The organism is Allobosea sp. 05T438, from assembly GCF_056396025.1.
In genome coordinates this window covers 1-55,318 of record NZ_JBFTKQ010000014.1, presented here as the reverse complement: position 1 = coordinate 55,318, position 55,318 = coordinate 1, and the positions used below count along the sequence as shown (strand labels likewise).

Sequence of the window (55,318 nt, the reverse complement as noted above, 5' to 3'; positions counted from 1 at the left end):
GTGCATCTCGGGCCGGTCGGCGACGGGCACAAGATGAAGCTGATCAATAACTTCCTGTCGCTGGGCTATGCCGCGATCTATGCGGAGGCGCTGACGCTCGGCCAGAAGATCGGCATCACGCCGGAGACCTTCGACAGCGTGTTGCGCGGCAGCCGCATGGATTGCGGTTTCTACCAGACCTTCATGAAATACGTGCTGGAGCGCGACCGCGACGCCCACAAGTTCACGCTCAGCAACGCGCTGAAGGACGTGCGCTATCTCGAGAGCGTCGCCAATGATGCCGGTGTCGCCAACCCGATCGGCAACGCCGTCAAGAACAGCTATGCGGCGGCGGTGGCGAGCGGGCACGGCGAGGACTATGTGCCGATGCTCTCCGACTGGATTGCCGGGCTCAACGGCGTTTCGCTTGCCGGCAAGGGCTGAGCGATGACAACGAGGCGCCCGAGGATCGTGCGGGCGCCGCGCCCGGATGTCAGGGCTGCGCCAGCAGGCGGGCCAGGCCGTCCGACAGGCCGGTGCTGGCGACGGGGGCGGGCAAGGCGAAGTCGCCGCTCTCGGGCTTGCGCAAGGGCTGGCTCAGTGCATCGAGCAGCATCCGGATGCCGGCCTCGGCCGAGCAGATCACCGGAATGTCGACATGGGGCTGCACCCGTGCGGCAAGTCCGGCGAGGCCGGCGCCGCCGAGGATGACCGCGCCGGCGCCGTCGCGGTGCGCCACGAGGCGGCAGGCCTCGGCGAGCATGGCGATGGAGCCGTCCGGGTCGCGGGCGATGTCGGCCCCGGTGGGCGCGACTGTCTCGACCGCGGCGAGGTGCCCGCCGAGGCCGAGCGAGCCGAGGAACTCCCGCAGCATCGGCCCCCAGCGCTCGCCGCCGGTGACGATGGCGAAGCGCTTGGCCTTCTGTGCTGCGAGACGGCTGCTCGCCTCGGCCATACCGATGACGGGAACGCGCGCCATCTCCTTGAGGGCGAGAAGGCCGGGATCGCCGAAGCAGGCGAGATAGACACCGTCACAGCCATGGCCGTGCTCGGCGAAGGCCTCCAGCGCGGCATGTGCAGCCACGACGCTGGCGCTGCGGCTGGCGATGTAATGCGCGCCGAAGCGCCCGGTCACTGGCACTATGGTCGTGTTCGGCGGCAGATAGGGCTCGATCACCCGCGCGACCAGGGCCGTCATTTCCGGCATGGTGTTGGGATTGATGACGAGAATGCGCAAAGCGATCGGTTCCCGATTTGCGAAGCGATAGAGCGCTCCGGCGAGAGGGCAAGTCTCTCCGGCGGCACGTCATCCATGCCATGAAGGAGCGCGGTTTCCGGCGCAAGAGTCTTGTGCCGTGACGCGACGCGGGAGGCCGCGCAAGAGGGCTCCCGCCGGCGATGTCGATGGCGCCTTTGATCGGACGGACGGAAGGCAGGAGTTCGGACGGGATCTGAGCATGCCAAGCAGAAGGGCAAGATTTGGCGGGCGCCGCGCCGGATTTGCCACCTGCTTGCCCCGGGCGAAATCTTCTCGCTTCTGCCGGCGTCGGCCATTGCTTCGGCCGAATAAGTGTCCGGGTCACTCTAATCTCGATTGGAAGCAAGCGGAGGACCGTCTATTGTCGATAGTTGCCCGGACCGAGTGTATTGGCCCGATAGGCACGACCCCATCCGGTCGACGCTTGACAGGACATGCGAAATGAAAACACCTCAATATGTGTGTCTGCTGCTTATCGCTGGGTCTGCTCTTGCAGGGTGCCAGACATCGCAGTCAAGACAATCGCAGCTCGCGGCCATCTGTGCCGATCCGGCCAATCGGCGGCCTCAGACCGCTTATTTTTCCGAATGCCAGACGCTCTATCCTTCGACGGATCGGGCCTTGCAGAGGAACTATCAGCTCGGCGCCCCCACCGGTAATTGACCAACAGCGGCACTGCCGTAAAGAGACAGCGTGCGTGGCGATGTCTCGTGCGAGATCGCTGCCGCCGCGTCGTTGTGACGAGGCGACGGTGACTCGTAGAATGCTCAAGCTTGCTCAGCATGCCGCCAAGATCGGCGGATCGTGTTTTGGTGCCCCTGGCCGGGATCGAACCAGCACTCCTTGCGGAACTCGATTTTGAGTCGAGCGCGTCTACCAATTCCGCCACAGGGGCCCATACAGGCGGGCGGACTATAGCGATCGGTCGATGCCGGTCAATCGGTGGAACGGCCGCCGCGGCTGGTTTCGGTGCGTTGTGCTCTGACGGCCGTGGGTTTTTCAAGCATGGGCTCTTGCAAGGATGGCACACCGGGGTGGCGACAGCGCTCCGAAGGCTCGCGCACCGTTGCGTCAGCCGTCGCCCCATGGTCTAGAGCGCCATGCTCAAGCGCCTCTACGAATGGACAATGTCGCTCGCGGCCCGGCCGCGCGCCGAGCTCTGGCTGGCAGTCGTCGCCTTCGTCGAAAGCTCGTTCTTCCTGATCCCGGCCGATGTGCTGTTCGTGCCGATGGCTTTGGCGCGGCCGCAGCGGGCGTATCGGTTGGCCTTCATCGCCACGCTGTTCTCCGTGCTCGGCGGTATCGCCGGCTATGCGCTCGGCTACTACGCCTTCGAGGCGCTGGCGAAGCCGGTGCTCGCCTTCTACGGCAAGCTCGGCGCCTTCGAGACGCTGCGCGCCTGCGCAGGCCCGGACACGACGCTCATCCTGCTGACCACGTCCGGCCTGGCTCACCTGCCGCCGATCAAGGTGGTGACGATCCTGGCCGGTGCGGTCCATATCGGCCTCGCGTTTTTCGTCATTTCCTGCGTGCTGGCGCGCGGGGCGCGCTTCTTCGCCTTGGCCTTCCTGCTGCGCCGCTATGGCAACGCGATCCGGCATTTCATCGAACGTCGCCTGAAAGTGATCGCGGTAGTCGGCGCCGCCGTGCTGATCCTGCTTTATTTCGGCCTCAAGCTCGTCGCAGGGTCAGGCCAGCTTCTTTCCTGCTGAGCCTTGCCATGACCGCCTCTTCAGCCATTGCGTCCCACGGTCCCAACCGGTTGCTCACGCCGCCGCGGTTGATCGCGCTGATCGGACTTGCGAGCCTGGCTCTGATAGGAGGCGCCTGGTTCTTCGAACTGGTCATCCATCTACGGCCCTGCAAGCTCTGTCTCGAACAACGCGTGCCGCACTATGCCGCCATCGGCCTGGCTCTCGCGGCGCTGGTGCTGGCACGTTCGCCGCGGCTGCAATGGCTCGTCCTGCTCGGGTTGGCCGGCCTGATGGCCTGGAGCACAGGGCTCGGCTTCTACCACGCGGGTGTCGAATGGGGCTGGTTCGTCGGGCCGAATGATTGCGGGGGCGCGGCCTCGGCAGCAGCCGGCATGCAGGATTTCATGAAGCAGCTGCAGACGACCCGGATCGTCGCCTGCTCGGAAGCGGCGTGGCGTTTCCTCGGTCTGTCGCTTGCAGGCTGGAACGCGCTGGTATCGGCCGGGCTGTTCCTGCTCGCCATCTTCGGGCTGCTGCGCGGGGTTGTCGGGCGCCCGCTAAACCAGCCTGTTTGATCAGCGAGATCCCTGAAGGTCGGGCGTCGTCTTCGCCCTGGCTGTCGGCACGAGAGGCACGCTTCGGCGGCGCCCGGGGCGGTCGCCGCAGGCCTATGCTTCACCTTCGCGGTGGCACCCGAGGCTGCGATTGCGGCTCCCGGAAGCAGGCGAACGCGCCCGAGCGCGTACTCTTCCCCAAACGTGAGATATCAGCCGCTCCGCCGCCATCGCCGACCTCATGGACTTTGCCGGAATCGAACCCATATTGATTCTACGGAGTTTTGAGCGTGAGACTCGCGCGGGTGGCCCTTTTCGCAGCGGCCGTCATAGCCGCAGCGGTCCTTTGTTCCTTCTCCCCGGCCCGGACGGCGGAGGGGCGGGTTGCCTTGAGCATCGCGATCGACGGCGCGATCGGTCCGGCGAGCACGCGCCAGCTCAAGGAGGCGCTGAGCGTCGCCGCCAAGCGCGATGCCGAGGTTCTCATCCTGCAACTGGATACGCCCGGCGGCCTGGTCACGTCGATGCGCGAGATGATCGCCGACATCCTGGCCTCTCCCGTCCCCGTCATCGGCTATGTCGCGCCGGCGGGCGGCCACGCGGCGAGTGCCGGAACCTACATCCTCTACGCCACCCATGTCGCGGCGATGGCGCCGGGCACCAATCTCGGAGCTGCGACCCCGGTGGCGATCGGCGGGCTGCCCTCGCTCCCCGGCGGCGAGAAGGATAACGGCCCGGGCGGCAACGGGAAGGACGCCGGCGGCCGGCCGCCCGGCGACGCGATGATGGTCAAGGTGACCAATGACGCGGTCGCGTTGATCCGGTCGCTTGCCGAATTGCGCGGGCGCAACGGCGACTGGGGCGAGAAGGCCGTGCGCGAGGCGGCGAGCCTGTCGGCCAGCGCGGCGCTCGATCAGCATGTCATCGACTTCGTCGCCCGCGACACGACCGAGCTCCTGCAACTGGCCGATGGCCGTAGCGTCGACGTGGCCGGCAAGAAGGAAGTGCTGGCCACGAAGGGCCTGGTCGTCGAGACTCTGGAGCCCGGCTGGTTCATCCAGCTTCTCGCCGTCATCACCAATCCCAACATCGCCGTCGTCCTGATGCTGGTTGGCGTCTATGGCCTCGTCTTCGAGTTCATCAGCCCCGGCGCGGTGGCGCCGGGCGTGCTCGGCGCCACCTGCCTGCTGCTCGGCCTCTATGCGCTCGATCTGCTGCCGATCAACTATGCCGGACTCGCGCTGATGCTGCTCGGCGTCGCCTTCCTCATCATGGAGGCCTTCAATCCGACGGCCGTGCTCGGGCTCGGCGGTGTGGCGGCCTTCTTGCTCGGCGCCACCATGTTGCTCCAGGTCGAGGGGCCGGGCTTCGCCATATCCTGGGCGGTCATCGGCCCCGCGGCCGCGCTGACGCTCGGGCTGGCGCTGCTTGCCGGCACCTATGTCTGGGCGGCGCGGCGCAATCCTCCGCGCGTCGGCGGCGAGGCGATGCGGGGCCTTGCCGTCGACATCCTCGACTGGGACGGCAGGGAAGGCCACGTGCTGGCGCTCGGTGAACGCTGGCGGGCCAAGGCCGACGAGCCGATCATGCCGGGGGACAGCGCCGAGGTGACCGCCATCAGCGATCTCGTCCTGACGGTGCGGCGGCGCACTGCGGCGAACGATGGAGCAAGATGATGACGACGATGGTCGGTTATGTGGCCTATCTGATCATTGCGCTGCTGGTGGCCTTGTTCCTGTCAGCGGCGATCCGCATCCTGAGGGAATATGAGCGCGGCGTGGTCTTCACGCTCGGTCGCTTCACCGGTGTCATGGGGCCGGGCCTGATCATTCTCGTGCCGTTCGTCCAGCAGATGGTGCGCGTGGATCTGCGCGTCGTGGTGCAGGATGTGCCTCCGCAGGATGTCATCTCGCGCGACAACGTCTCCGTGAAGGTCAACGCAGTGCTCTATTTCCGCATCGTCGATGCCGAGCGCGCGATCCTCCAGGTCGAGGATTTCATGACCGCCACCAACCAGCTCGCGCAGACCACGCTGCGCTCGGTGCTCGGCAAGCACGAACTCGACGAGATGCTGGCCGAGCGTGACAAGCTCAACAGCGACATCCAGGAGATCCTCGACCAGCGCACCGATGCCTGGGGCATCAAGGTCTCCAATGTCGAGATCAAGGATATCGACCTCAACGACAGCATGGTCCGCGCTATCGCCAAGCAGGCTGAGGCGGAGCGGCTGCGGCGCGCCAAGGTCATCAACGCCGACGGCGAGCAGCAGGCAGCGGCCAAGCTGGTCGAGGCCGGCCGCATGCTGGCGGCCGAGCCCCAAGCCATGCAGTTGCGCTATTTCGAGGCCCTGCACGACATCGCCGGCGAGCGCTCCTCGACGGTGGTGTTCCCTCTGCCGGTGGATCTGTTGAGTCAGTTCCTGAAGTAGCCGGGCGGCGATGGTGGGGGCACGCGACAAACGCCCCTGGGAAAATTAGAGCCCTGATCCTGAGGAGCGCCGTAAGACGCGTCTCGAAGGATGATCCGGATCTCTCCTGAGCTTCCGGGAACACCCTTCGAGAAGCCATTCCTGACGAAATGGCTCCTCAGGACGAGGCTCGGGGAATTCCCAAACGGCTCTTATTGGGTGCAATGCAGCTGCTGCCTGAGCCTTACGGCTCCAGCTCGGAGTCCCAGTAGAGATAGTCGAGCCAGCTCTCGTGGAGATAGTTCGGCGGGAAGAGCTTGCCGTTGCGGTGGAGGTCGTTGACCGTCGGCGCATAGGGCTTCTGGGCCGGGAACATCTCGACCGCGGCCGGCATCTTGTCGCCCTTGCGCAGGTTGCAGGGCGAGCAGGCGGCGACGACGTTGTCCCAGGTGGTCAGGCCGCCCTTGGAGCGGGGGATGACGTGGTCGAAGGTCAGTTCCTCGCGCGTGTTGCAATATTGGCAGGCGAAGCGGTCGCGCAGGAAAACGTTGAAGCGGGTGAAGGCCGGCGTCCGGGACGGCTTGATGTAACTCTTCAGCGAGACGACCGAGGGCAGCCGCATGTCGAAGCTGGGGCTGCGGACGACGGTGTCGTATTCGGAGACGATGTTGACGCGGTCCATGAAGACCGCCTTGATCGCGTCCTGCCAGCTCCAAAGGGACAAGGGATAGTAGCTGAGCGGCCGGAAATCGGCGTTCAGGACCAAGGCCGGACAGCCGTCCGGCGACGCCATCGGATGCATCACATGCGCCGTCAAACCCGTCGCACCTCCGCTTCGCCAAGCGGGACGAATCCCGCCCTCAGATCAATGTAAGCGCGAGACGACAGGAATGTGAAGGAACTTATTGCGGGTGCGACAAAGCCCCTCGCATGGGCGAGGTGCTTCCTCGCTCGTGGCAGCCGTTCAGCAGATCATGGTGCTTTTCGTTCGATTGGCGGGTTCTGGCCCGCCGGCCGTGATTCGTCAGCGGGTTGGGACGGGCTTCTCGCCGCGGTAATCGTAGAAACCGCGCTTGGTCTTGCGGCCCAGCCAGCCGGCCTCGACGTATTTCACCAGCAGCGGGCAGGGCCGATATTTCGAATCGGCGAGGCCGTCATGGAGCACCTGCATCACGGACAAGCAGGTGTCGAGGCCGATGAAGTCGGCGAGCTGGAGCGGGCCCATCGGGTGGTTGGCGCCGAGCCGCATGGCGGTGTCGATCGCGTCGACCGAGCCGACGCCCTCATAGAGCGTGTAGACGGCCTCGTTGATCATCGGCAGCAGGATGCGGTTGACGATGAAGGCCGGGAAGTCCTCGGAGACCGAAACGGTCTTGTGCAACTGGCCGACGAGCGCCTTGGCGCGCTCGAAGGTGCCGTCGTCGGTGGCGATGCCGCGAATCAGCTCGACGAGCTGCATCAGCGGCACCGGGTTCATGAAGTGGATGCCGATGAAGTGCTCGGGGCGGTCGGTCGCGGCCGCAAGCCGGGTGATCGAGATTGAGGAGGTGTTGGAGGCGAGGATCGCCTGGGGCTTCAGATGCGGACAGACGGCCGTGAAGATCTTGCGCTTGACCTCCTCGTTCTCGGTCGCAGCCTCGATGACGAGGTCACAATCGCCGAGATCGGCGAGGCCGACCGCGGGCTCGATCCGTTGCACGGCGGCGCGGCGATCCTCGTCGGCGAGGGCGCCCTTCTGGACCTGGCGGGCCATGTTGCCGTCGATGGTGGCGAGCGCCGCCTTGATCCGGTCCTCGGCGACGTCGTGCAGCCTGACATCGAACCCGGCCACCGCCGCGACATGGGCGATGCCGTTGCCCATCTGGCCTGCCCCGATGATGCCGATCGTCTTGATCGCGTGGTCCGACATGGTCTGATCCCGGATAGTCTTCTTATGCTCCCGCGGGAGCGGAACGGGCCGCCCTGAGGCGGCCCGGGAACGATGGTCTATGCCTTACTTGCCGGCTTTGGAGAGTTCGGCGTCGAGCTCCGGCAGGACGGTGAAGAGGTCGCCGACGAGGCCGTAATCGGCGATCTGGAAGATCGGCGCCTCTTCGTCCTTGTTGATGGCGACGATGACCTTGGAGTCCTTCATGCCGGCGAGATGCTGGATCGCGCCGGAAATGCCGACCGCGATATAAAGTTCAGGCGCGACCACCTTGCCGGTCTGGCCGACCTGCCAGTCGTTCGGGGCGTAGCCGGCATCGACCGCAGCGCGCGAAGCGCCCATGGCGGCGCCGAGCTTGTCGGCGACCGGCTCGATCACCTTGGTGAAGTTCTCGGAGGAGCCGAGCGCGCGGCCGCCCGAGATGATGATCTTGGCCGAGGCGAGTTCCGGACGGTCGGACTTGGCGACCTCCTCGCCCTTGAAGGACGAATTGCCGGGGTTCTCGCCGGCCGAGACGGCCTCGACGGCGGCCGAGCCACCTTCGCCCGCCGCCTGGAACGAGGCGGTGCGGATCGTGAGCAGCTTCTTGGCGTCGGTCGACTGCACCGTCTGGATGGCGTTGCCGGCATAGACCGGGCGCTCGAAGGTGTCGGGCGAGACGATCTTGCTGACGTCCGAGACCTGCATCACGTCGAGCAGGGCGGCGACGCGCGGCAGCACGTTCTTGCCGGTGGTGGTCGAGGGCGCGACGACGGCGTCATAGCCGTCCGCGAGCTTCACGATCAGCGCCGCCAGCGGCTCGGCCAGCGCGTGGCTGTAGGCCGCGTCATCGGCGAGCAGCACCTTCTCGACGCCGGCGAGCTTCGCAGCCGCATCGGCCGCGCCTTTGGCACCCTGGCCGGCGACGAGGATGTGGATGGGAGCGCCCAGCGCCTGCGCCGCGGTCAGCGCCTTGGCGGTGGCGTCCTTGACGGAGACGTTGTCGTGTTCGGCGATCAGCAGCGTGGTCATTAGATCACCCCGGCGGTCTTGAGCTTGGAGACGAGTTCGGCGGCGTTGGCCACCTTGACGCCGGCGGAGCGGCCGGCGGGCTCGACCGTCTTCAGAACTTTCAGGCGCGGCGCGACATCGACGCCGAGCGTCTCGGCCGAGGTCTCGTCGAGCGGCTTCTTCTTCGCCTTCATGATGTTGGGCAGCGAAGCGTAGCGCGGCTCGTTGAGGCGCAGATCGGTGGTGACGATCGCCGGCAGCTTGAGAGAGACCGTCTGCAGGCCGCCATCGACCTCGCGGGTGACGTCGACGCTATCCGCGCCGAGCTCGACCTTGGAGGCGAAGGTGCCCTGCGCCCAGCCCAGCAGCGCGGCGAGCATCTGGCCGGTCTGGTTGCAATCGTCGTCGATCGCCTGCTTGCCGAGGATGACGAGACCGGGATTCTCCTGCTCGACCACCTTCTTCAGAAGCTTGGCGACCGCAAGCGGCTCGACCACGCCGTCGACCTTCACGATGATGCCGCGGTCGGCGCCCATGGCCAGCCCGGTGCGGATCGTCTCGGCGGCCTGCGCCGGGCCGATCGAGACCACGATCACTTCGCTCGCCTTGCCGGCTTCCTTGAGGCGCAGCGCCTCCTCGACGGCGATCTCGTCGAAGGGGTTCATCGACATCTTCACATTGGCCAGCTCGACGCCGGACCCGTCCGCTTTCACGCGGATCTTCACGTTGTAATCAACCACCCGCTTGACGGGCACCAAGATCTTCATCGTCAGATCACCGTTCAGAAGAGATGCGCCTCGCGCCGCGCCGTCCAAGACGGCAGAGTGGCGGCATCGCGGCCCTCGGCTGGAATGCGCAGGGACCGTAGCGACGCCGGTTTGGGCTTGTCAACGTCGTCCAAGGTCTGGTCGGAGGGGCAAAAGCGCACGGGCTCACCCGCCGACCGGCCGGCGGCCGAACAAGGGCACGCTGCGATGGATGAAGAGCGGCGTGAGCGCAGCCCCGGTCGCAAGCCCGCCGAGATGGGCCCACCAGCCGACATTGCCGTCGGTCTGGAACAAGGCCGAGCCGGCCTGCAGGAGAATCCAGCCGCCGAGCGCGTACATCGCCGGGATATGGATCGGAATCCAGTTGAAGGCGACGCCCCAGATGCGGACCTGCGGATAGAGCATCAGATAGGAGGCGATGACACCGGAGATCGCGCCGGAGGCGCCGATCAATGGCTGCTCGGAATCGGGATACATTCCGGCGTGGATGAGCGAACCGCCGAGACCGCAGAGGAAGAAGAACATGAGGAAGCGGGCATGGCCCATCGCGTCCTCGACATTGTCGCCGAAGACCCAGAGGAACAGCATGTTGCCGGCCAGATGCGCCAGATTGGCATGGAGCAGCACATTGCTGAACAGCGTCAGCCAGGGCGGCAGATGGGCGAGCCCTTCCGGCAGCTGCGCCGTGCCGAACAGCACCGAGGGGATCATGCCGAAACCGGCCATGATCGCGATCTCGGCGTTCTCTCCCGGCCAGAACCAGAGCGCGACCTGGGCGGCAAGACAGGCGCAGATCAGCGCGTAGGTGACATAGGGAGTTCGCATGAAGCGCAGCGGCACGCCGTCATGCAGGGGAACGAACATGGCTGATCTCAGCGATTCTGGCCGGGCACCCAGAGGACGTCCCCGCCGGCCTTCGCATTGAGGAAGCGGGAGGCGACGAACAGGAAGTCCGACAGGCGATTGATGTATTTGAGCGCGGCCGCTCCGACCGTCTCGCCCTCCGTGGCGGCGAGTTCCGTCATCAGCCGTTCGGCGCGGCGGCTGACGGTGCGGGCGAGATGGAGGTGGGTCGCGGCGGGCGTCCCGCCGGGCAGAACGAAGGAGCGCAGGGGCGCAAGGCTCTCGTTCATCCGGTCGATCTCGGCCTCCAGGCGATCGACCTGCGCCTGGACGATGCGCAGCGGCTCGAAGGCAAGGGGCTTGTCCGTCTCCGGCGTGGAGAGATCGGCGCCGAGATCGAAGAGGTCGTTGCTGATGCGGCCGAGCATGGCATCGACCTCGGCGTCTTCGCCCTCGGCATGGAGGCGCGCCAGGCCGACACAGGCATTGGTCTCATCGACCGTGCCGTAGGCCGCGACGCGCAGGTCGAATTTCGGGCGGCGCGGCCCGGCCGTCAGCCCGGTTGTGCCGTCATCGCCGGTGCGGGTGTAGATGCGATTCAGCTTGACCATGCGACGCTTATAGCGCGGCACGGTCGGGACGGAAGCGAGGTTTTCTGCTGAGGCTGGTTGCTAGAACGTATAGCCGAGCCGCGCGCCGATATTGGCCGGGCCTCGTGGCGAAGACCCTGCACGATCGCCGCAGCCGGCCGTGCTGAAATGCTCGAGCGTGGTGACCAGGCTCCAGCGATCGGAGAGCCGCACACCGAGCGCCGCGGCCTCGCGGGTACCGGTGTTGCAGCCGACGTTGAGGCGATTCTCGGGGACGAAGCCGGTCTTGCCGTCGTTCAACGCTGCGCCGAAGCTCGCTTCGACGAAGACGTCCCGCGTGACGTCGAAACTCCAGGTCGCTCCGGCATAGGCGTAGCGGGTGCCGTTGAGGTTCAGGCTGGTGCCGAGATTGAAGCGCGGGATGAAGGCGGCTGCGATTCGGTCCTGCAGGGGGATCAGGCGAGGCGAGAGCACCTCCGCTCCCACGTTGAGAAGGCTGCCTTCGCGCCCGCCGGGGTTGGCGAGCCCGGCGCCGATGCGGGTTTCCCAGGCCGGGGCCGGCGGCTCGGTCGCGGGAGCGTAGCTGGAGACATTGCCGGAGAGAGAGCGGGTCTGTGCCTGAGCCGAAGAGGCGGCCAGACAACCGGCGAGGAGCAGCAACGCGACGCGAACCATGGGCCTTCGGCAGAGTGTGAGAGAGCAGGCGTTAGTGAAGCACACACACTCGTGTTCGGAATGTGGCAGAGCCCGCGAAGCCAGGGCTCTGTTCACAGCTAATCGTTCCAAAAACGTCAATGACGTCAATCAATTGGGCGGGATGTCGCGGCGGGTCAGCCGTTGCGCCACCAGAGCACGGTGACGATCAGGATGATGGCGACGAACTGCAGCACGACGCGCAGACGCATGAGCTTCTGCGAGGTGTCGGCACTGCCACCGCGCAGCATGTTCACAAGACCGAGCAGCAGCACGACAGCGACGGCGCCGACCGCGACGGAGACAAGAGTGTTCGAAAGCGTCATCGTGAAAGCCTGTAGAACGGAGCCCGGTCCGTGACCAGCGGCGGGATGCCGCGCCGGAAGATCGGGGTCAGCTTGTCGCGGCGTTCTGCGCGAGGGCCCGGCCGCGCACGGTCTGCGACAGATCGTCCGCAAGGGCCCGGCTGATCGCCGGCAGCCCTTCGAGCAGGTCGGGCATGAAGGCCTGCGACGGCGGCGGCCGCTTCGCCAGGGCATGGATCGCCCTGGCCATGACGAGCGGATCGCGCTCGCCCTCGCCGGACTGCGAGGGGTCGCAGAGCATTTCGACCAGGCTCAGTTCGTCCGCCCGCTGCGCACGGATTGCCTGCTCCAGGCGAGGCTTCACGCGCGGCACGATCAGCGCCGGCTTGTCGAAGGAGAGGATCTCGCAAAAAGTGTTGTAGCCGCCCATCGCCACGACGCAGTGCGCGCGATTCATCAGCAGTTCGAGGCGAGGCTCGAAGCCGAGACCCTCCAGCTTCGGATTGCGCGCGATCCGCTCGGCGAAGTCCTTGCGCTTCTCGCGTGACATGAAGGGCCCGAACACGATCAGCGCCGGCAGCGCGATGGTCGGGTCGGCTTCATAAGCCGAGATCACCCAGTCGATCACGCCGGCACCATCGCCGCCGCCGCCGGGGGTGACGAGGACGAAGGGCTGTTTGGTGATCCGCGGATAGCGATTCGGCGGCATCGGGCTCGGGACCGCACGCTTGAGATAGCCGACATAGCGAATCTTGTCGGCGAAACGCTGCTGGTCGGGCAGGCCGCTCAGGGGTTGGTAGATGCCCTCCAGCCCATAGACGAAGATGTCGTCGTAGATGGTGTCGAGCGCGTCGAGCGCGCCGCTATGGCGCCACTCCTCCAGCAGCGTGGCCGGATCGTCGAGCACGTCGCGCACGCCCAGCACGATGCGGGCGCCGCGGCGGCGCAGGATGTCGAGCGACGGCTTCAGCTCTCCGCGCAGGCCGACGGGCTCCTTGTCGACGATGACGACATCGGGATCGAAGGAGAGGACGGTCTGCTTGATCAGGTCGGTGCGCAGCCGCAGCGTGTCGCCGAGATCGAGGTTGAGGTGGTGCGGCTCATAGCGGCCGTCGCTCTGCTTCTCGATGCCGGGGATGCGGACATAGTCGATCCCGTCGCCGAACTGGAAGCTCGAGATCACCGAAGAACCGGAGACGATGATGACCGAGATGTGCGGAAAGCTGGCGATCAGCGCATTGGCGATGGCGCGGCAGCGGCGGATATGGCCGAGACCGAAAGTGTCATGGCTGTAGATCAGCACACGCGGCGCATGAGGGCTGCGCGGCGCCCTTTCGGCTCCGATCAAATCGATGACGTTGGAAGACATCGGATGCCGCCCTCCGCAAAGGCCAGACGACCTCTTGGCGAGGACGAACGCAGCTCGGAACCAGTTTAGAGCGCTTATAGCGCGGCGAGGTCCGTCAACCAAGCCCGTGCGGGTGGTGACATGCAGGATTCATCTTAGCCGGTGCGACGCCTATACTCTGGCAGGAAGAAGCTCGGCCGGATCAGCGAGATGCACGGCCGGATGGGCGGCTGCAAGGCTCAAGATGTCGTGGAGAACGGACCAAGCGCCTTCGTCATGGTCGCGGTGATGCAGGAGCAGACCGAGCGCGGCCGCCTGATCGGGGCCCTCGCCGCGCATCGCGATGATTTGTGCCACGATCTCGGGCAGAAGGTCATCCGCGCGCCGGCCCATGCGGCCGCCATGCCAGTCCATGACATCGATTCGGGTGTTGAGTAGGCGGGGGCCGCCGGCGGGACCGTGGCGATAGTTGCGGAAGCATGACAGACCGGAGAAGCCGAGGCTGCCGAGCCGGGCGGCGTGGCCGGGGTCGATGCGATTCCATGGCGGCACGAAGACCGGCATGATGTCGCCGCCGATCAGCTCGCGAAGGCGATCGCGGCCCTCGGCGATCTCGCCATCGACGGCTGTCCTGTCGCGATCGGGGCCGAATTCCGACTTCTTTCCGCCTGCCGGAGCATGGTTGCGATGCCAGACGCCGTGCTGGCAGGGACGCAAGCACGGCATGCCCTTCAGGGCCGATGCCAGGGCGGGTTCCGCCAGCATCGGGATTACCGCCAGCAGGACAGTTGCACCATGGCGTTCCGCCAGAACCGAAAGCCGCGCCAACGCCGGGCTCGGCGCGACCGCGTCGTCGTCGCGGAGCCATAGCCGCAGCTGCCGGCCGGCGGCCTGCCAGTTGTCGAGTTCCCGCGACAGAGCCTGCCAGTGCGTCTCGTTCATGACGCGACGCTGCCTGCGGCCCTGAGCTTGTCGCGGCGGTGGCGGCAGGCGAGGTCGAGCCCTTCGGCCAGCCTTGCGGCGGCGCGGGCGTTCGTACGCTCGTCCAATACGAAGCGGCGAGCATCGTCTCCCATCCGTTCACGGCGCGCCCTGTCCCGCAGCATGGCGACGAGATGACCGGCGAAAGCCGCTTCGTCGCCTTCCGGCGCCAAGAGCGCTGTCTCTCCTGACATCACCGTCGCGGAGACGCCGCCGCTGTCGAAGGCGACCACGGGCAGCCCGACCGCCTGGGCTTCGAGATAGACCAAGCCATAGGCCTCGCGTACGCCCGGCCAGACGAAGATGTCGTGCCGCGCCAGCTCGTCGAGCGCCCGCTCGCGCGGGATCAGGCCAAGCCAATCGATTCGTTCTTGCGGCAGGCAGGCGAAGGCCTGCTCGATCTCGCCGCGCTGGCGGCCGTCGCCGACGATGCTCAGGCGCCAGTCCGCATCGGGAATGCGCGCCAGGATGCGGGCGAGCGTCAGATAGCTGTTCTGCTTCGTGCCCTGGCGCATCATCGCGATGGTGATCAGGTGGGGAGGTCCGGGATGGTTCCGGCGCTGCGGCGGCTCCTTCTCGAAGGTGATGAAGGGCGGGAGCTCCAGAAGGGCGGTGCCGGGCTGGCGCCAGGGTTCGAGCCCCTGGCGGTCGCGATCGGTGAAATAGAAGTGGACGTCGCCCGCCGTGAGGCTGTGCCGGACGATTTCGGTCTGGGCGCTCCATTGATCGAAGGCGCGGCGCTCGGAGTCGCTGGCTTCGGCCGTGACATAGGGGATGCTGAGGGCATCGGCGATCGCAGGGCCGAGCAGGTCCGGGGCGCGGTAGTAGTTGTGATAGGTGAACCAGAGGTCGGGGCGAGGGCTATCGGAGCGATAGCCCGCCAGCAGCCGGTCACTGAGCCGTGCAGCGTCGGCGCGATGCTGGTCGAGGCAAGCCGGATCGGCGCTGGGCAAATAGCCGCGGGTGGCCCGGACAGGCTCGACGACATGGCCCAATGTCTCCAGTGCCGCGACGAGCTGGCGCGCCATGCGGCGGTCGCCGGAGACGCCGCCGTCGTCGAACAGGTTCAGCGGAGTGTGGAATGCGATGCGCAAGGGGATACTGGAAAGGGGCGGAGCGTAGCTGGTCAGCGATAAGGATCGGCTGCATCGCGCAGGCCGTCGCCGAGGAAGTTGAAGGCGAGGATGATCACGATCACGGGCACCACCGGATAGAGCAGCCAGGGATAGAGCGCCACCACATTGATGTTCTGTGCCTCGTTCAGCATCACGCCCCAGCTGGTGATCGGGGGCCTCAAGCCCAGGCCAAGGAAAGAGAGCGCGGTCTCGCCGAGGATGGTCTTGGGTATGGTGATGGTGGCCGAGGCGATGAGGTGGCTCATGAAGCCCGGCACCAGATGCAGGCCGATGATGCGGGCGGGCTTCGCGCCCATCAGCTGGGCGGCGACGACATAGTCCTCCTCGCGCAGCGACAGCAGCTTCGAGCGGACCGAGCGGGCAAGCCCCGTCCAGTCCATCAGGCCGAGGATGATGGTGATGCCGAAATAGACCACCACCGGGCTCCATGACGGCGGCATGATCGAAGCCAGCGCCAGCCAGAGCGGGATATGCGGCAGCGACTGCACGATCTCGATGATGCGCTGGATGACGAGATCGACGCGGCCGCCGTAATAGCCCGCGATGCCGCCGATGATGACGCCGAGCACGAAGGAAACGGAGACGCCGAGCAGGCCGATCGAGAGCGAGATGCGTCCGCCATAGAGGATGCGCGAGAACATGTCCCGGCCGAGCCGATCCGAGCCGAGCCAGAAGAAGGTGCCGTCCTTGGGCGGGCAGACCAGGCGCCAGTTGCCGGGGATCAGACCCCAGAACTCGTAGCTGTCGTCGCCGCGGCAGAAGAAGCGCAGCTTCTGCGGCCGTGTGCTGTCGACCTCGTATTCGCGCTTCAGGTTCTCCATGTTGAGCCGCATCTTGTACGGGTAGACGAAGGGGCCGATGAAGCTGCCTTCATGGAAGAGGTGGACGCTCTGGCCCGGCGCGCGGATGAAGTCGGTGTTGCGCGTGGTGTAGTGGTAGGGCGCGAGGAATTCGGCGAAGGCCGCCATCGCGTAGATCGCCACGATGACGAAGGCGGAGATGACCGCGAGCTTATGGCGGCGGAACTTCCACCACATCAGCTGCCATTGCGAGGCGAGATAGATCCGCTCCTGCTCCGGCGTCATCGCCTCGGTGGCATAGGGCTCGAAAGGCGCGGTCGAGGCCGCGTGCGGCAGCGGCGCGCCATCGGGCGGAAGTGTGTTGAGCAAGTTCGCCGTCACTTGGTCGCCGTCCCCTGCAGACGGATGCGCGGATCCAGGATGGCGAGCGCGATATCCGAGATCAGCACGCCGATCACGGTCAGAAAGGAGAGGAACATCAGGAAGGAGCCGGCGAGATACATGTCCTGGGCCTGCAGCGCCCGGATCAGCAGCGGGCCGGTGGTCTGCAGCGAGAGCACGATGGCGACGACCTCGGCACCCGAGACGATCGAAGGCAGGATGTCGCCGATATCCGAGATGAAGAAGTTGAGTGACATGCGCAGCGGATATTTGCGCAGCGCCTTGCCGGGCGGCAGGCCCTTGGCGCGGGCGGTGACGTAGTACTGCTTCTGGAGCTCGTCGAGCAGATTGGCGCGCAGCGCCCGGATCATGCCGGCGGTGCCGCCGGCGCCGATGATGATGACGGGGATCCAGAGATGCTCCAGCACGGATCGGAGCTTGGCCCAGCTCATCGGCTGGTTGAGATATTGCGGGTCGACGAGGCCGCCGATCGAGGTGCCGAACCAGACATTGGCAAAATACATGAAGACGAGCGCCAGCAGGAAATGCGGCACTGCGAGACCGATCAGGCCGATGAAGGTCAGCCCGTAGTCGCCCCAGCTGTATTGGTGCGTGGCCGAGTAGATGCCGATCGGGAAGGCGACGACCCAGGTGAAGACGATCGTGGCGAAGGAGACCAGCATGGTCAGCAGCAGGCGGTCTCCGACGATCTCCCTGACCGGCCGCTGATATTCGAAGGAATAGCCCATATCGCCCTGAAGCAGGCCCGCGACCCACCAGAAATAGCGCTCGACCGGGGGCTTGTCGAAGCCGTACTCCTGCTTCAGGAACTCGATGCGGCTCATATCGGCCTTCTCGCCCTGCGCCTGCATTTCGGCTGCGAGAGTCTCGAAATAGTCCCCTTCCGGGAGATTGATCACGGTGAAGATCAGCGCGCTGGTGACCAGCAGCGTCGGGATCATGATCAGGATGCGCTTGAGGATGTAGCGGAACAGCACGGATCAGCCTTTGGTCTCTTGCCGATCGAACCAGAAGGTGTCGGGCATATAGCGGCCGATGAAGGCGCCGGGTTCGAAGCTGTAGAGGCCGACCTCGGGCACGTTGCGCAGGTCGCGGGAGACGACGATCGGCTGCAGCGTGCTGTTGATCACGCCGATGGTGAAAACCTGCTCGGCATTGATGGCCAGCATCTTGTGCCAGATGGTGCGGCGCTGGTCGCGCGTCGAGCTCATCCGCCATTCCTCGTAGAGCCGCACCAGCTCGTTGACCTCGTGCGAGGCCGGTCTTTCGCCCTCGCGGCCGCTGGTCTCGATGAACTGGCCCCAGCGCGGCCACTGGAACTGTGCCGACGAGGTCGGCGACAGCGCATCCGGTTCCATGTCGGAGGTGATGAGCGCGTTGTCCATGCCGGCCCAGGCCGACATGATGGTCTGCCCCGCGACGATGCGGCGGCGGAAGACGTCGCGCTGCGTGGAGCGCGGGTAGATCTTGATGCCGACGTTCAGGAAATCCTGCTTGAGCAGGTCGAGGATGTCCGTCTCCTCGGTGTTCTCGCCGGCTGTCTCGATGGTGAATTCGAGCCTGCGGCCGTCCGGGAGCAGGCGCACGCCGTCATCGTCGCGCTTGGTCAGGCCGATCTCGTCGAGAAGCCGGTTCGCCAGATCCGGGTCGTGCTGGATCCAGAGCGAAGCGAGCGTGGGATCGTAGAGCGGGCTCTCCGGCAACGCCGTATTGGCGCTTTCGCGCGCCAACCCGAAGAAGATCACCTTGTTGATGTCGGCGCGGTTGATCGCGACCGAGATCGCGCGGCGATAGCGTACGTCGCGATTGAGGTCGCGCCAGATCGGATCGATGGCGTTCAGATTCGGCAGAAGGGCGAAATAGGCGCCCTCGGCCCGTTTCCAGAGCCTGACCTCGAAGTTCATCCGCTTCGAGGCTTCCTTGAGGAAGGTGTAGTTGTCGAAGCGGATGTAGCGGGCCTGAAGATCGGCCTCTCCGGCGGCTGCCTTGGCCGGGATCAGAGAGCTTGTGCCGATAGTCAGCGTGACCTGATCGGCATAGGGCAACTGCCGGCCCTTCTCGTCGACGCGATGGAAGAAGGGGTTGCGCTCGAACACGAATTGCTCGGCTGGCAGCGGCGTGGTGTTGCGCCAGGGCTCGAGTGTCGGAAGGTTTGGGTTTTCCGGCCGGTACATGCGTGAGAGGCGTTCATGCAGCGCACCCCAGTCGCGCACACGGTTCTCCTTCACGCGCTTGACCAGCTCGTATTTGGGCGCGTGCTTCTCGTGGAACTGCTTGAGGTAGCCCGAGGGCATGAAGATGTAGGTCGGCTGCGCGCCCGCCAGCGCCGGCAGGAAGATCGGGTTCGGCATTTCCCAGCTGTAGCGAACCTCGGTCTCGCTCAGCACTTCAAAGAAGGGGAGATTGCCGCCGGCGAGCATCGCCTGGGGCGGTCCGCCGGGCGACAGGCGCTTGTTGTTGGCGACATCCTCCCACCAATAGCGAAAATCTTCGGTGGTGAATGGCGAGCCGTCGGACCAGCGATGGCCGGCGCGCAGCCGCAGCGTGAAAACGCGGCCATCCTCGACGTTGCAGCTTTCAAGCACGTCCGGCACGAGCTCGAGGTTCTCGTCATAGACCATCAGGCGCGTGTAGCCGTAGAGCGTCATCATCCGGACATCGCGCTGGTCGCCCATCAGCATGCGGATATTGCCGCCATGGCGTCCCGGCGTGCGGCCGAGCTTGCCGAGATCGATGAGGCGGGGCACGGCGGGCAGGCGCTGCGCCACCGGCGGCAGGGTTCCCGCGTTGACCTTCTCGGCGAAGAAGGGGCTGTCGATCGGGGCAGGCTGAGCCGGCTGGGCCAACGCGCGGCGGGGCAGGGCGGCTCCGGCGAGCGCGGCCGTTCCCAGCAGCAGGGCGGCGCGGCGCGTCGTATGCGGGGAGCGGAAGGTCATGGGACCATCTCCCGGACATCGGCATTGGGCCGCGCGAGGACGTAGTGGCCCTCTCCGAGCGACAGATGCGCCAGGGCGGAGGCGTCGGAACCGACCTTGAAGGCGTCACCCCAATGGCTGTCATCGGAAGCACCGCCCGGCGCCGCGAGCTTGAAGTCGAGCTTGCGATCGAGATCGGCGAAGGGCACGGAGCGCAGCAGCGCCTTGGTGTAGGGGTGGACCGGCTTGGTGAAGAGGCTATGGCGCGGCGCCAGTTCGACGATGCGGCCATTGGCCATCACCGCGATGCGGTCCGCCATGTAATTCACCACGGCGAGGTTGTGCGAGATGAACAGGAAGGTGAGGCCCCGCTCGGCCTGGATGTCCTTCAACAGGTTGAGGATCTGCGCCTGCACGGAGACATCGAGCGCCGAGACCGGCTCGTCGCAGATGATCAGTTCGGGATCGAGCGCCAGGGCGCGGGCGATGCCGATGCGCTGACGCTGCCCGCCCGAGAAGGAATGCGGATAGCGATTCAGGAAGCGAACATCGAGGCCGACATCCTGCATCAGGGAGCGAACCCGTTCATCCTGGGCTGCAGAGTGGCCCCTGTCATGGACCGCTAGCGGCTCGCGCAGGATGTTCATCACCGTCATGCGCGGCGAGAGCGACGAGACGGGGTCCTGGAAGATCATCTGGATGCGCGGGCGGAAGGCGCGCAACGCGTCGCCCTTCAGCCCGAGCACGTCGACCCGTTCATGGCCGTCGTCGAAGATGACCTCACCGGAATCGGCGGTAATGGCCCGCATCACGATCTTGCTGACCGTCGTCTTGCCGCAGCCGCTCTCGCCGACGAGGCCGAGGCATTCGCCACGGCGGATGTCGAAGCTGACATTGTCGACGGCCTTCACGGCGCTCTGCGTGCCCTTGCCGAAGAAGCTGCGAGAGCCGGTGACATAGGTCTTGTGCAGGTTGCGGACCCGAAGCAGCGGCGTGTTCTCGCGATCCGCTGGCGGCGGAGCGGGGCGTGGCGCCGCCGGGGGGCGGGGCCTGGCTTCCCGGAGCGCGACGAGGCGCTCGCCCTCCTGCATGTCGAAATGCGGCGAAGCGTTGAGCAGCGCCTTGAGATAGGGGTGGCGCGGCTGCCGGAAGATGTCCTCGACCGGGCCGCGCTCCAGAATCTCACCGTGGAAGATCACCACCACCTCGTCGGCCATGTTGGCGACGACGCCGAGATCGTGGGTGATCAGCAGGATCGCCATGCCCATCTCGGCCTGGAGATCGCGCATCAGGTCGAGCACCTGCGCCTGGATGGTGACGTCGAGCGCCGTGGTCGGTTCGTCGGCGATCAGCAGGGCCGGCTTGCAGATCAGGGCCATGGCAAGCATGGCGCGCTGGCGCAGACCGCCCGATAGCTCAAAGGGATACAGCCCATAGGCGCGATGGGCGTTCTTGAAGCCGACGCGCTTCAGCATGGCCTCGATCAGGCCGCGCGCCTCCGCCTTCGGCATCGGCCGGTGCAGGAGCAGAGCCTCTTCGATCTGGTTGCCGATGGTGTGGACCGGAGAGAGCGACGACATCGGCTCCTGGAAGATCATGCCGATGCGGCCGCCACGCAGCGCACGAATCTCCGAACCTTCGGCGGGCAGGGCCGCGATGTCGATCACGGTCTGTGGCGCCAACGGGTCGCGGAACAGGATCTCGCCCCCGGTCACGGCGCCCGCGCGGGGCAACAGGCCCATGATGGCCTGCGAGATCACCGATTTGCCGGAGCCGGATTCGCCCACGAGCGCGACCGTCTTGCCGGCCGGCACGCGCAGGCTCGCGCCCTTCACCACCTCGCGAGACAAGCCGTGAACGGTGAAGCCAATACGCAGGTCGCTGATGCGCAGGATATCCATGACCCGATCTGACGCCACTCCGGAACCGTCCGCAATTCACCTGACGTCACTAGACGTCTAAAGTTCGGTCTTGCCAATGATTTTCGACACATCGACTCATTCGGCCGGACATTGGCCGAGCCGGATGACATCGCTGCAACGCGGCCCGCGGCGGAAATCGGCGTAGCTGACGCTCCAGGGGAGGCGGCCGGGAGCACGATAGGGGCCGAATTTGAAGTACTGGTTGGTGTCGAGGCCCGGGCCGCCTTGGCCGATATGCCCGCGGATGGTCACGATCGGGACGCCGTTGGCCATGATCTCGATGCGTCCGTCGCCGTGGGGGCCTGGTTGCGATCGGATGACGAAATCGATCCAGCCCATCCGGGCTGCCGGCAGGTCGGCATGGCGCGTGACCTGGATGTCCGGGGCGCAGGCGTTGAAATAGCCGGGGTAGCTCCCGCGCGGTGCGCCAGCCTCAACGGCGACCAGAGCCCGCGTCTGATGAACGTTCGGGTGGTCAAGCACCAGCGCCTCGCCGGGGCGGCAGCCATCCGGGCGCTCCGGGCTCCCGATCGGATAGGAGACGACGCGATCCGTCTCGATGGTGATGCCGAGATGCCCCCGATAGAGTCGCAGCGCCAGGAAGGGCGAGTCGTCTCCCTCGGCGGCGGGCCGGGCCTCGCGCTTCCATTGGGCGATCACATATCTGCGATCGTCCTGCGGCAGCGGATCGTCGAGACGCACGGCCAGCCCGTACCAGACCGTGCTGCGGTAGGGAGCGAGCACCTCCGGGCGCTCCCAGACCTCGGCGCGTTCGCTGCAGTTGACGCGGTGGGGCGGGCAGGACGCCATGACCGTCAGGGTCAGCGCCCCGGTGCCGCGCAAGGGCGCTGCAGGGCCGAAAGCCACCCGGCCGCCGCGTTGCTCGAAGCTCTTCTTATAGAATAGCCCGCCTTCGGCGGCGAAACCGCCTTGGTCGAAGCCATCGTGCAGCAGGAGAGAAGCGTTGCCCGCTGCGACTTTGGCGCAGGCGGATGCCAGGGGAGCGGCGACGACAATCACGAGAGCAGCGCAGCCAAGGGCCGCGCGTAGCAACAGACGCTTCACATCTCTCCCCGACGCGGCGCGATCCGGGTGTGCCGCCGCCTCAAAGTGGCTCGCATTGCACTCCGCCGCAACCTCACCACATATGGTCGCTTTCAGGGGCCTTGCCCCGGCATGACAGCGCCGTCGGCGTTTCGCGACAGGATTACCCTTTGGAGCCCAACCTCTTCCGTTACATCTGGCAGAAGAGTCGCGGCGAGCAGATCATCGTCCTGCTGATCATCCTTGTCTCGATACCCTTCAACTGGGCCTCGTTCGACGTCCCGAAGCGGATCGTCAACGACGCCATCCAGGGCGGAGCCTTCCGGGGCGGCAAGACGACCACCACCTTCATGGAGACGACCCTCCATCTCCCGTCCTGGCTGGGCGGGGCGACCCTGAGGCTGTTCGAAGGCTTTCAGGTCAATCAGGTTGGGCTCCTCATGGGGCTTTCCAGCTATTTCCTGGTGCTCGTCCTGATCAACGGTGCCTTCAAATACATCGTCAACGTGCGCAAGGGCATCCTCGGCGAGCGCATGCTGCGGCGCATGCGCTACGATCTCTTCAGCCAGCTGATGCGGTTTCGCCCGGAGGAGATCCGGGCGGTCAAGCCGGCCGAGATCGCCAGCATGATCAAGGACGAGGTCGAGCCGATCGGCGGCTTCGTCGGAGACGCCTTCATCCAGCCGGTCTTCCTGCTGAGCCAGGCCCTGACGGCACTCGTCTTCATCATGGTGCAGAGCTTCTGGCTCGGCTCGATCGCCCTGCTGATCGTGCTGGCGCAGGCCATCATCATCCCGATCCTGCGCCGCGAGCAGCTGAGGCTCGGCCGCGAGCGCCAGATCGCTTCCCGGCAACTCGCGGGAAGGATCGGCGAAATCGTCGATGCCGGGCCGATGATCCAGGGGCATGGCGCCACGGGCTACGTCCAGGCGGATATCGCCGGGCGGCTCGGGCACCTCTTCGACATCCGCTACGAGCTCTACAAGCGCAAGTTCGCCGTCAAGTTCCTCAATAACCTGCTGGCGCAGGTCACGCCGTTCTTCTTCTATGCGATCGGCGGCTATTTCGCGCTGCAGGGACGCCTCGACATCGGCCAGCTCGTGGCGGTGATCGCGGCCTATCGTGACCTGCCTTCGCCGATCAAGGAACTGATCGACTGGGATCAGCAGCGCAACGACGTCACGATCAAATACGAACAGGTCATTTCCCAGTTCAACAGCGACGACACGCTCGTCCTCGACGAGGCGAACGGCTGCTCGCCGCTGCCGGTCAAGGGAGACATCCGGCTCGAGGCCGTGCAGATGCTGGACAATCGCGGACAGCCGCTGCTGACGCCGCTCTCGTTCGTCCTGCAGCGACCGGGCTGGGTCGCGGTGATCGGGCCCCATGGCTGTGGCGGGGATGTGCTCGGCCGCATCCTCGGGCGGCAGGCGACCAACTATACGGGGCGGGTCCTCATCGACGGCGAACTGCTCGCGGACATGTCGGTCGAGCGGGCGAGCCATCTGATCGGCTATTCCGGAGACCAGGCGGAGGTCATTGCCGGGACGATGCGGGACAATATCCTGTTGCCGCTGCGGCGGCGTCGGCCGGAGATCAAATCCGACGGTCCGGTTTCCCCGGAGGAGCATCGCCGTTTCGTCGAGGCGGTCCGTTCGGGCAACTCGCCATTTCCGTTCGAGGCGGACTGGACGGACTACGAAGGTGTCGGGGTCGCCGACGCGGCCGAGCTCGCGGCGCGGGTGCGCGAGCTGCTCGACGTGTTCGGCTGCACTCAGGACGTGTTCGAGCTCGGCCTGGGCGGCAAGGTGATGCCGCCGGTGAGCGCGGAAGCAACCGAACGCATCATCACCGCCCGTCATGTCGTGGCGGCTGAGCTCGAGCGCATCAATCTTGGCGGGCTGATCGAGCCCTTCGCCCTCGACCGCTACAACCGGAACGCCTCGGTCGCCGAAAACCTGATCTTCGGAACGCGGACCAGCGCCCGCTTCGGCAACGCGACCCTGCTCTTCGAGCCTTATGCCCATTCGATCCTGAAGGCGGAGGCCCTGGTGGAGCCTTTGACCGAGATGGGGGCGCGGATCGTTGCCACGGTCGTCGAGATCTTTGCCGGCCTGCCGGTGGGGCATGCGCTGTTCGAGCGCTATTCCTTCGGCGAGAATTTCGACTTCGAACGCCTCAACGAGCTGGCGGACATCCTGGCCAAGCACGATATGCGAAGCCCGCTCGATCAGGAGACGGAGCGTGACCTGGTGGCCCTGGCACTCGGCTATATCGAGCCCAAGCACAGGTTGAACCTGATCGACGACCGGCTCGAGCGCCGTATCCTCAGGGCGCGCGCGAGCTTCCGCAAGCACCTGCCGGCCGATGCCGCGGGCGATGTGGATTTCTATGCTCCCGACAAGGTTATGCTCGGCGCGAGCGTGCGGGACAACCTGATGTTCGGCCGCATCGGCTACGGCATCCCCGACGCGGGCCGGAAGGTGGCGGAGATCGTGCTGCAGGCGCTCGAGCGCTCGGGGCTGGGCGAGGCGCTCTATCGTCTCGGGCTCGACACCGAGAGCGGCATTCGCGGGCGCTATCTGCCGGCGCGGCTGCTGCAGGCCATTCCTCTGGTTCAGGCGCTGGTCAAGGCGCCCCAGATCGCTGTTCTCGACATTGCGGCCCTGCTCGCGATCTCCGACGAGCCGGAGAAGATCGTTGCCCGGTTGCGGAGCTATTGTGCCGGCATGACGCTGTTTCTTCTGCTGGGAGATGCTAGACTCGTCGAGGACATCCCGATGCGGATCGTTTTCCATGGTGCGACGGGGACGGTCGAGGCCGGTGGGGCGCTCGAGGCAGCGAACGATGCCGGCGATCAGGCGTTGCGCTTTGCGGATGCCCAGCGAATGGAGGCACGGTCATGAGTCTGGAAGCCGATATCGGCTGCTTGCGCAGCCTGCCGCTGTTTCGCGACATGCCTCCCTCGCGGCTCAAGCTCGTCGCCCTGATGGGCGAGAGGTTGCGCTTCGAGCCGGGCGCTGTCCTGATCGACCAGAAGGGCCGGCTGGATGGCGTCTACGTCATCCTCGAGGGGGACGTCGAATTCTCGCAGTCGCGCCCCGATGGCGAGGGGCGCCGATTCCAGAAGGACGCCGGCAGCATTACCGGCGACGTGTCGCTGCTCAGCGGCCGGCCGTTCCTCGGCACGGTCAGCGCGAAGACGCCGGTCCTGGCCCTGAGAATTCCGAAGGACCTGTTCTTCGAACTGCTTCAGACCGTGCCGGAATTCAGCCTCGCTGTCTGCCGCGACCTGGCTGACCGCGTCCATCGTCTTGCCAGCGTTTTGCTCCGCGAGCACGAAACCGTTTGATGAGGTCGAGCGTCGTATGAATCGGCCACAAGCCGCCGGCACGCAGCGCACACAAACGGCGCGCCGCAGTATGGGCGCGAGCATCGATCAGGTCTCGTCCTGGAGCCGCGACATTCGTCTCGTCTCGGGCCTGATCCTGTTGACCTTCGCGACGACGCATTTCCTCAACCACGCCGTCGGCATCCTCGGGGTCGATGCCATGGAGCGCGTCCAGGACTGGCGCTACAACGTCTGGCACTCCCGCATCGGGACGATCGTGCTCTACGGCGCGCTCGTCATCCATCCGGTGTTCGCGCTGCTGCGCGTGGTCCAGCGGCGCACCTTCAAGATGCCGCTGCGCGAGATGCTGCAGATTGCGCTGGGCCTCGCGATTCCGCTTTTGCTCGTCGATCACATCGTCAGCACGCGCGTGTTGGGGTACTATTTCGGCGTCGACGAGACCTATCATGCCGTGCTGCGGCGGCTGTGGCCGGGCCGTGCGCTGCTGCAGTCCCTGCTGCTTTTGCTGGTCTGGACGCATGGCATCATCGGCATCCATTTCATGCTGCGCTCGCGCGATGCCTATCGCCATTGGCGTGATCCGTTCCTGCTCGTCTCGATCCTGATCCCGCTGCTCGCATTGATCGGCTTCATGGTGGCGGCGCGCGAGGCCGAACGGATGGCGCTCCCGCCGGAGTTCGTCACCGACGCGCAGCGGGCGATGTTCGACCGCGACGTGATGTGGGCGAAGAGTGCCTTCTATGGGCTGGTCGGCGCCTTCGTGCTGTTCGTCGGCATCCGCGAGATCCGGGTCAGGACGCGTCATCAGATCACGGTGCGCTTCGTCGGCCACGGCACGCGCCGCGTAGCGCCGGGGCCGACGGTGCTCGAGATGTTCCGGCGCTTTGGCATTCCGCACGCGGCGCTCTGCGGCGGGCGGGCGCGCTGCGCCACCTGCCGTGTGCTGGTGATGGATGGCATGGACAAGCTGCCATCGCCGGGGCCGAACGAGGCCAGGTTGCTGCGGCGCATTTCGGCACCGGAAGGTGTCCGGCTCGCTTGCCAGATCAGGCCGCATGACGACCTGCAGGTGCAGATCCTGCTCGCCTCGCGCCTGAACGCCACCGGTGCGCGGGCGCTCGAGCCCGATGATGCCATCAACAAGCGCGGCCTGACGGTGGTCGTCGCCGATCTGCGCGCCTTCTCGGCGCTCTCGGAGCGGCAGCTGCCGCGCGAGCTGATCGGCCTGCTCAACCGCTTCTTCGACGAGATGGGCCAGGCGATCACGGCCCATGACGGGCGCATCGATGCCTTCTACGGGGATGGCTTCATGGCCGTGTTCGGCCTCGATGGCTCGCAGGCGCGCGGAGCGCAGGCGGCGATCAGCGCTGCGGCCGACATCGTCCGGGCGGTCGAGGCGCTCAACCGCGAGTTCGGAGCGGCGCTGCCTCTGCCGCTCAGGATCGGGATCGGGATCCATACCGGCGATGCCATTACCGGCGCGGTCGAGAACGACAATCTCGGGCGGCGCGAGATCACGGTGGGCGAAACGGTGATGATCGCGAGCCAGCTCGAAGCGGCGACACGCCGGGTGCTGGCCGATGTCGTGGTGTCGGAGGACACGATTCGCACCACGGGCCGCAGCTATGCCGGGACGGTGGCGCTCAAGATCGCGATCAAGGGACGCGAGAAGCCGCTCACGGCCTATGGCTTTGCCAGTGCGCCGGAAATTGCCCGCCGCAAGCGCGAGGATGCGGCCAAGGCGGCCATGCCGGCGCCGCCCACTGTTCCGGGAAAGGCGGCGGATGGGGCGGCTGAGCCCGTGGCCGAAGCGTCTGCCGAGCCGGGCGAAGCGAGCCGGCGCGATTGAACAGGCTGGCGAGGCTGGTTTTTGCCGAAGCGGGTGCCTATGGTCCCGCCAGCCTTTGCCGACAACGACGGAACCATGACGCCTGAACCGCCCTGCGAGGCCTTCCACGACCTGCTGCGCGGAATGGCCGCCTTATCCGGCAACCGCATCGTCGCCGATGTCGCGCGCCTCTACGGCAAGGGGGCGCCGCCCGATCTGTCGATCGCCTGCAACCACAAGCAGATCGCCTCCAAACAGTGGCTGGTCGACGCGCTGGCCGATGCCTGCCCGAAGCCGGCCGGCCCGGTCTGGGTGCTCGGCGCCTGGTACGGGGTGCTCGGGGCCATGCTGCTCGACGATGTGCGGCTTGCTATCGACGACGTGGTGAGCCTCGATATCGATCCGACCTGCGCGCCGACCGCCGAGATACTGAACCACCGACATGTCGCCTCCGGGCGCTTCCGGGCGCTAACGGCGGACATGATGGCGCTCGATTTCGCAGCTCAGTCGCCCAAGCCCGGGCTCGTCATCAACACGAGTTGCGAGCATCTCGCCGATGTGCCGGGCTGGATCGCGGGCTTACCGGCCGGCTTGCCGCTCGTGCTGCAATCCAACGATTACTTCCGCGAGCCCGATCATTGCAGTTGCGTGCCATCGCTCGAGGCGTTTAGCGAGCAGGCGGGGCTCGCCGAGGTCTGGTTCGCCGGAGCGCGGCCGACGAAGAACTATACGCGCTTCATGCTGATCGGCCGGCGATGACGACTGGCGCTGCACCGCGCATCGCGGTGGCGATGAAGGGCTATCCGCGGCTGTCGGAGACCTTCATCGCGCAGGAACTGCTGGGGCTGCAGCAGCGCGGCCTTGCCTTCGAGATCTGGTCGCTCCGGCATCCGACTGATGGTGCCAAGCATCTGATGCACAATCAGATCGCGGCGCCGGTGCGCTACCTGCCCGAATATCTGCACGACGAGCCCGGGCGCGTCGCGCGCGGCGTGTTCGGCGCCTTCGCGCAGCCCGGCTTGCGCAAGCTCATTTCGGCCTTCCTGCGCGACCTCGTCCGGGACAGGACGCGCAACCGGCTGCGCCGCTTCGGCCAGGCCTGCGTGATGGCGTGCGAGCTGCCGGCGGATATCCGGCATCTGCATGTGCACTACCTGCACACCCCGGCCTCTGTCATCCGCTATGCGGCCCTGCTGCGCGGCCTGAGCTGGTCCTTCTCGGCCCATGCCAAGGATATCTGGACGACGCCCGACTGGGAGAAGCGCGAGAAGATCGCCGATGCCGCCTGGGGCGTGACCTGTACCCAGGATGGCTTCCGCGAACTCGAGCGCCTCTCCGATCGGCCGGACAAGGTCGAGCTGGTCTATCACGGGCTCGATCTCGCACGCTTTCCGCCGCCGGCCCCACGCTCCGGCCGGGACGGTTCCGATTCCGCCGATCCGGTGCGCTTCGTCACGATCGGGCGAGCGGTGCCGAAGAAGGGCTTCGACGATCTGCTGGAATCCCTGGCGAAACTGCCCTGCACGCTGCACTGGCAGCTGACCCATATCGGCGGCGGCGAGATGCTGAAGGCGTTGCAGGAGAAGGCGCGCGCGCTCGGTCTCGGCGACAATATCGTCTGGGCCGGGCCGAAGGCGCAGGACGACGTCATCGCCGCCTTGCGCGCCGCCGACCTCTTCGTCCTGCCCTCGAAGCAGGCGGGAGACGGGGATCGTGATGGCCTGCCCAATGTCGTGATGGAGGCGGCGAGCCAGGCCCTGCCGATCATCGCCACGGATTTTGCCGGGATCCCGGAATTCGTTCGACATGGCGTCGAGGGGCTTCTGGTGCAGCCCGGCGATATCGAAGGACTTGCCGGCGCCCTGGTGGAACTCGCCCGTTCCCCGCAGCAGCGGGGCCAACTCGGCTATCGCGCGCTGGCGCGGCTGACCGGCTCCTTCTCGGCCGCGGCCGGGCTCGACGGCATCGCTGCGCGGCTATACGCCTCTGCCGAAGAAAAGGCATGAGCGCCACCGTCCTCATCGCCGTTACGCATCTGCTCGGCTCGGGCCATCTGGTGCGCGCTGCCAATCTCGCGCGGGCCCTGGCGCAGAACGGTTTCGCCGTCACGCTGGCGAGCGGCGGCATGCCGCTGCGGTCGATGGAGCAGGAGCCCTTCACCTTCGTTCAGTTGCCGCCGGTCAGGACGGAGGGCGTCGATTTCCGCACGCTGCTCGACGCGATCGGTCAGCCCACCGACCTGGAACGCAAGGCCCGGCGCGTTGCGATCCTGGAAGGGCTGGCGGCGAGCTTGCGGCCTGATGCGGTGATCGTCGAGCATTTCCCGTTCGGACGCCGGCAGCTCGCCGCCGAGTTTCTCGCTCTGATCGCCGCGGCACGCGCCGCCAATCCGAAGTCATTGATAGTCTCCTCGGTCCGGGACGTGCTGGTGAGGCCGCGTCCCGAGCGCATCGCGGAGGCCGAGGATCGGCTCGCGACGCTGTTCGACGCGGTGCTGGTCCATGGCGATGCGGATTTCCTGCCGCTCGACCGCTCCTGGCCGGTCGATGCGCGGCTTGCGGCTAAGCTGCGCTATACGGGCTACATGGCGGATACGCCGATGGCCGGAGCGCCAATCGAGAATGGCGAGGTGCTCGTTTCCGGCGGCGGCTCGGCCGCGGCCATTCCGCTGTTCGAACTCGCGATTGCTGCGGCGAAGCTCGGTCCGGGGGACCGGCGCTGGCGTATCCTGGTCGGGCGCGCAGTCGGCGAGGACGTCTTCGGGCGGCTGCTGGCAGGGGCGCCGGCGCATGTCACGGTCGAGCGCGTGCGGCCCGATTTCCCGGCGCTGCTCGCCGGCTGTGCGATCTCGGTCAGCCAGGCCGGCTACAATACGGTGCTCGATCTCGTCGCTGCCCGCCGGCCCGCCATCGTCGTCCCGTTCGATGCCGGTGGCGAGACGGAGCAGGCGGTCAGGGCCGAGGCGATGGAGCGCGCCGGGCTGGCGCGCTGCCTGCGGATTTCAGGGGAGGGGGCCTTGACACCAGATGCGCTGGCGGCCGCCGTCGCGGCCGGAATCGGCCGAAGCCCGCCGGGCATCGCTCTCGCGCTCGACGGCGCGCGCAATGCGGTCGAAATCGTGAAAAAGCTTCTGCACGAGCGCGTGTGAGCTATCACGAGCTGTAAGCCGGCATGCCCCTTGCGAGGGCCAGGGTGCAGCTTTGCGAATTGCCGCTTCCGGTCTTTCGCTCTAATGAGGGATGATCCGCCTCCCTCCTCGGTCGGCTCTGGGCAAACCGGCATGTAGCCGGCCACGGCCCTGCGCCTGGAGACAAGATGATGACGACGACGACCGCGCCCGGATTGCCCGACATGAAGCTGTCGGTGCGCCAAACCTTCGGGATCGACACGGATCTCGAGGTGCCGGCCTATTCGGCAGCCGATCCGCATGTGCCCGATTTCGACCCGGATTACCGTTTCGACCGCGACACCACCATCGCGATCCTCGCCGGTTTCGCGCATAACCGACGCGTCATGATCTCGGGCTATCACGGCACCGGCAAGTCGACCCATATCGAGCAGGTCGCGGCCCGCCTCAACTGGCCCTGCGTTCGCGTCAACCTCGACAGCCACGTCTCCCGCCTCGATCTCGTCGGCAAGGACGCGATCGTGCTGAAGGAAGGCAAGCAGGTCACCGAGTTCCAGGACGGCATCCTGCCCTGGGCCCTGCAGAACAACATCGCGCTGGTCTTCGACGAGTATGACGCCGGCCGCCCGGACGTGATGTTCGTGATCCAGCGCGTGCTGGAGCAGTCCGGCAAGCTGACGCTGCTCGACCAGAAGCGCGTCATCCGACCTCATCCCGCCTTCCGGCTGTTCGCCACCGCCAACACGGTCGGCCTCGGCGACACCTCGGGCCTCTATCACGGCACGCAGCAGATCAACCAGGGTCAGATGGACCGCTGGTCGATCGTCACGACGCTCAACTACCTGCCGCATGACAACGAGGTCGCGATCGTTCTCGCGAAGTCGAAGCATTACCAGAAGAGCCCGGAGGGCAAGGACATCGTCAACAAGATGGTCCGTGTCGCCGATCTCACCCGCAACGCCTTCATGAACGGCGACCTCTCGACCGTGATGAGCCCGCGTACGGTCATCACCTGGGCGGAGAACGCGGCGATCTTCGGCGATATCGGCTTCGCCTTCCGCGTCACCTTCCTGAACAAGTGCGACGAGATGGAGCGCACGCTGGTGGCCGAGTTCTTCCAGCGTTCCTTCGGCAAGGAGCTGCCGGAGAGCGCGGCGAACGTGGTCCTGAGCTAACGGAGGAAGCGAGCCATGGCGCGGTATCAAGGCAGCTGCCATTGCGGACGGGTTGCCTATGAGGTCGAGGCCGACCTCGGGCAGACGATCACCTGCAACTGCTCCTACTGCCAGCGCCGCGGCTCGATTCTCGCCTTCTCGCCGGCCACCGCCTTCACGCTCACCCAGGGCGAGGAGGCGCTGACCGAGTACCGCTTCCACACGCAGAAGATCCAGCATCTGTTCTGCGAAACCTGCGGCATCGAGTCCTTCGCCAGGGCGAACGGACCCGACGGCACGCCGATGGTCGCGGTCAATGTGCGCTGCCTTGCCGGCGTAGAGCCGGGCGATCTCTCGCCGACGCAATATGACGGGCGGTCGCGCTAGGGGGAGCCATGGTCGCGGTTACGGTTGAGCGTGAACAGGACGAGACGCGCGCGGCCGTTCTGCGTGGGTTGAGCGCGCATAACCAGGCGAAAATCGGCCCCCGGAACACCAAGCCGCTGGCCATCAGCCTGCGCGACGAGAGCGGCGAGATCGTCGGCGGCCTCGTCGGCGAGCTGAAATGGGAATGGCTCTATGTCGATCTGCTCTGGATCGACGAGGCCCGTCGCGGCGCGGGATTGGGCGAAACGCTGGTCGCGCGAGCCGAAGACGAGGCTCGCCAGCACGGCGCCAAGGGTGTCTTTCTCGGGACGATGAGCATCCAGGCCCCGGGATTTTATCCGAGGCTCGGCTATCGCGAATGCGGCCGGATGGAGAACTATCCGGTGGCGGGTCAAACGCTGCATCACTTCACGAAGGCGCTATGAGCATCTCGAACCGCAAGCCCGGAACGCCGAAGGAAGCCCCGGCCGAGCCGCTGAAGCGCGCCATCTCCGGCGCGATGAAGGCGATCGCGCGCAAGCCGGAGATGGAAATCGTCTTCGCCGCCGACAAGCCGTCGCTGGTCGGCGAGCGGGCGCGCCTGCCCGAGCCGCCGCGCAAGCTGACGCCCGGCGATGTCTCGATCCTGCGTGGCCATGCCGATTCGATGGCGCTCAGGCTTGCCTGCCATGATGCCGCGATCCACCGCCGGGCAGCGCCCGAGGGCGATGCGGCGCGCGCAGTCTTCGACGCCGTCGAGCAGGCGCGGGTCGAATCGCTCGGCGCGCGGCGGATGTCCGGCATGGCCGGCAACATCACCGCGATGCTGGAGGACCGCTATCATCGTGGCGGACGCTACGAGGAGATCACCGATCGTGCCGACGCGCCGCTCGAGGATGCGCTGGCGCTGATGGTGCGCGAGCGCCTGACGGGCCTGAAGCCGCCGAAGGCGGCCGAGAAGATCGTCGAGCTCTGGCGCGAGCAGATCGAGGCCAAGGCCGGCGGCGATCTCGACCGGTTGTCCAAGACGATTGAGGACCAGCGCGGTTTTGCCCGCACGGTGCGTGACATGCTGGCGGCGCTGGACATGGCCGACCAGAGCGCGCAGGGCGACGAGTCCGAGGAGGACGAGGACAATCAGGACCAGTCCTCCGAGGATCAGCAGCAGCAGGAAGGCGAGTCGGAGCAGGAAAGTGGCGCCGACCGCTCCGAGGTCGAGGTCAGCGAGGACGCGACCGAGGAACTTCAGGAAGGCGCCTCCGAGGCGACAGACGCGCCGGCCGGCGATTGGGACGAGGAGGATGACAGCTCCGAATCCGAGGAGGCCGGCGAAGCGCCGCGTCCGCGCGAGAGCCGCGGCAATGAGCGCCCGCAGACCGACTACAAGGCCTATACGACCAAATTCGACGAGATCGTCACGGCCGAGGAGCTCTGCGACGCCGAGGAGCTGACGCGCCTGCGCGCCTATCTCGACAAGCAGCTCGCGCATCTGCAGGGCGTCGTCGCGCGCCTCGCCAACCGCCTGCAGCGGCGGCTGATGGCGCAGCAGAACCGCTCCTGGCAGTTCGATCTCGAGGAGGGCGCGCTCGACCCCGCCCGCCTGCCGCGCATCATCCTCGATCCGTTCCAGCCGCTTTCCTTCCGGCAGGAGTCGGACGTCAATTTCCGCGACACGGTGGTGACGCTGCTGATCGACAATTCCGGCTCGATGCGGGGGCGGCCGATCACGGTTGCAGCCACCTGCGCCGATATCCTCGCCCGCACGCTGGAGCGCTGCGGCGTCAAGGTGGAGCTGCTTGGCTTCACGACGCGCGCTTGGAAGGGTGGGCTGTCGCGCGAGGCCTGGCTGCAGTCCGGCAAGCCGGCCAATCCCGGCCGCCTCAACGATCTCAGGCACATCATCTACAAGGCGGCCGATGCGCCCTGGCGGCGCGCGCGCAAGAATCTCGGCCTGATGATGCGCGAGGGGCTGCTCAAGGAGAACATCGACGGCGAGGCGCTGGACTGGGCGCATAAGCGCCTGCTCGGCCGGCCTGAGCAGCGCAAGATCCTGATGGTGATCTCGGACGGCGCGCCGGTCGACGATTCCACCCTCTCGGTCAATGCCGGCAATTATCTGGAGCGGCACCTGCGCCACATCATCGCCGAGATCGAGACGCGCTCACCCGTGGAACTCATCGCCATCGGCATCGGCCACGACGTCACGCGCTACTACCGCCGTGCCGTCACCATCGTCGATGCCGAGGAGCTGGGCGGGGTGATGACCGAGAAGCTTGCCGAGCTGTTCGAGGAGGATGGCCCGGCTGCGGGGTCCGCATCGCGCCGCCTGCACTGATGCGCCTCACGCGTCGCGCCGCTCTCGCCGGCCTCGGCGCCGCCGCCCTGCCGGGCGCGGCGCAGGCCGTCGAGCAGACCCGCTTTCCGGTCTCCGTTTCCGCAAGGCCTTTCACGGCCTTCGAGCCGCGCAACGCGGATCGGCGCCGATTCGGCGCCTTGCAGTTCCGCGGCGGGCTCGTCCTGAGTTCCGGCCATCCGCGCTTCGGAGGTTTCTCGGGCCTGGCGCGGCTGAACGGGGGGCGTGATCTCGTATCAGTGACCGACCGCGGTTACTGGTTGACGGCGAAGGTCGTGTCGCAGAGTGGCAGACCTGCCGGGCTCGATGATGTCGAGATGGCTGCCATTCTGGGCGCCTCCGGGCGGCCGCTCGCGCGCTCGGGGCTCTTCGACACCGAGAGCCTCTGCATCGCCGATGGCGTGGCCTATGTCGGGATCGAGCGCCGGCACGAGATAGTGCGCTTCGACTGGGCGGGGGAGGGCGTCGAGGCGCGGGCGCGATCGGTGCCCGTGCCGCCCGAAATCAAGCGCCTGCCGCGTAATCGCGGGCTTGAGGCGCTGGGCGTGGTGCCCGTAGGGCCGCTGAAGGGCGCGCTTGTCGCGATCGCCGAGCGATCGGGCAAGGAGGACGAGCCGACGCTCGGTGCGATTCTCGGCGGTCCCCAGCCCGGGCTGTTCAGGGTCGCCCGCCATGATGGCTACGACATCACCGATCTCGCCTTCCTGCCGTCGGGCGACATGCTGCTGCTTGAGCGCTGGTACCAGCCGCTGCGGGGCGTCGGCATGCGGATGAGGCGAATCGCCGGGCGCGATATCCGGCCGGGGGCGCTGGCAGACGGGCCGCGCCTGATCGAGGCCGACCTCGGTTACGAGATCGATAATATGGAAGGGCTGTCGGTCCATCAGGAGAACGGCCGCACTGTGCTGACCCTGATCTCGGACGACAATTTCTCCTTCCTGCAGCGGACGGTGCTGCTGGAATTCGAGCTGGTTGCATAGAGAGCGTCATGCTCGGGCTTGACCCGAGCATCTCCGGCCGAATGGGTGCCGGAGCCTCTCCGGGCCCGAGCTTCTCGAGTCGAGGCTTCGCTCCGGCCGAGAATGACGGCCCTTGATGCCCAAACGAAAAAAGCGGCCTTGCGGCCGCTTCCTTCAGACCCGAGAGGTCAAGCCGCTCAGTTGGCGGCGAGCTTCTTCTCGAGGTCGCGCTTCAGGGAGAGCGCGCCGACCGAGAGGTCGCCGGCCGCAGCCTTGAGCAGAAAGGCGTCGAGGCCGCCGCGATGCTCGACCGAACGCAGGGCGTTGGCCGAAACGCGCAGGCGCACCGAACGGCCGAGCGCGTCCGACTGCAGCGTGACGTTCACGAGGTTCGGGCGGAAGACGGTCTTCGTCTTGCGGTTCGAGTGGCTGACGAGGTGGCCGGTCTGGGTGGCTTTCCCGGTCAGTTCGCAACGGCGGGCCATGGCAATCGTTCCTTACATCCCCAGGTCGCTCAAACAAAAAAACCGACACGCGACGTGCCGGCGAGCACCGGAAGTCAAATTGAAGTCGGGGTTCCATAGCCAAGCTGGCGGGCCCCGTCAAGGAAAACTCCCGCGGCCTGTTCACATCGCCTTCAGCGTTAACGAGGTGTAAAGATCGGCATCGGATGCTTCGTTCGGCCATCGCTTCGCCGCGATGGAAAACCGGTCACGATTCGGACCGATTCAGAGTGCATGTCGCGCAGGATCGCGCCGTTCCGGAGGCTATGGATGAAATCCGCCGTCGCATCGTCCCTCACAGCGCTGGTTCTCGCAGCCTGTCTGGCCGAGGTTGCCGAGGCGGCCTCGCTCGACGCGCGCTACGACGTCTCCCTTCTCGGCATCACGCTCGGTACTGCGAGTCTCTCCGGCGGCATCGACGGATCGAGCTACAAGCTCGACATGGCCGCCAAGCTGACGGGAATCGTAGGGGGCGTGACCGGCGGCCGCGGCTCGGGCGCTGCGACCGGGGCGCTGGTGGGCGGCAAGCTCGCGCCCAAGACCTTCGCGGTGAGCTCCGCAAATTCCAGCGAGAGCCGCACCGTGCGGATGGCGCTGGCCGAGGGCGCCGTTGCCGGTATCGATATCGAGCCGCCGATCGACGAGAAGCCCGATCGCGTGCCGCTCACCGAGAGCCACAAGCGCAATATCGTCGACCCGCTCAGCGCCTTCCTGATGCCGGTCAGCGGCAAGGGCAAGGACGCCGCCTGCAACCGCACCCTGCCGATCTTCGACGGCGCGGCGCGCTACGACATTAAGCTGTCGAGCGCCGGCACCCGCAATGTGAAGCTCGAAGGCTATAGCGGCCCGGTCTCGATTTGCCAGGCGCGCTATGTGCCGATCGCCGGCCACCGGGCGCTCCGGCCCAGCACGAAGTTCATGGCGGAGAACCGGGACATCACGGCCTGGCTCGCGCCCGTCGCCGGCACCGATGTGATGGTGCCGGTGCGCATCTCCGTGAAGACGATGATCGGAACGGCGGTGATCGAGGCCTCGAGCTTCAAGGTCGATCCCGGCGTGACCGCGAGCGCGCGGAACTGAGACTGGTTTTCAGGGCGCGCGCTTGACGCCCTGATCGTCTTCGAAAACAGGCCGGAAGAACGATCGCTCGTAGCTGATGATGAAGCGATCCTTCTCGTTCATCGCGAAGGCCGCCTGGCACTCGGGGTCGTCGAAGGAGCGCTTGCGGTAGTCCTCGTACGCCGCGAGCGACGGAAAGCTGAACATGGCGAGCGCCACGTTGGACACGCCTTCCGAGGGCATGAAATAGCCGTGGTGCTTGCCGCCGAACTTCTCGACCAGCCTGATCCAGAGCTTGCCATAGGCCTCGAAGGCATCGAGCTTATGGGGGTCGACAACATAGCGCAGATAGCAGGTGACCATGGTCAGGCGGCCTTCGCGTTGGTGAGGAACGTCTTCATCCGCTCCAGCGCCTTCTCGATGTTCCCAAGCGAGTTGGCGTAGGAGAGACGGATATAGCCCTCGCCATGGACGCCGAAGTCGGGCCCGCCGATGGTGGCGACGCCGGCTTCCTCCAACAGGGCGGAGGCGAGCTTCTTCGCCTTCCAGCCGGTCTGCGAGACGTTCGGGAAGGCGTAGAAGGCGCCCCTGGGCTCGATGCAGGAGACCCCCGGCAGGCCGTTCAGGCCCTTCACCACCGCCTTCCGGCGCCGGTCGAATTCCGCCAGCATCATATGGACCGCGTCCTGCGGGCCGGCGAGCGCCGCGAGCCCTGCCCATTGCGCCGGGGCGTTGACGCAGGAATGCGAGTTCACCGCGAGCTTGCGGGCATTGTCGAGCAGCGGCTTCGGCCAGACCGAATAGCCGAGCCGCCAGCCCGTCATCGCGTAGGTCTTGGACCAGCCGTTGAGGAGGATGAGCCGGTCGCGAATCTCGGGATAGCTGAGAAGGCAGACATGCTTCTCGCCGTCATAGACCATCTGGTCGTAGATCTCGTCGGACATGATCGCGACGTCGGGGAAATCGCTAAGGCCAGCGACGAGCTTGTCGATCTCGGCCTTGGGCGTCACGCCGCCGGTCGGGTTGGCCGGCGAGTTGATGATGAGCAGGCGCGTCTTCGGCGTGATCAGCGCCAGCGTCTCCTCGGCCGAGAAGGCGAAGCCGTTTTCCTCGCGGATCGGCACCGGGATCGGCGTCGCGCCGGTATACTCGATCATCGAGCGATAGATCGGGAAGCCCGGGTCCGGATAGAGGATCTCCACGCCGGGCTCGCCGAACATCAGGATCGCCATGAACATGGTGACCTTGCCGCCGGGCACGATCATCACGCTCTCGGGCGAGACCTCGACCGCGAAGCGCTTGTGCAGGTCGGCCGCGACCGCCTCGCGCAGCGGCAGGATGCCGTTCGCCGGGGTGTAGCCGTGATGGCCGTCGCGCAGCGCCTTCACCGCCGCCTCGACGATGTGCTCGGGCGTGGCGAAATCCGGCTGGCCGATGCCGAGATTGATGATGTCGTTGCCCTGGCGCTGCAGCTCGGTCGCGCGCGCCAGCACGGCGAAGGCATTCTCCTCGCCGATGCGGGCGAAGGATGGGACGACGTGAAGGGACATGGCGCGTTTCCTCGGCGGCGCTTTTCGGACGGGCAGATTGGCCGGTTCTGTCAGGGCGTGCCTTCTGACCCGCCTTTTCTTGGCGCCAAACGGGCAGGGCTGGCAAGCGGAGGCCGCGCATCGCGCCCTGTTGCATGCTGCATACAGCATGAATAAATAGTATGACTATCAGCCAGAATGGGCCTTGCCGAGCCTTTGGCGATGGGCATGATGGCTTGTCTCAAATCGTTTGAATGAGAGATCGGCAAACGGCCGTCAGCGCCGTGCCGCGCGAGAGGAAACGAGATGGCCAAGGCACCCGGCAAGACCCCCGGCAAGAAGCCGGTTCGGCGTATCAAACCCGAGCAACTGCGCTCCAAGGCGTGGTTCGACAATCCCGCCAATGCCGACATGACCGCGCTCTATATCGAGCGCACTATGAATTTCGGCCTGTCGCGCGAGGAACTGCAGTCCGGCCGGCCGATCATCGGCATCGCCCAGACCGGCTCCGACATCGCCCCTTGCAATCGCCACCATATCGAGCTGGCCCACCGTGTCCGCGACGGCATTCGCGAGATGGGCGGCGTGCCCTTCGAATTCCCGATCCACCCGATCCAGGAAACCTGCAAGCGGCCGACCGCCTCGCTCGACCGCAACCTGCAATATCTCTCGCTGGTCGAGATCCTCTACGGCTACCCGCTCGACGGCGTGGTGCTGACGACGGGCTGCGACAAGACCACGCCGGCCCAGATCATGGCGGCCGCGACGGTCGACATCCCCGCCATCGCACTGCCGGGCGGCCCGATGCTGAACGGCTCCTTCCGCGGCGAGCGCACCGGTTCCGGCACCATCGTCTGGAAGGCGCGCCAGATGATGGCCGCGGGCGAGATCGACTATAAGGGCTTCGTCGAGCTTGTCGCATCCTCGGCGCCGTCCGCCGGCCACTGCAACACCATGGGCACGGCATCGACGATGAACTCGCTGGCCGAAGCGATGGGGATGACGCTGCCCGGCGCCGCCGCGATCCCCGCGCCTTACCGCGACCGTTACGAGATGGCCTATCTGACCGGCAAACGCATCGTCGAGATGGTCTGGGAGAACCTGATTCCGTCGAAGATCCTGACGCGCGAGGCGTTCGAGAACACCATCGTCATCAATTCGGCGATCGGCGGCTCGACCAATGCGCCTGTTCACGTCAACGCCATCGCCAAGCATATCGGCGTCAAGCTCGACAACGAGGACTGGACGAAGATCGGCTACGATATCCCGCTGCTGGTCAATCTGCAGCCGGCGGGCGAGTATCTCGGCGAGGACTATTACCGCGCCGGCGGCCTGCCTGCCGTGATCGCGGAGCTGATCGAGAAGGGCAAGCTCAAGCCGGCCATCACTGCGAACGGCCATACGCTGGAAGAGAACTGCAAGGGAGCGTTCTCGATCGCCCGCGAGGTCATCAAGAGCTATGACCAGCCGATGAAGGCCCAGTCCGGCTTCCTCAACCTCTCCGGCAACCTGTTCGATTCCGCGATCATGAAGACCAGCGTGATCACGCCGGAATTCCGCAAGCGCTATCTGGAGAATCCTGGGGATCCGATGGCCTTCGAAGGCCGCGCCATCGTCTTCGACGGGCCGGAGGATTATCACCACCGCATCGACGATCCGGCGCTGGCCATCGACGAGTACTGCATCCTGTTCATCCGCGGCGTCGGCCCGATCGGGTATCCCGGCGCGGCCGAGGTGGTGAACATGCGGCCGCCGGATTACCTGATCAAGAAGGGCGTCACCGCGCTCGCCTGCGTCGGCGACGGGCGCCAGTCCGGCACCTCCGGCTCGCCCTCGATCCTCAACGCCTCGCCGGAAGCGGCGACCGGCGGCGGCCTCGCGCTGCTGAAGACGGGCGACAAGGTCCGCATCGATCTCAACAAGCGCACCGCCAATATCCTGATCTCGGATGAGGAATTGGCGCAGCGCAAGGCCGAGTTCAAGGCGGCGGGTGGCTACAAATATCCGAAGAGCCAGACGCCGTGGCAGGAGATCCAGCGCAAGATCGTCGACGAGCTGTCCGAGGGCATGGTCCTCAAGCCGGCGGTCAAGTACCAGAAGATCCACAAGAAGTTCGGTATCCCGCGGGACAACCACTGAGCACGGGGCTCGCTGGCGCGTCATGCTCGGGCCTGTCCCGGGCATCTCGTGCCGACGCATGCGCCTCTTCCGGCGAGAGATTCTCGGGTCGGCCCGTCGTGCCGCCCGAGAATGACGGCTGCGGCGGCATTCGCCATGCGCAACGGCGCCCGTCTGCCGATGCGCGACGCCGGGGCTGACAAACGAAGCTGTCCTCGACACTATGCCAGTCTCGTATCCGCCTCCATTTGAAACGATTTAAAAATGGCCCACAGCCCGCAGGTCGAAGCCTTCCGCAAGCTGCACGAGGCCGGCTGCTTCGTGATGCCCAATCCCTGGGATCTCGGTTCGGCGCGCTGGCTGCGCGGGCAGGGGTTCAAGGCGTTGGCGACGACGAGCGCCGGCTTCGCCTTCACGCAGGCACGCGCCGACCAGGACGTGCCGCGCGACATGATGCTTGCCCATATCGCCGAGATGGTGAAGGCCGTGCCGGATCTGCCGGTGAATGCCGATTTCGAGAACGGCTATGCCGACACGCCTGATGGCGTCGCCGCCAATGCCAAGCTCTGCGTCGCGACCGGCGTCGCCGGCCTCTCGATCGAGGATGCCACCGGCCGAGAGGATGATCCGCTCTATCCCTTCGAGCTTGCCGTCGAGCGGATCAAGGCCGCGCGCAAGGCGATCGACGAGACCGGCTCCGGCGTGGTGCTGACGGCCCGCGCGGAATGCTTCCTGACCGGCCATTCCGAGCCGCTGAAGGAGGCGGCGCGCCGGATCGAGGCCTATGCAACTGCTGGAGCCGATGTGCTCTATGCGCCCGGGCCGAAGACCGCAGCCGATATCGGCACCATCGTTTCGGCCGCCGGCGGCAAGCCGGTGAATGCCCTGATCTACGGCGATTTCGGGCTCTCCGTCGCGGATATCGCGGCGGCTGGAGCACGGCGCATTTCGATCGGCGGCGCCTTGGCACGGGCGGCCTGGGCGGCCTTAATGGAGGCAACGCGGCTGATCGCAGAGGAGGGCAGCTTCAAGGGCTTCGCCGGCAACGGTCCCTCGGCGCCGCTCAACCCCTTCTTCCGCAGGGATTTCGAGGAGCGCTCATGAGCGGCACGCTGCTGATCGCGCCGGAATGGCTTGGGCGCAGCGGCCTCTGGCAGATCGATGCGAAGGGCAAGCGCAAGGCGGTCGACGCCGAAGATGTCGGCCTCTCCGAGGAACTGGGCGACCGGCTCGAAGCCTGGATGGATGTCTTCGACGCGATCTATGACGACGACGATCCGGTGGCGTCCGATTTCGCCGATCAGGTCGAGCGCATGGCCTGGGAGGCCGAGGGGCATGCGCTCGCCCATGCCATTGCGGATGAGCTCGGTTCGAGCTGGAACGTTCAGCAGGATTTCACAAGCTGGCGGGGCAAGGGACTGTCATGACACTCGACTGGAAGGCGCCGCCATTTCCGCCGGCCAAGGTACTGGATGGGCAGTATTGCCGGCTCGAACCGCTCGACGTTGGCAGACATCTCGACGACATCTGGGCCGCCAATGCCGGGCATGACAGCGTCTGGGATTGGCTGCCTGCTACCCCCCCGAAGAGCAAGGACGAGTACCGCGCCCTGCTGGATTCGATGGTGGCCAAAGCGGGCATCGTCCCGCTCGCCGTGATCGACAAGGCCGACGGCAAGGCCAAGGKGCATCTCTGGATCATGGAGATCCGGCCCGAGCATGGCGTGTTCGAGGTCGGCTGGATCACCTATTCGCCGGCGTTGCAGCGCACGCGGACGGCGACCGAGGCGATCTATCTCGTCGGCGACTACGGCTTCTCGCTCGGTTATCGCCGCTACGAGTGGAAGTGCAACAACCGCAACGAGCCGTCGAAGCGCGCGGCGCTGCGCTTCGGCTTCCAGTATGAGGGGCTGTTCCGGCAGCACATGGTGGTGAAGGGCGCGAACCGGGATACGGCCTGGTTCTCCATCATTGATTCCGAGTGGCCGGCGCGTGCGCGCGCTTTCGAGGCTTGGCTCGCCCCCGACAACTTCGATGCACAGGGCCAGCAGAAGGCCTCCTTGACCGATTTCGCGAAGGCGCAGGCCTGACAATGACGCCGCGCCGCGCCACGCCTGCCGATATTCCGGCCATCGTCGCGCTGACGGAGGCCGCCTATCTGCCGAACGAGGCGATCATCGGCGTGCCTTCGCTGCCACGCATCGCGGATTATGAAGAGGTGCTGGCCAGGCGCGAGGTGTGGGTGGTCGATGACGAGCCGGGGCTTGCCGCCGCGCTGGTCCTGGAGATCGAGCCCGAGGATTTCACGATCTGGAGCATTGCGGTTTCGCCGGAGGCGGGCGGGCGCAAGCTCGGGGCCACGCTGATGGCCTTTGCGGATGAGCGGGCCCGGGCGCTCGGCTACGGCTCCGTCCATCTCTACACCCACGCCAAGCTGACCCAGCGCATCGGCTGGTACGAGCGCCTCGGCTTCGCCATCACGCATCATGAGGACATGGCCGACCGGCGGCTGACCCATATGCGCAAGATTTTTGCAAAAGCCGGCTAATAAAAGGAAGCGAGCATGGCAGGACGTTTGAAGGGCAAGGTCGCGGTCGTCACCGCCGCGGGGCAGGGGATCGGCCGGGCCATTGCCGAGGCTTTCGTGGCTGAGGGAGCCACCGTCTGGGCGACCGACAAGGATGTCGGCCTGCTCGAAGGCATTCCGAAGGCGAAGAAGCGCAAGCTCGACGTGCTGTCGACCAAGGCGGTCAACGCCTTCGCGGAGAAGGTCGGGCCGATCGACGTTCTCGTGAACGCCGCCGGCTTCGTCCATCACGGCACGGTGCTGAACACGGACGACAAGGCCTGGGACTTCTCCTTCGACCTCAACGTCAAGGCGATGCATCGCACGATCCAGGCCTTCCTTCCGGGCATGCTGGAGAAGGGCAATGGCTCGATCATCAACATCGCCTCGGGCGCCGGCTCGGTGCGCGGAATCCCGAACCGCTACGCCTATGGCGCGACCAAGGCGGCGGTGATCGGCCTGACCAAGGCCGTCGCGGCCGATTACATCAAGAAGGGCGTCCGCGCGAACGCGATCTGCCCGGGCACCATCCAGTCGCCCTCGCTCGACCAGCGCATCAAGGACCTCGCTGCCTCCACGGGAACGACCGAGGCCGCCGCCCGGCAGGCCTTCATCGATCGCCAGCCGATGGCCCGACTCGGCACTGCCGAGGAGATCGCGTGGCTCGCGGTCTATCTGGCCGCGGACGAGTCGAGCTACACCACGGGCCAGATCCATCTGGCGGATGGCGGCTTCGCGCTCTGAGCGCAAGCATCGGTAGCGGGCGGTCCTCCGCCCGCCACCGTTCCAGAGGTTGCGGCAAACAGCGACCCGGCACGAGAACGGATAGGGAGAGCCCATGCATGTCCTGATCACGGGCGCGGCCGGCATGGTCGGCCGCAAGCTCGCGGAACGCCTGGCGCGCGAGGGAAGCTGTGCCGGCAAAGCGATCAGCAAGCTCACTCTTTCAGATGTCATGCCAGCTTCCTTGCCGGCAGAACTCGCGGACCGGTTGACGATCCGCGTCGAGGATTCCGGCGATGCGGCTGTGGCGAAGCAGCTCGCCGCGCTGCGTCCGGATCTGATCTTCCATCTCGCCGCGATCATCTCCGGCGAAGCCGAGCGCGATTTCGACAAGGGCTACCGCGTCAATCTCGACGGCATGCACAACCTGCTGGAGGCGATCCGGCACGAGGGCGGCGCGGCTTACGTGCCGAAACTCGTCTTCACCAGCTCGAGCGGCATTTTCGGTGCGCCGTTCCCACCCGCGATCTCGGACGAATTCCACGTCACGCCGCTGACCAGCTACGGCACGCAAAAGGCGATCGGCGAATTGCTGCTGGCCGATTACACGCGGCGCGGCTTCGTCGACGGCGTCGGCATCCGCTTTCCCTCGATTGCGGTCCGGCCCGGCAAGCCGAACGCCTCGGCCGGCGGCTTCTTCTCCGGCATCATCCGCGAGCCGCTGCAGGGGCTGGAGGCGCTGCTGCCGGTCGGCGACGAGGTGCTCTTCACCCATGCCAGCCCGCGCTCGGCCGTCGGATTCCTGATCCATGCCGCGGGGCTCACGCGCGAGGCGCTGGGGCCGCGCGTCAACCTGACCATGCCGGGCGTCTGCGTCACCGTCGGCGAGCAGATTCAGGCGCTCGGGCGCATTGCCGGCGACAAGGCGGTGAAGCTGATCCGGCGCGCGCCGGACAAGGCCTCTTCCGCCATCGTCGCGGGCTGGCCGACACGGTTCGACGCAAAGCGCGCGCTGGCGCTGGGCTTCACGGCCGAACGCGATTTCGACGAGATCATCCGCTTCCATATCGAGGACGATCTCGGCGGCTATCTTCCGAACTGACGACGCGAAACTTCAGACCAAACCTTCAGGACAGAACCGATGCATATTCTCGTTCTCGGCGGCGCCGGCATGGTCGGGCGCAAATTCATCGAGCGGCTGGCGCGCGACGGGGCGCTCGGCGGCAAGCCGGTGACGCGCGTGACCGCGCAGGATGTGGTCGTTGCCTCGGCTCCGCCGGCCGCGCCCTTCGATTTCGAGGCAGTGATCTCCGATCTCTCGATCGAGGGCGAGGCCGAGAACCTGATCGCGACGCGGCCTGAACTGATCGTCCATCTCGCCGCGATCGTCTCTGGCGAGGCCGAGGCCGATTTCGACAAGGGCTATCGCATCAATCTGGATGGCACGCGCTATCTTTTCGAGGCCATCCGCAAGGTCGGCGGCGGCTACAAGCCGCGCGTGGTCTTCACCTCTTCGATCGCGGTGTTCGGAGCGCCGTTCCATGACAAGATCGAGGACGAGTTCTTCACCACGCCGCTGACCAGCTACGGCACGCAGAAGGCGATCGGCGAACTGCTGCTGTGCGACTATTCGCGGCGCGGTTTCTTCGACGGCGTCGGCATTCGCCTGCCGACGGTCTGCGTGCGCCCCGGCAAGCCCAACAAGGCGGCCTCGGGCTTCTTCTCCAACATCATCCGCGAGCCGCTGAACGGCGAGGAGGCGGTGCTGCCGGTCTCCGATCAAGTGCGCCACTGGCACGCCTCGCCGCGTTCGGCGGTCGGCTTCCTGATCCATGCGGCGACGATGGACACCGCCGCGATCGGTCCGCGCCGGGTGCTGACCATGCCGGGCTATTCCTGCACGGTCGCGGAACAGATCGAGGCGCTGCGCAAGGTCGCCGGCGAGAACGTGGTGAAGCGGATCAAGCGGGTGCCGGATCCGGTGATCGACGGGATCGTCGCCGGCTGGCCGCGCAACTTCAACCCGCAGCGGGCGCTGGCGCTCGGCTTCACGGCGGAGTCGAGCTTCGAGGAGATCATCCGCGTCCATATCGACGACGAACTTCACGGCACCTTCGTGAAGTGAGGCGCGGCTGACGTTCCCGTCATTGCGGGCGTAACGCAGCAATCCAAGGAGACTGGGCTGAACCGCCCAGCTTTGAGGCCCCTGGATTGCTTCGTTGCTTCGCTCGCAAAGACGCGTCGTCGTCCTTCAAACCGGGCAGGGCTCGGCCTGCTCCTGCTGACGGCGCGGGAGCATCCCGAGCGCCGGCGAGCGCGCCGGCTCCTCCCCCGGCTCCTGCTCGGGCGCATGGGCCCAGCCGCTGGCGCTCCAGCTCTTCAGCGCCGCCCAGGTCGAGCGGTCGAGCCGGAACTGTTCGCAAGGGAACAGCCCGCCACGCGCCGGCAGCGACTTCAGGAAAGAGCCCTCGGCCCGGAAGCCGGACTTCTCCAGAACACGCCGCGAGGCCGGGTTGATGACGCGGGTATCGGCCTCGATCGCCGGCAGGTCGACCAGCGAGAACAGGGTGTCGATCAGCCCCTGCACCGCCTCGGTCGTGTAGCCCTTGCCCCAGTGCGGCGTGCCCAGCCAATAGCCGATGAAGGGTGTGCCCGAAGCCTGCTTATGGGCTCCGATCATGCCAATCAGCTCGTTCGGCTTGGAACGTGGGGTGATCGCCAGAACGAGGTGATCGCCCAGCGCATTGCCCTTGCGCATCGCGAAGATGAAGGGCTCGACCGCCTCGGGCGGGTAGGGGTGTGGAATCGATGCCGTCATCTCGGCCACCGCCTTCTCGCCGGCCTGGCGAAGGATAGCCGCAGCATCGGCCATGCGGGGCCAACGCAGCCAGAGACGCCGGGTCTCGAGCCGGAAGACATCGTCGCGGGTCAGTTCGGGGAACATCGGTCTCTCCGTCGGCGCAAACGAAAAAAGGGAGCTGGGACTTTGGTCCCATCTCCCCTTCGCTGACCTTCGGGAAACCCTATTCGGGCCCTGCCCTTGATCCGTTCGGTTCGATGGAACCGGCGGATCGAGGAAATTCCCTATCCGCCTTTTACTCTGCGGCCTCTTGGGCCGGGACTACGTTCACGAAAGCTCGGCCGAGTTTCGTCGTGAATCGGACGCGGCCATTCGTCGTCGCAAAGAGGGTATGGTCTTTGCCCATGCCAACGTTCGCGCCGGCATGCCACTTCGTGCCGCGCTGACGAATAATGATGTTGCCGGCAACGACGGCCTGATCGCCGAAGCGCTTCACGCCGAGTCGCTTGCTTTCGGAATCGCGGCCGTTACGCGACGAGCCGCCTGCCTTTTTGTGAGCCATAACGCCCTACCTCAAAACTTGTGCTGTCTCTCTAACCCGAATCGAGGGCAAAGGCCACCCGTCTCGGATACGAAATGCCGGAGCACCATTCTGTCAGGAGCGACAGGTCGAGGCCGAAGCCTCGGCGATGGTGATCCGGCGCGGATATCGACGCCGGGAAACCCGACTTCAGGCCTCGGACGAAGCCTCGTCCTTCGCCTTCTTGGCAGGGGCCTTCTTGGCCGCGGCCTTCTTCGGTTGCTCGGCTTCCTCGCCGGCCTCGGCCTTGGCGGCCTTCGGAGCGGCCTTGGCCTTGGCGGCAGCCGGCGCAGCGGCGGAAACATCGCCCTTCTTCATCTCCGGCTGCTTGCCGCCGGTGAGGATGTCGGTGATGCGGATGACGGTCAGCTCGGCGCGGAAGCCGCGCTTGCGCTTCGAATTCTGGCGGCGGCGCTTCTTGAAGGCGATGACCTTCTCGCCACGGGCCTGCTCGACGATCTCACCGGCGACGGTGATCTCGGAAAGGGCCTTGGTGTCGAGCGTGGTCTTCTCTCCTTCGGTGAGCATCAGCACGGAGCCGAAGGCGACGGTGTCGCCCGGGTTGCCCTCGATCTTGGCAACGGTGATCTTGTCGTTGGCGGCGACGCGGAACTGCTTCCCGCCGGTCTTGATGACTGCGAACATTTTGTCCTCCATGTTCGGCCCCGCCCTGTCATGGCCTCCGGAATGGACGCGCATGCGGGACGGCTTTTTGGCAGTCGATTGCGTGGTCAGGTTTGCTCTTGCCGGCTTGCGACGCATCACGCAGGCCAAAAGAGATCAGGCGCGGGTTTCCCCACGCCGGACGGTGCTCGATAGTCGCATGGCCGGGAGAGGTCAAGCGAAAGCGGCTGTGAAGAGTGGAATTCTCCTGTTCGGGAGGCTTGCCCCCCGGGCACGGCTTGTGTAACAAGCGCCTCGCTTCGACCGAAGGCGACCGCGGACAGGTGGCAGAGTGGTTGAATGCACCGCACTCGAAATGCGGCATACCTGCAAGGGTATCGGGGGTTCAAATCCCTCCCTGTCCGCCATCATCCCACCAAGGGATTGATTTTCCAGAGAGACTAGGCAAATCAAGAACTTGCGGCCGCCCGGCTGGTGCGCAGAGGCGCAATGGCCCTGATAATGACGCGCTTCGGAAGCATCGGAGCAGCGGCATCTACTGGCTCCGCAGGCACGTCCCGGACGATCTCCGATGCCTCATCGGCAAGCGCGAGGCGAAGCAGAGCTTGGGGATGCGCGATCCGGCGGAGGCGCCGAGTTGGCTGCTGGCGCGGGAGGCGCGCAATCCGCCTTTCGCGCTATCTGTCTTTTCAAAAGGATCTGCGCACGCGCCGCTTTCCGGGGGCAGAGCGCGTTTTTGGCGATGTTTCCAAAAACGAGTTCGCAGGCGGAGGCGGAGCGGTCCGCTCCCAGGGGCAATCGGCCTGCGCCGATCAACGCGAAGGGCTGTCGGTCGACGGTTTGGCGGCGATCACGGGTTCAGTCGTCGCCTCTGAGATCACGTAATCCGCGGCAAGCCTCAACTCTCGCAGGGGCCGAACCCGCCTTATGGCTTCGGCATAGAGCTCATGGGCCTTGTACGCTGCCAGAGCAGCGTGATTCTCGAATTCTCCGTAGACGACGATATCGACTTCGGAGCTGAGCGGGTCCGACTTCCGATTTTCGGAAATCTCAAGCCTTAGAGCATGGGGTATGCCTGTCAGGATCGACAGGCCCCTGCGTATCGTTTCGATATTGTCCGCTGTCTTGGCGCTGAAAAACACGATGTGTCGGATCATACGGGGCTACTTTTCGACAAAAGCCTTTTCAATCACGTAGTCGCCGGGTTCCCCGTGGTTGCCCTCTCGCAGCCCGCGCGCGGCGAAAATTGATTTGAGGTCGGCCAGCAACTGCGGTGAACCGCATAGCATGAATCGATCACTGCGTGGGTCGAGGCCGGGCTGGCCGATATCAGAGAAGAGCTGGCCGGAGGTCAGCAAATCGGTAATGCGGCCGCGATTGCGAAACGGTTCGCGAGTCACCGTCGGATAATAGACGAGCTGCTTGCGGATCATTTCGCCGAGGAACTCGTCCTGTGGCAGCTGGCTCTGTATCCGCTCGCCATAGGCCAACTCCGCGACCTGCCGGCAACCATGCACGAGGACGACGCTCTGAAAGCGCTCATAAGTCTCGGGGTCGCGGATCAGCGAGAGGAAAGGCGCCAGTCCGGTGCCGGTGCCAAGCAGGAAAAGGCGTTTCCCGTCGCTGAGATTGTCGAGGACGAGCGTGCCGGTCGCCTTTTTGCCGACGACGATCGGATCGCCAACTTTGAGGTTCTGGAGTTGCGATGTCAGAGGCCCGTCCGGCACCTTGATCGAGAAGAATTCCAGGCACTCGTCATAGTTGGTGCTCGCGACACTATACGCCCGCAGCAACGGCTTCTCGTTGATCTTAAGTCCGATCATCGTGAATTGGCCGTTCTTGAAGCGGAATGACGCATCGCGCGTCGTCGTGAAGCTAAACAGCGTATCGGTCCAATGATGAACGCTGAGAACCTGCTCCTCGTAGAAATTGCTCATCGGACCGGTTTTTCCTTGGCAAAATTCTTATCTTGTTCGGCTTATCGGCGCGGTTGATAAGCAGGTTTTGCCATCAGAATCAACGGGGGCAATTTTATTCTATCAAACTCCTATTTGACGCAGGTCATTATTTCCAAAATCGCTTGAGTATAGAATTTTGCTTGCGCATCATGGCTGCCGAAACCACGCTTGCTGCGTAGGCGATCGCTTCGGTTGCCCAGGGAAAAGGTGCCGCTCCGCCAACTGAGCTTTCGAGACGCGGGCGCGATCACGGCCGGCATGGCGCGCCGTGCGGTCGATCGCGGAGAGGACCGGGCAGGAATCCGGCCCGAGCTCTGAGCGCGCAGCATTATCCGCGCTTGGATGCATCTCGTCGCGTGATCTCGCGGGCAACCTCAAGCCAGAGTTCTGTAGCCTGCTTGTCGCCGCGCTGCCGGGCCAGCAGGGCAATTTGCTGCGCAGCCTCAAATGCAGACGAACCCGCCCGTTTGATGAGTGCGGCGGCTTCACGCCTGGCCAGCCTTCGCCGTGCAAGTCGCCCTTCAACCAGTGCTTCCGCCCAATCAAGGCAGCCATCCAAGAAGTTGAACATCGCAGACCGGCGTTGGGAGTTCGCACCGCATTTGGTTCCGTCGCCGCCGTTCCCGCAAGGGCAAAGCTCGGTGCGGCTTTCGGCCGAGCTATCCGACACGGTCAATGGAGCTATGTCGCAGCCTCAGGCGCCAATTCGCTCTGGCACGCCTATGGTTGTCGGCAGCGGGGTACGCCGCTCGCAACGAGGCGGCGCCCGCGCGAGGTCGAAGGCAATGGCAGCTGTCTGCCGGAGTCATCGCCTCGATTTCTTTTCGACTGTGGTGCCTCGCGATGAACATGCATGTTTCTCAGGCCGATTGCTCGACCGGTCGCGTTGGAATTGGCCAGCCGGTCCCGCGCAACGAGGATGCGATCCTCGTACGCGGCGAAGGGCGCTACACCGACGATCTTTCACTGGAAGGACAGCTTTACGCGGCCTTCGTCCGCAGCCCGCATGCCCACGGCGTCATTCGGGGCATCGACACCATCGCTGCGAAAGCGATGAAGGGCGTCGTCGCGATCTACACGGCGGGTGACCTCGAGGGGCAGAACTACGGTTCGCTGAAATGTCAGGTCGACCTGCCGAACCGTGACGGGACCGCGATGAGGAAGCCGGTCCGAAAGGCGCTCGCGGCGGACAAGGTGCGCTTCGTCGGCGACCCCGTCGCGATGGTTGTCGCCCGCACGGCGCTGCAGGCGCGCGACGCCGCCGAGGCCGTGTCGCTCGATATCGACATCCTGCCCGCGGTCACCTCGGTGGAGGCGGCGCTTGCTCCCGACGCGCCGCAGCTGTTCGACGACGTACCCGGCAACCTCATCCTCGACTATCATTTCGGCGACGCCGAGAAGGTCGCCGCGGCCTTTGCCGGGGCCGCGCATGTCACCAAGGTGCGGATCGTCAACAACCGCATCATCGTGAACCCGATCGAGCCGCGCGCCGCGATCGGGACCTATGATGGCAAAGCGAAGCGCTACACCCTCCATGCCCCGAGCCAGGGCGCTTTCGGCATGCGCAACAATCTCGCGGCGGCGATGGGCGTGCCGCAGGAGCGGATGAGGCTTGTCACCGGCCATGTCGGCGGCTCATTCGGCATGAAGTCGGCCGTGTTTCCGGAATACGTCGTGCTGCTGCATGCGGCGCGGCTGCTGAAGAAGCCGGTGAAATGGACCGATCAGCGGTCAGAAAGTTTCGTTTCCGACCATCACGGCCGCGACATGGTCTTCGAGGCCGAGCTCGCCCTCGATGCGCGCGGGCGGTTCCTGGCGACGCGCTTCACCGGTACCGGCAACATGGGCGGTTACCTCTCGCCCCCCGGCCCGATGATGGCCACGCTGAACATCGGCAAGAACAGCGTCGGCATGTACCGCACGCCGCTGGTGGAGGTGCAGACGCGGTGTGCCGTCACCAATACCGTGCCGATCGCGGCCTATCGCGGCGCCGGACGCCCCGAGGGCAACTACTTCATGGAGCGGCTGATCGACACCGCCGCCGGGGAGATGGGGATCGACAGGGCGGTTCTCAGGCAGCGCAATCTGATCGGGCCCCGGCAATTGCCCTGGAAGACCCCGATCGGGACTGTCTACGACAGTGGCGACTTCCCGGCTCTCTTCGCCCGGGCGCTGGAGGCGGCCGACTGGAAGGGCTACCGGGCGCGCGCCCGGGCCAGCCGCAAGGCCGGCAAGCTGCGCGGCCGCGGGATCGGCTGCTACCTCGAGGTCACTGCCCCTCCTAGCAACGAGATGGGTGGCATCCATTTCGAGCCGGACGGAACGGTCACCATCGTCACCGGGACGCTCGACTATGGGCAGGGACACTGGACGCCCTTCGCCCAGGTCCTGACGAGCCAGCTCGGCGTGCCATTCGATAAGATCCGCCTCATGCAAGGAGACAGCGATCGCCTGATCGCGGGCGGCGGTACCGGCGGCTCGAAATCGATCATGGCGAGCGGCTCGGCGATCATCGAGGCGAGCGTGCGCGTGATCGAGAAGGGCAAGCTCCTGACCGCGCACTTCCTCGAAGCGGGTGTCGCCGACATCGAATTCGCCAATGGCCGCTTCAGCATCGCCGGGACCGACCGCTCGATCGGCGTCATGGAGCTCGCCGAGAAATTGCAGGCGGGCGCGCCCTTGCCCGAGGACCTGCCGCGGAAGCTGGATGTGGATCACGTCTTCAAGGCGGCGCCCTCGGCCTATCCCAACGGCTGCCACATCGCCGAGGTCGAGATCGATCCGGACACCGGGCATGTCGAGATCGCTAGCTATGTTATGGTCAACGACTTCGGGGTGCTGGTGAATCCGATGATCGTCGAGGGGCAGCTCCATGGCGGGGTCGTGCAGGGCATCGGCCAGGCGATCTGCGAGATGACGTCCTATGACGAAACCGGCCAGCTGATGACCGGCTCCTACATGGATTATGCGATGCCGCGCGCGGCGGACGTGCCGTTCTTCTCCTTCATCAGTCAGGGTGTGCCGACTCGAACCAACCCGGTCGGCGCGAAGGGCTGCGGGGAAGCCGGATGCGCCGGCTCCCTGCCTTCGGTGATGAACGCGATCGTCGATGCCCTCTCGCCCCATGGGGTACGCCACATCGACATGCCGGCGACACCGCAGACCATCTGGAGAGCCATTCACTCGCGGGCTTAGTCCCGCGCCGGCACCGGCGCGGGATCGCCAAGCTCCAACCATAACGAGGAGGAAGCAATGCGCGTCGGTGTGCCAAAGGAGATCAAGGTTCACGAGTACCGGGTCGGGCTGACCCCGGAGGCCGTACGCGAATACACCGCGGCGGGCCATGAAGTCCTTGTCGAGACGACCGCCGGAGCCGGCATTTCCGCGCCCGACACCGCCTATGAGGCCGTGGGCGCCACGATCGTTGCGAGCGCAGCAGAGGTCTTCGCCAAGGCCGAGCTGATCGTGAAGGTGAAGGAGCCGCAGCCATCGGAGTGGGTGCAGCTCCGCGAGGGGCAAATCCTGTTCACCTACCTGCACCTCGCCCCCGATCCGGAACAGACGGCCGGGCTCCTGAAATCCGGAGTCACGGCGGTCGCCTATGAAACCGTGACCGACAAGGCCGGCGGCCTGCCATTGCTGGCCCCCATGAGCGAAGTGGCAGGTCGGCTATCGATCGAGGCCGCAGGCGCTTGCCTGCAGCGGCATGCCGGTGGCCGCGGCGTACTGATCGGCGGTGTGCCGGGGGTGCTTCCTGCGCGCATTGCCATCATCGGGGGTGGTGTCGTTGGTACTCACGCGGCCCGCATGGCTGCTGGTCTGGGAGCCGATCTGGTGATTTTGGACCGGTCCCTGCCGCGGCTCAGGCAGCTCGACGAGCACTTTGGCGGCAGGGCAAGGACGCGCTTTTCCACGCTCCACGCGATCGAGGAAGAAGTCCTCGCCGCGGATGTGGTCATCGGCGCCGTGCTCATCCCCGGCGCCGCCGCTCCGCGCCTCTTATCGCGCTCGCAGCTCTCCAGGATGAAGCGCGGTGCGGTCCTCGTCGATGTCGCAATCGACCAGGGCGGCTGCTTCGAAACCTCCCATCCGACGACGCATGCGGACCCGACCTTCGAAATTGACGGCGTGATCCATTATTGCGTTGCCAACATGCCGGGCGCTGTGCCGCTTACATCGAGCTACGCACTGAACAACGCAACGCTGCCCTTCGGCCTGGCGTTGGCCGCTGGCGGCCTGGATGCGATCCGCAACGATCCGCATCTCGCTGCGGGGCTGAATATCCATCGCGGCCAGATCACCAATGCTCAGGTCGCGGAGAGCCTGCGCCAACCGTACAAATCGGCGCAAGCCGCTCTCGCGATGTGACGATTCCGTTCGAAGCCGCCGTTCACTGACATCTGCAAATCCGGATATGGCGCCTGCGTGAAACCGAGGCCGGTCGCGCTTATCGTGCGCGCTTCCGCGCGCGTTGGCGTAAGCTGAGCCGCCGCCGCGATCGGCAGATCAGACAAAGGATCGTTCAAACCGACAAGACTTGAACGCGCCAGCGCTCCAGCCTGTCCGCGCAGAGCGGTTCTCCCGAGCGTTGGACGGGCGGCCTTCATTTCCAGGCACGGGTGCGCGCATGAAGATCTATCTGCTTTCGCTTGGTGCAGGTCTTTTGGTCGGTGTGATCTACAGCCTGATCAATGTGCGTTCTCCGGCACCGCCGGTGGTGGCGCTGGTCGGGCTGCTCGGCATCCTGATCGGCGAGCAATTGCCACCGCTGCTGCGCGGGTTGTGGACGAAGGCGCCGGCGGCGCAGCCCTGGGAGCATCAGATCAAGCCGCATGTCTTCGGCCATCTGCCGGGCGGCGCCAAGTCCGCGCAGGCGACCACGCCCTCGCAAGCGGTCGCGCCGGAGAAGGAGCGCAGCTGATGCCGACGCGACGCACGGTGCTGGGTGGGCTCGCCCTTCCCGGATTAGCTTCCTCGGCTCTCGCCCAGGGTCAGCCCCAGCCATCCGGAGACAAGCCGATGACCGCCGATCTCATCCTCAGCAATGGCCGCTTCACCACGCTCGATCGCGGCAACCCGACGGCGAGCGCGGTCGCAGTCAAGGACGGCGTCTTCCTGGCGGTTGGCGGGCAGGCCGAGGTGATGGCCCATGCCGGGCCGAACAC

General features: G+C 65.9%; 54 protein-coding genes, 2 tRNA genes and 2 pseudogenes (1 of these 58 cut by a window edge). 31 read left to right on the top strand and 27 right to left on the bottom strand.

What is annotated here, in order from left to right:
- Positions 1-423, top strand: a pseudogene (locus AC1DIN_RS22685) (NAD(P)-dependent oxidoreductase); its annotated part reaches 498 nt to the left of the window's first position; the annotation flags it as partial.
- Positions 424-472: 49 nt separating this feature from the next.
- Here AC1DIN_RS22685 and AC1DIN_RS22680 read toward each other — a convergent pair.
- Positions 473-1,216: an aspartate/glutamate racemase family protein gene (locus AC1DIN_RS22680; RefSeq protein WP_476811401.1), complete on the bottom strand. Its 744-nt coding sequence runs from the start codon at positions 1,214-1,216 to the stop codon at positions 473-475.
- Between the two features lie 831 nt (positions 1,217-2,047).
- A tRNA-Leu gene (locus tag AC1DIN_RS22675) sits at positions 2,048-2,132 on the bottom strand.
- Positions 2,133-2,337: 205 nt separating this feature from the next.
- Between AC1DIN_RS22675 and AC1DIN_RS22670 the strand changes: the two genes are divergently transcribed.
- The 4 genes from AC1DIN_RS22670 (at position 2,338) to AC1DIN_RS22655 (ending at position 5,913) form a co-directional block, all read left to right on the top strand.
- Complete coding sequence (locus AC1DIN_RS22670) at positions 2,338-2,949, top strand: YqaA family protein (RefSeq protein WP_441472504.1); 612 nt, start codon at positions 2,338-2,340, stop codon at positions 2,947-2,949.
- Between the two features lie 8 nt (positions 2,950-2,957).
- Positions 2,958-3,506 (top strand): disulfide bond formation protein B, encoded by a 549-nt coding sequence (locus AC1DIN_RS22665; RefSeq protein WP_476811400.1) that lies wholly within the window; start codon positions 2,958-2,960, stop codon positions 3,504-3,506.
- A 269-nt stretch (positions 3,507-3,775) separates the two neighbouring features.
- Positions 3,776-5,161, top strand: a complete 1,386-nt coding sequence (locus AC1DIN_RS22660) for an NfeD family protein (RefSeq protein WP_476811399.1) — start codon at positions 3,776-3,778, stop codon at positions 5,159-5,161.
- Positions 5,162-5,169: 8 nt separating this feature from the next.
- Positions 5,170-5,913, top strand: a complete 744-nt coding sequence (locus AC1DIN_RS22655) for a slipin family protein (protein WP_441472672.1) — start codon at positions 5,170-5,172, stop codon at positions 5,911-5,913.
- Positions 5,914-6,136: 223 nt separating this feature from the next.
- Here the strand turns inward: AC1DIN_RS22655 and AC1DIN_RS22650 are convergent, their stop codons facing one another.
- The 16 genes from AC1DIN_RS22650 to AC1DIN_RS22575 all read right to left on the bottom strand — a co-directional run bounded on the left by AC1DIN_RS22650 (position 6,137) and on the right by AC1DIN_RS22575 (position 22,576).
- Entirely contained in the window at positions 6,137-6,694 is a 558-nt protein-coding gene (locus AC1DIN_RS22650) for an HNH endonuclease (RefSeq protein ID WP_441472507.1), read from the bottom strand.
- Between the two features lie 222 nt (positions 6,695-6,916).
- Positions 6,917-7,801: a 3-hydroxybutyryl-CoA dehydrogenase gene (locus AC1DIN_RS22645; RefSeq protein WP_441472508.1), complete on the bottom strand. Its 885-nt coding sequence runs from the start codon at positions 7,799-7,801 to the stop codon at positions 6,917-6,919.
- An 84-nt stretch (positions 7,802-7,885) separates the two neighbouring features.
- Positions 7,886-8,830: an electron transfer flavoprotein subunit alpha/FixB family protein gene (locus AC1DIN_RS22640; protein ID WP_476811398.1), complete on the bottom strand. Its 945-nt coding sequence runs from the start codon at positions 8,828-8,830 to the stop codon at positions 7,886-7,888.
- Positions 8,830-9,576 carry an electron transfer flavoprotein subunit beta/FixA family protein gene (locus AC1DIN_RS22635; protein WP_476811397.1) on the bottom strand — a complete coding sequence of 249 codons (747 nt, stop codon included), beginning with the start codon at positions 9,574-9,576 and terminating at the stop codon, positions 8,830-8,832. Before AC1DIN_RS22635 ends, AC1DIN_RS22640 begins: the two co-directional genes overlap by 1 nt.
- Positions 9,577-9,741: 165 nt before the next feature.
- Positions 9,742-10,440 carry a rhomboid family intramembrane serine protease gene (locus AC1DIN_RS22630; RefSeq protein WP_441472511.1) on the bottom strand — a complete coding sequence of 233 codons (699 nt, stop codon included), beginning with the start codon at positions 10,438-10,440 and terminating at the stop codon, positions 9,742-9,744.
- Positions 10,441-10,448: 8 nt separating this feature from the next.
- Positions 10,449-11,030 carry a cob(I)yrinic acid a,c-diamide adenosyltransferase gene (locus tag AC1DIN_RS22625; protein WP_476811396.1) on the bottom strand — a complete coding sequence of 194 codons (582 nt, stop codon included), beginning with the start codon at positions 11,028-11,030 and terminating at the stop codon, positions 10,449-10,451.
- A gap of 60 nt (positions 11,031-11,090) precedes the next feature.
- Entirely contained in the window at positions 11,091-11,684 is a 594-nt protein-coding gene (locus AC1DIN_RS22620) for an acyloxyacyl hydrolase (protein WP_476811395.1), read from the bottom strand.
- Between the two features lie 155 nt (positions 11,685-11,839).
- Complete coding sequence (locus tag AC1DIN_RS22615; RefSeq protein ID WP_441472514.1) at positions 11,840-12,028, bottom strand: twin transmembrane helix small protein; 189 nt, start codon at positions 12,026-12,028, stop codon at positions 11,840-11,842.
- 67 nt (positions 12,029-12,095) lie between these two features.
- Positions 12,096-13,376, bottom strand: coding sequence for a glycosyltransferase family protein (locus AC1DIN_RS22610; protein ID WP_441472515.1), 1,281 nt, complete (start codon positions 13,374-13,376; stop codon positions 12,096-12,098).
- Between the two features lie 150 nt (positions 13,377-13,526).
- Positions 13,527-14,297, bottom strand: coding sequence for a polysaccharide deacetylase family protein (locus tag AC1DIN_RS22605; RefSeq protein ID WP_476811394.1), 771 nt, complete (start codon positions 14,295-14,297; stop codon positions 13,527-13,529).
- Positions 14,294-15,430 carry a glycosyltransferase family 4 protein gene (locus tag AC1DIN_RS22600; RefSeq protein ID WP_441472517.1) on the bottom strand — a complete coding sequence of 379 codons (1,137 nt, stop codon included), beginning with the start codon at positions 15,428-15,430 and terminating at the stop codon, positions 14,294-14,296. The genes AC1DIN_RS22605 and AC1DIN_RS22600 overlap by 4 nt, the downstream gene beginning before the upstream one ends.
- 32 nt (positions 15,431-15,462) lie before the next feature.
- Complete coding sequence (locus AC1DIN_RS22595) at positions 15,463-16,641, bottom strand: ABC transporter permease (RefSeq protein ID WP_476811454.1); 1,179 nt, start codon at positions 16,639-16,641, stop codon at positions 15,463-15,465.
- Between the two features lie 8 nt (positions 16,642-16,649).
- Positions 16,650-17,648 carry an ABC transporter permease gene (locus AC1DIN_RS22590; RefSeq protein WP_441472673.1) on the bottom strand — a complete coding sequence of 333 codons (999 nt, stop codon included), beginning with the start codon at positions 17,646-17,648 and terminating at the stop codon, positions 16,650-16,652.
- A 6-nt stretch (positions 17,649-17,654) separates the two neighbouring features.
- Positions 17,655-19,610, bottom strand: a complete 1,956-nt coding sequence (locus AC1DIN_RS22585) for an ABC transporter substrate-binding protein (protein WP_476811393.1) — start codon at positions 19,608-19,610, stop codon at positions 17,655-17,657.
- The gene (locus AC1DIN_RS22580) at positions 19,607-21,490 is read right to left on the bottom strand and encodes an ABC transporter ATP-binding protein (protein ID WP_476811392.1); all 1,884 of its coding nucleotides are present in this window, start codon (positions 21,488-21,490) and stop codon (positions 19,607-19,609) included. Before AC1DIN_RS22580 ends, AC1DIN_RS22585 begins: the two co-directional genes overlap by 4 nt.
- Positions 21,491-21,586: 96 nt before the next feature.
- Positions 21,587-22,576 (bottom strand): polysaccharide lyase family 20 protein, encoded by a 990-nt coding sequence (locus AC1DIN_RS22575; protein WP_476811391.1) that lies wholly within the window; start codon positions 22,574-22,576, stop codon positions 21,587-21,589.
- 149 nt (positions 22,577-22,725) lie between these two features.
- On the opposite strand from AC1DIN_RS22575, the gene AC1DIN_RS22570 reads away from it, so the two are divergent.
- The 11 genes from AC1DIN_RS22570 (at position 22,726) to AC1DIN_RS22520 (ending at position 35,715) form a co-directional block, all read left to right on the top strand.
- Positions 22,726-25,461, top strand: a complete 2,736-nt coding sequence (locus AC1DIN_RS22570; protein WP_476811390.1) for an ABC transporter transmembrane domain-containing protein — start codon at positions 22,726-22,728, stop codon at positions 25,459-25,461.
- Positions 25,458-25,907 carry a Crp/Fnr family transcriptional regulator gene (locus AC1DIN_RS22565; protein WP_441472523.1) on the top strand — a complete coding sequence of 150 codons (450 nt, stop codon included), beginning with the start codon at positions 25,458-25,460 and terminating at the stop codon, positions 25,905-25,907. Before AC1DIN_RS22570 ends, AC1DIN_RS22565 begins: the two co-directional genes overlap by 4 nt.
- Before the next feature lie 70 nt (positions 25,908-25,977).
- A complete protein-coding gene (locus AC1DIN_RS22560; RefSeq protein WP_476811389.1) occupies positions 25,978-27,756 on the top strand; it encodes an adenylate/guanylate cyclase domain-containing protein in 1,779 nt (592 codons plus the stop codon).
- A gap of 75 nt (positions 27,757-27,831) precedes the next feature.
- Positions 27,832-28,494, top strand: coding sequence for a class I SAM-dependent methyltransferase (locus AC1DIN_RS22555; protein WP_441472525.1), 663 nt, complete (start codon positions 27,832-27,834; stop codon positions 28,492-28,494).
- Positions 28,491-29,741: a glycosyltransferase gene (locus AC1DIN_RS22550; RefSeq protein ID WP_476811388.1), complete on the top strand. Its 1,251-nt coding sequence runs from the start codon at positions 28,491-28,493 to the stop codon at positions 29,739-29,741. The genes AC1DIN_RS22555 and AC1DIN_RS22550 overlap by 4 nt, the downstream gene beginning before the upstream one ends.
- A complete protein-coding gene (locus AC1DIN_RS22545) occupies positions 29,738-30,883 on the top strand; it encodes a glycosyltransferase family protein (protein WP_476811387.1) in 1,146 nt (381 codons plus the stop codon). Before AC1DIN_RS22550 ends, AC1DIN_RS22545 begins: the two co-directional genes overlap by 4 nt.
- A 170-nt stretch (positions 30,884-31,053) precedes the next feature.
- Positions 31,054-32,037, top strand: coding sequence for a cobaltochelatase subunit CobS (cobS, locus tag AC1DIN_RS22540; protein WP_476811386.1), 984 nt, complete (start codon positions 31,054-31,056; stop codon positions 32,035-32,037).
- Positions 32,038-32,052: 15 nt separating this feature from the next.
- Entirely contained in the window at positions 32,053-32,403 is a 351-nt protein-coding gene (locus tag AC1DIN_RS22535) for a GFA family protein (RefSeq protein WP_441472529.1), read from the top strand.
- A gap of 8 nt (positions 32,404-32,411) precedes the next feature.
- Positions 32,412-32,828, top strand: coding sequence for a GNAT family N-acetyltransferase (locus tag AC1DIN_RS22530; protein ID WP_476811385.1), 417 nt, complete (start codon positions 32,412-32,414; stop codon positions 32,826-32,828).
- Complete coding sequence (cobT, locus tag AC1DIN_RS22525) at positions 32,825-34,717, top strand: cobaltochelatase subunit CobT (RefSeq protein WP_441472531.1); 1,893 nt, start codon at positions 32,825-32,827, stop codon at positions 34,715-34,717. Before AC1DIN_RS22530 ends, cobT begins: the two co-directional genes overlap by 4 nt.
- The gene (locus AC1DIN_RS22520) at positions 34,717-35,715 is read left to right on the top strand and encodes an esterase-like activity of phytase family protein (protein ID WP_476811384.1); all 999 of its coding nucleotides are present in this window, start codon (positions 34,717-34,719) and stop codon (positions 35,713-35,715) included. The genes cobT and AC1DIN_RS22520 overlap by 1 nt, the downstream gene beginning before the upstream one ends.
- A 176-nt stretch (positions 35,716-35,891) precedes the next feature.
- Here AC1DIN_RS22520 and rpmB read toward each other — a convergent pair whose 3' ends face one another.
- Positions 35,892-36,179, bottom strand: a complete 288-nt coding sequence (rpmB, locus tag AC1DIN_RS22515; protein ID WP_441472533.1) for a 50S ribosomal protein L28 — start codon at positions 36,177-36,179, stop codon at positions 35,892-35,894.
- A 288-nt stretch (positions 36,180-36,467) separates the two neighbouring features.
- On the opposite strand from rpmB, the gene AC1DIN_RS22510 reads away from it, so the two are divergent.
- Positions 36,468-37,277, top strand: coding sequence for a DUF3108 domain-containing protein (locus tag AC1DIN_RS22510; protein ID WP_476766247.1), 810 nt, complete (start codon positions 36,468-36,470; stop codon positions 37,275-37,277).
- Between the two features lie 9 nt (positions 37,278-37,286).
- On the opposite strand, the gene AC1DIN_RS22505 is transcribed toward AC1DIN_RS22510, so the two are convergent.
- The gene (locus AC1DIN_RS22505) at positions 37,287-37,619 is read right to left on the bottom strand and encodes an NIPSNAP family protein (RefSeq protein ID WP_441472535.1); all 333 of its coding nucleotides are present in this window, start codon (positions 37,617-37,619) and stop codon (positions 37,287-37,289) included.
- Between the two features lie 2 nt (positions 37,620-37,621).
- Positions 37,622-38,806 carry a pyridoxal phosphate-dependent aminotransferase gene (locus AC1DIN_RS22500; RefSeq protein ID WP_476766248.1) on the bottom strand — a complete coding sequence of 395 codons (1,185 nt, stop codon included), beginning with the start codon at positions 38,804-38,806 and terminating at the stop codon, positions 37,622-37,624.
- Positions 38,807-39,091: 285 nt separating this feature from the next.
- Between AC1DIN_RS22500 and AC1DIN_RS22495 the strand changes: the two genes are divergently transcribed.
- The 8 genes from AC1DIN_RS22495 to denD (AC1DIN_RS22460) all read left to right on the top strand — a co-directional run bounded on the left by AC1DIN_RS22495 (position 39,092) and on the right by denD (AC1DIN_RS22460) (position 46,316).
- Complete coding sequence (locus AC1DIN_RS22495) at positions 39,092-40,924, top strand: IlvD/Edd family dehydratase (protein ID WP_476811383.1); 1,833 nt, start codon at positions 39,092-39,094, stop codon at positions 40,922-40,924.
- Positions 40,925-41,167: 243 nt separating this feature from the next.
- The gene (locus AC1DIN_RS22490; RefSeq protein WP_476811382.1) at positions 41,168-42,007 is read left to right on the top strand and encodes an isocitrate lyase/PEP mutase family protein; all 840 of its coding nucleotides are present in this window, start codon (positions 41,168-41,170) and stop codon (positions 42,005-42,007) included.
- Positions 42,004-42,330, top strand: coding sequence for a hypothetical protein (locus AC1DIN_RS22485; RefSeq protein ID WP_441472539.1), 327 nt, complete (start codon positions 42,004-42,006; stop codon positions 42,328-42,330). Before AC1DIN_RS22490 ends, AC1DIN_RS22485 begins: the two co-directional genes overlap by 4 nt.
- Entirely contained in the window at positions 42,327-42,992 is a 666-nt protein-coding gene (locus tag AC1DIN_RS22480; RefSeq protein ID WP_476811381.1) for a GNAT family N-acetyltransferase, read from the top strand. The genes AC1DIN_RS22485 and AC1DIN_RS22480 overlap by 4 nt, the downstream gene beginning before the upstream one ends.
- Before the next feature lie 2 nt (positions 42,993-42,994).
- Entirely contained in the window at positions 42,995-43,450 is a 456-nt protein-coding gene (locus tag AC1DIN_RS22475) for a GNAT family N-acetyltransferase (protein ID WP_476811380.1), read from the top strand.
- A gap of 15 nt (positions 43,451-43,465) precedes the next feature.
- A complete protein-coding gene (locus tag AC1DIN_RS22470; RefSeq protein ID WP_441472542.1) occupies positions 43,466-44,212 on the top strand; it encodes an SDR family oxidoreductase in 747 nt (248 codons plus the stop codon).
- Positions 44,213-44,306: 94 nt separating this feature from the next.
- Positions 44,307-45,293, top strand: a complete 987-nt coding sequence (gene denD, locus AC1DIN_RS22465; RefSeq protein WP_476811379.1) for a D-erythronate dehydrogenase — start codon at positions 44,307-44,309, stop codon at positions 45,291-45,293.
- Between the two features lie 39 nt (positions 45,294-45,332).
- A complete protein-coding gene (gene denD, locus AC1DIN_RS22460; RefSeq protein WP_476811378.1) occupies positions 45,333-46,316 on the top strand; it encodes a D-erythronate dehydrogenase in 984 nt (327 codons plus the stop codon).
- Between the two features lie 126 nt (positions 46,317-46,442).
- Here denD (AC1DIN_RS22460) and AC1DIN_RS22455 read toward each other — a convergent pair whose 3' ends face one another.
- The 3 genes from AC1DIN_RS22455 to rplU all read right to left on the bottom strand — a co-directional run bounded on the left by AC1DIN_RS22455 (position 46,443) and on the right by rplU (position 48,216).
- A complete protein-coding gene (locus AC1DIN_RS22455; protein WP_476811377.1) occupies positions 46,443-47,135 on the bottom strand; it encodes a GNAT family N-acetyltransferase in 693 nt (230 codons plus the stop codon).
- A gap of 151 nt (positions 47,136-47,286) precedes the next feature.
- The gene (gene rpmA / locus AC1DIN_RS22450) at positions 47,287-47,553 is read right to left on the bottom strand and encodes a 50S ribosomal protein L27 (RefSeq protein WP_038363769.1); all 267 of its coding nucleotides are present in this window, start codon (positions 47,551-47,553) and stop codon (positions 47,287-47,289) included.
- A 168-nt stretch (positions 47,554-47,721) separates the two neighbouring features.
- A complete protein-coding gene (gene rplU, locus AC1DIN_RS22445) occupies positions 47,722-48,216 on the bottom strand; it encodes a 50S ribosomal protein L21 (protein WP_441472546.1) in 495 nt (164 codons plus the stop codon).
- Between the two features lie 296 nt (positions 48,217-48,512).
- Between rplU and AC1DIN_RS22440 the strand changes: the two genes are divergently transcribed.
- Positions 48,513-48,602 (top strand) — tRNA-Ser (locus AC1DIN_RS22440).
- Positions 48,558-49,070: a DUF6538 domain-containing protein gene (locus tag AC1DIN_RS22435; protein ID WP_476811453.1), complete on the top strand. Its 513-nt coding sequence runs from the start codon at positions 48,558-48,560 to the stop codon at positions 49,068-49,070. The genes AC1DIN_RS22440 and AC1DIN_RS22435 overlap by 45 nt, the downstream gene beginning before the upstream one ends.
- Here the strand turns inward: AC1DIN_RS22435 and AC1DIN_RS22430 are convergent.
- From AC1DIN_RS22430 to AC1DIN_RS22420, 3 genes are all read right to left on the bottom strand, one after another.
- Positions 49,008-49,352, bottom strand: coding sequence for a Dabb family protein (locus AC1DIN_RS22430; protein WP_476811376.1), 345 nt, complete (start codon positions 49,350-49,352; stop codon positions 49,008-49,010). The genes AC1DIN_RS22435 and AC1DIN_RS22430 overlap by 63 nt on opposite strands.
- A gap of 6 nt (positions 49,353-49,358) precedes the next feature.
- Complete coding sequence (locus tag AC1DIN_RS22425) at positions 49,359-50,132, bottom strand: ferredoxin--NADP reductase (RefSeq protein WP_441472548.1); 774 nt, start codon at positions 50,130-50,132, stop codon at positions 49,359-49,361.
- A gap of 349 nt (positions 50,133-50,481) precedes the next feature.
- Complete coding sequence (locus tag AC1DIN_RS22420) at positions 50,482-50,724, bottom strand: hypothetical protein (RefSeq protein WP_441472549.1); 243 nt, start codon at positions 50,722-50,724, stop codon at positions 50,482-50,484.
- 272 nt (positions 50,725-50,996) lie between these two features.
- Here AC1DIN_RS22420 and AC1DIN_RS22415 point away from each other — a divergent pair, with 272 nt between their 5' ends.
- The 4 genes and pseudogenes from AC1DIN_RS22415 to AC1DIN_RS22400 form a co-directional block, all read left to right on the top strand.
- On the top strand, positions 50,997-53,348 hold the full coding sequence (locus tag AC1DIN_RS22415) for a xanthine dehydrogenase family protein molybdopterin-binding subunit (RefSeq protein WP_476811375.1): 2,352 nt from the start codon (positions 50,997-50,999) through the stop codon (positions 53,346-53,348).
- Between the two features lie 57 nt (positions 53,349-53,405).
- Entirely contained in the window at positions 53,406-54,521 is a 1,116-nt protein-coding gene (ald, locus tag AC1DIN_RS22410) for an alanine dehydrogenase (RefSeq protein ID WP_476811374.1), read from the top strand.
- A gap of 259 nt (positions 54,522-54,780) precedes the next feature.
- On the top strand, positions 54,781-55,074 hold the full coding sequence (locus AC1DIN_RS22405) for a XapX domain-containing protein (RefSeq protein WP_476811373.1): 294 nt from the start codon (positions 54,781-54,783) through the stop codon (positions 55,072-55,074).
- A pseudogene (locus AC1DIN_RS22400) lies at positions 55,074-55,318 on the top strand (amidohydrolase); the annotation flags it as partial. The gene AC1DIN_RS22405 and the pseudogene AC1DIN_RS22400, both read left to right, overlap by 1 nt.

What these genes read in the sequence shown, in the direction of transcription:
- AC1DIN_RS22670 (WP_441472504.1), top strand. Translation starts at nt 2,338, where the DNA reads ATGCTCAAGCGCCTCTACGAATGGACAATGTCGCTCGCGGCCCGGCCG.
- AC1DIN_RS22665 (WP_476811400.1), top strand. Translation starts at nt 2,958, where the DNA reads ATGACCGCCTCTTCAGCCATTGCGTCCCACGGTCCCAACCGGTTGCTC.
- AC1DIN_RS22655 (WP_441472672.1), top strand. Translation starts at nt 5,170, where the DNA reads ATGGTCGGTTATGTGGCCTATCTGATCATTGCGCTGCTGGTGGCCTTG.
- AC1DIN_RS22650 (WP_441472507.1), bottom strand. Translation starts at nt 6,694, where the DNA reads ATGCATCCGATGGCGTCGCCGGACGGCTGTCCGGCCTTGGTCCTGAAC.
- AC1DIN_RS22645 (WP_441472508.1), bottom strand. Translation starts at nt 7,801, where the DNA reads ATGTCGGACCACGCGATCAAGACGATCGGCATCATCGGGGCAGGCCAG.
- AC1DIN_RS22640 (WP_476811398.1), bottom strand. Translation starts at nt 8,830, where the DNA reads ATGACCACGCTGCTGATCGCCGAACACGACAACGTCTCCGTCAAGGAC.
- AC1DIN_RS22635 (WP_476811397.1), bottom strand. Translation starts at nt 9,576, where the DNA reads ATGAAGATCTTGGTGCCCGTCAAGCGGGTGGTTGATTACAACGTGAAG.
- AC1DIN_RS22630 (WP_441472511.1), bottom strand. Translation starts at nt 10,440, where the DNA reads ATGTTCGTTCCCCTGCATGACGGCGTGCCGCTGCGCTTCATGCGAACT.
- AC1DIN_RS22625 (WP_476811396.1), bottom strand. Translation starts at nt 11,030, where the DNA reads ATGGTCAAGCTGAATCGCATCTACACCCGCACCGGCGATGACGGCACA.
- AC1DIN_RS22620 (WP_476811395.1), bottom strand. Translation starts at nt 11,684, where the DNA reads ATGGTTCGCGTCGCGTTGCTGCTCCTCGCCGGTTGTCTGGCCGCCTCT.
- AC1DIN_RS22615 (WP_441472514.1), bottom strand. Translation starts at nt 12,028, where the DNA reads ATGACGCTTTCGAACACTCTTGTCTCCGTCGCGGTCGGCGCCGTCGCT.
- AC1DIN_RS22610 (WP_441472515.1), bottom strand. Translation starts at nt 13,376, where the DNA reads ATGTCTTCCAACGTCATCGATTTGATCGGAGCCGAAAGGGCGCCGCGC.
- AC1DIN_RS22605 (WP_476811394.1), bottom strand. Translation starts at nt 14,297, where the DNA reads ATGAACGAGACGCACTGGCAGGCTCTGTCGCGGGAACTCGACAACTGG.
- AC1DIN_RS22585 (WP_476811393.1), bottom strand. Translation starts at nt 19,610, where the DNA reads ATGACCTTCCGCTCCCCGCATACGACGCGCCGCGCCGCCCTGCTGCTG.
- AC1DIN_RS22580 (WP_476811392.1), bottom strand. Translation starts at nt 21,490, where the DNA reads ATGGATATCCTGCGCATCAGCGACCTGCGTATTGGCTTCACCGTTCAC.
- AC1DIN_RS22565 (WP_441472523.1), top strand. Translation starts at nt 25,458, where the DNA reads ATGAGTCTGGAAGCCGATATCGGCTGCTTGCGCAGCCTGCCGCTGTTT.
- AC1DIN_RS22560 (WP_476811389.1), top strand. Translation starts at nt 25,978, where the DNA reads ATGGGCGCGAGCATCGATCAGGTCTCGTCCTGGAGCCGCGACATTCGT.
- AC1DIN_RS22555 (WP_441472525.1), top strand. Translation starts at nt 27,832, where the DNA reads ATGACGCCTGAACCGCCCTGCGAGGCCTTCCACGACCTGCTGCGCGGA.
- AC1DIN_RS22550 (WP_476811388.1), top strand. Translation starts at nt 28,491, where the DNA reads ATGACGACTGGCGCTGCACCGCGCATCGCGGTGGCGATGAAGGGCTAT.
- AC1DIN_RS22545 (WP_476811387.1), top strand. Translation starts at nt 29,738, where the DNA reads ATGAGCGCCACCGTCCTCATCGCCGTTACGCATCTGCTCGGCTCGGGC.
- cobS (WP_476811386.1), top strand. Translation starts at nt 31,054, where the DNA reads ATGACGACGACGACCGCGCCCGGATTGCCCGACATGAAGCTGTCGGTG.
- AC1DIN_RS22535 (WP_441472529.1), top strand. Translation starts at nt 32,053, where the DNA reads ATGGCGCGGTATCAAGGCAGCTGCCATTGCGGACGGGTTGCCTATGAG.
- AC1DIN_RS22530 (WP_476811385.1), top strand. Translation starts at nt 32,412, where the DNA reads ATGGTCGCGGTTACGGTTGAGCGTGAACAGGACGAGACGCGCGCGGCC.
- cobT (WP_441472531.1), top strand. Translation starts at nt 32,825, where the DNA reads ATGAGCATCTCGAACCGCAAGCCCGGAACGCCGAAGGAAGCCCCGGCC.
- AC1DIN_RS22520 (WP_476811384.1), top strand. Translation starts at nt 34,717, where the DNA reads ATGCGCCTCACGCGTCGCGCCGCTCTCGCCGGCCTCGGCGCCGCCGCC.
- rpmB (WP_441472533.1), bottom strand. Translation starts at nt 36,179, where the DNA reads ATGGCCCGCCGTTGCGAACTGACCGGGAAAGCCACCCAGACCGGCCAC.
- AC1DIN_RS22510 (WP_476766247.1), top strand. Translation starts at nt 36,468, where the DNA reads ATGAAATCCGCCGTCGCATCGTCCCTCACAGCGCTGGTTCTCGCAGCC.
- AC1DIN_RS22505 (WP_441472535.1), bottom strand. Translation starts at nt 37,619, where the DNA reads ATGGTCACCTGCTATCTGCGCTATGTTGTCGACCCCCATAAGCTCGAT.
- AC1DIN_RS22500 (WP_476766248.1), bottom strand. Translation starts at nt 38,806, where the DNA reads ATGTCCCTTCACGTCGTCCCATCCTTCGCCCGCATCGGCGAGGAGAAT.
- AC1DIN_RS22495 (WP_476811383.1), top strand. Translation starts at nt 39,092, where the DNA reads ATGGCCAAGGCACCCGGCAAGACCCCCGGCAAGAAGCCGGTTCGGCGT.
- AC1DIN_RS22490 (WP_476811382.1), top strand. Translation starts at nt 41,168, where the DNA reads ATGGCCCACAGCCCGCAGGTCGAAGCCTTCCGCAAGCTGCACGAGGCC.
- AC1DIN_RS22485 (WP_441472539.1), top strand. Translation starts at nt 42,004, where the DNA reads ATGAGCGGCACGCTGCTGATCGCGCCGGAATGGCTTGGGCGCAGCGGC.
- AC1DIN_RS22475 (WP_476811380.1), top strand. Translation starts at nt 42,995, where the DNA reads ATGACGCCGCGCCGCGCCACGCCTGCCGATATTCCGGCCATCGTCGCG.
- AC1DIN_RS22470 (WP_441472542.1), top strand. Translation starts at nt 43,466, where the DNA reads ATGGCAGGACGTTTGAAGGGCAAGGTCGCGGTCGTCACCGCCGCGGGG.
- denD (WP_476811379.1), top strand. Translation starts at nt 44,307, where the DNA reads ATGCATGTCCTGATCACGGGCGCGGCCGGCATGGTCGGCCGCAAGCTC.
- denD (WP_476811378.1), top strand. Translation starts at nt 45,333, where the DNA reads ATGCATATTCTCGTTCTCGGCGGCGCCGGCATGGTCGGGCGCAAATTC.
- AC1DIN_RS22455 (WP_476811377.1), bottom strand. Translation starts at nt 47,135, where the DNA reads ATGTTCCCCGAACTGACCCGCGACGATGTCTTCCGGCTCGAGACCCGG.
- rpmA (WP_038363769.1), bottom strand. Translation starts at nt 47,553, where the DNA reads ATGGCTCACAAAAAGGCAGGCGGCTCGTCGCGTAACGGCCGCGATTCC.
- rplU (WP_441472546.1), bottom strand. Translation starts at nt 48,216, where the DNA reads ATGTTCGCAGTCATCAAGACCGGCGGGAAGCAGTTCCGCGTCGCCGCC.
- AC1DIN_RS22430 (WP_476811376.1), bottom strand. Translation starts at nt 49,352, where the DNA reads ATGATCCGACACATCGTGTTTTTCAGCGCCAAGACAGCGGACAATATC.
- AC1DIN_RS22425 (WP_441472548.1), bottom strand. Translation starts at nt 50,132, where the DNA reads ATGAGCAATTTCTACGAGGAGCAGGTTCTCAGCGTTCATCATTGGACC.
- AC1DIN_RS22420 (WP_441472549.1), bottom strand. Translation starts at nt 50,724, where the DNA reads ATGTTCAACTTCTTGGATGGCTGCCTTGATTGGGCGGAAGCACTGGTT.
- AC1DIN_RS22415 (WP_476811375.1), top strand. Translation starts at nt 50,997, where the DNA reads ATGAACATGCATGTTTCTCAGGCCGATTGCTCGACCGGTCGCGTTGGA.
- ald (WP_476811374.1), top strand. Translation starts at nt 53,406, where the DNA reads ATGCGCGTCGGTGTGCCAAAGGAGATCAAGGTTCACGAGTACCGGGTC.
- AC1DIN_RS22405 (WP_476811373.1), top strand. Translation starts at nt 54,781, where the DNA reads ATGAAGATCTATCTGCTTTCGCTTGGTGCAGGTCTTTTGGTCGGTGTG.